Here is a 56,081-nt window from a genome sequence, read left to right on the forward strand (position 1 = left end):
GCCTGGAAGTTGGCGACCGCAGCCTGCGCATTGAACGGCTCGCCGTTAGAAAACTGCACGTCGTTACGCAGGGTAAAGAGCCACACTTTCCCGTCCGCAGAGTGGCTCCAGCGGGTGGCCAGCCACGGCTTTACCGCACCATCCGCCTGGTACTTGACCAGCGGCTCATACACCATGCTTTGGGCAAACATTTGGTTGGGGGTATACAGATGCGGATTCAGCGGACCCACGTTCACCGGCCAGGCGGTGGTGATGTCGTAGGAAGCGGCGGCGGTCAGCAGAGGTGCGCAGGCGAGGAGCGCCAGCAGCGTGGTGCGGAAAATAGACAAGGTCTTTATCTCAACAGGAAGGAAAGTATGATGATTTTAATAATTCATCATACTTCAGGCCTAACCTGGATCAATGTCAGGACAGAAAGTATAAGAATTTCATATACACACTTTATCATTCAGATTGTCTGCGGGTTAGCCAGGTCGAGACAACGTGAAGGATGAGTGGCCCGTAGGCCCGCGCAAGCGGGCGATTCAGGGCGCTCTGAACAGCGCCAGCAGCGTGGCGAGCTGCTCATCAATGGGCGCCAGATCGCGTTTGACGATCAGGTGCAGCGGGGTAGCGCGTCGGGCGCCGTGGCTGAGCGGCAATATTTTCAACAGACCCTGATCCAACCGGGAGCGGATGCGCTCTTCCGGGAGCCAGCCGAAGCCGACCTGATAGAGCACGGCATCGATAGCGGCATCAATGGTGGAAAACGTCCACGCCTCGCGCCCCGTCTGCGGGTCGTCGCTGCGATCGGCGATACGTACCAGCGGCCAGGAGGCCAGCGCACTGTCGTCGAGGGGGCCGCTCAGTCTGGCAAGCGGATGGTCCCGGTGGGCAACGGCAACAAAATCAATGTTCATCAACCATTCGCCGCGCCCGGTAATATCCTGGCGGCGGGTGAGTACCATCACGTCGGCTTCGCTGCGGGCCTCCTGCTCATCTTTCATGTTTTCGAGGACTTCGGTCAGCCTCACCTGAGTCTGCGGATGGCGCTGCTGAAACTGGCGCAGAATGGCAAACAGCCGTTCGCGAGGGAAAATACTGTCCACAACCAGGTCCAGACGGGTTCGTGCGCCGTTGTGCAGGGTCGCCGCGCGGGTTTCAACGTATGAAAATGCCTGCAGGAGCGGTTTTACCTGGCTTAGCAGCAGCTCTCCGGCCGGAGTGAGGACCGCGCGGCGGCCTGAGGGGTGCAGCAGCGCGACGCCCAGCCTTTCCTGCAACAGGGCGAGGTTATAGCTCACCGAAGACTGGCTGCGGTGAGTCTCTTCTGCTGCTTTTGCGAAACTACCGAGCGCGATGACTTTTTCCAGCAAGGCCCATTGTTCCAGCGTCGTTTTGTGCATTATTTATCGAAAAAGTGAATGAGTTTCATCAAAACATAGCGTTATTCATCCATTTTTTAAAGCAGTATGCTTGTTCTCAACAAATAGAGGAGAACAGATTATGAGCACATTCGACAAACATGACCTGAGCGGTTTTATCGGCAAACATCTGGTTTATACCTACGATAACGGCTGGAATTACGAAATTTACGTGAAAAACGCCAACACCCTGGATTACCGAATTCACAGCGGTATCGTCGCGAATCGTTGGGTGAAAGATCAGCAGGCTTACATCGTTCGCGTTGGTGAAAGCATCTACAAAATTTCCTGGACCGAACCGACCGGCACTGATGTGAGCCTGATCGTCAACCTCGGCGACAAACTGTTTCACGGCACCATCTTCTTCCCGCGCTGGGTGATGAATAATCCGGAAAAAACCGTCTGCTTCCAGAACGATCATATCCCGCTGATGGTTTCTTACCGTGAAGCCGGACCGGCTTACCCGACGGAAGTGATTGACGAGTTCGCCACCATTACCTTTATACGTGATTGCGGCGCGGATAATAACAGCGTCATTAATTGCCCGGCTAATCAATTACCGGCTGACTTTCCTGCAAATTTGTCATCTACCGGAAATGATTTTGTGAGCTAAGATCTGTTTTTGAAATTCAGATTGCAGAATAAAATTCTATTTATTGTTTAACCGTTTAATGTCTGTTTACTTTACTACATCGTGCTCCTGTTTTGCCCATGAACGGGAGCCGGTTTCCCTCTCTTCTCCCGCCTCGTCATTTGTAAATTCCATTTAAAAACAATTGATTATTGTCTGTCCGGCAAATTATATTAATTTCTTAATATTATCCTAAGCAACCCCGTCTAAATTTAATAACGTCAAATACCCTGGAATGAAAAGTGGTGCTGAAGAGATTCCATTTTCATTTTGTTTAAGTCCGCTGGCGCAGGATATTTTTTCTATCGACCCCGTAACCCTGAAAGGGTCATATACAGAACAGGAACATGATGAGCGAATTTTTGCCGTTTTCGCGCCCGTCGATGGGCGACGCAGAGCTGGCTGCGCTGCGTGAAGTTTTGCAATCGGGCTGGATCACTACCGGACCGAAAAACCAGGCGTTGGAAGAGGCATTCTGTACGCTGACCGGCAACCGTCACGCCGTGGCGGTGAGTTCGGCGACTGGCGGCATGCACGTCACGCTGATGGCGTTGGGCATTGGCCCGGGCGATGAAGTCATCACGCCATCCCAGACCTGGGTTTCCACGCTGAACATGATTTGTCTGCTGGGTGCGACACCGGTGATGATCGATGTCGATCGCGACAATCTGATGATTACCGCCGAAGCGGTGGCAGCGGCGATTACTCCCAACACCAAGGCGATTATTCCCGTGCACTACGCGGGTGCGCCTGCGGATATCGACGCGATTCGCGCCGTGGCAGAACGTCACGGCATTCCGGTGATTGAAGATGCCGCGCACGCGGCGGGGACGTATTACAAGGGCAAACACGTGGGCGGACGCGGCTGCGCGATCTTCTCTTTCCACGCCATCAAAAATATGACCTGCGCCGAAGGTGGTCTGATCGTGACCGATGACGATGCGCTGGCATCGCGCATTCGTAGCCTGAAATTTCACGGACTTGGCGTCGATGCCTATGACCGTCAGACGCATGGCCGGGCGCCGCAGGCGGAGGTGATTTCGCCGGGCTTTAAATACAATCTGGCCGATATCAACGCCGCGCTGGCGCTGGTACAGCTGGATAAACTGGCCCATGCCAACCAGCGGCGTAGCGAGATTGCCCAACGCTATCTGCGCGAGCTGGCGGATACGCCGTTTAAGCCGCTGGCGATACCGGAATGGGAACACCAGCACGCCTGGCACCTGTTTATTATTCGCGTGGATGAAGCCACCTGCGGGATTAGCCGCGATGCGTTGATGGAAAAACTGAAAGCCATGGGCATCGGCACCGGCCTGCACTTCCGCGCGGCCCACACGCAAAAATACTACCGCGAGCGTTTTCCGACGCTTTCCTTACCGAATACGGAATGGAACAGCGCGCGTATCTGTTCACTCCCTTTGTTCCCGGATATGACCGACGATGACGTCACTCGGGTCATTTCCGCGCTGCACCAGCTGTCAGGATGTTGATATGTTTACTTACCCACCCGTGAAAAAAGTCTCGGTCGTTATTCCGGTTTATAACGAACAGGAGAGCCTGCCCGAGCTGATTCGCCGTACGGATGCCGCCTGCGCGACGCTGGATCGCCAGTATGAGATTCTGCTGGTCGACGATGGCAGCAGCGATGAGTCTGCCCGTATGTTGACCGAGGCGGCAGAAGCCGAGGGCAGCCATGTGGTCGCGGTGTTGCTTAACCGCAACTATGGCCAGCACTCGGCCATTATGGCGGGCTTCAGCCATGTCACCGGCGATCTGATTATTACCCTTGATGCCGACCTGCAAAACCCGCCGGAAGAGATCCCGCGCCTGGTGGCGAAGGCGGACGAAGGTTACGACGTGGTCGGTACCGTTCGGCAGAACCGCCAGGATACCTTCTTTCGCAAAAGCGCGTCGAAGATGATCAACCGCCTGATTCAACGTACCACCGGTAAAGCGATGGGGGACTACGGTTGCATGCTGCGCGCCTATCGTCGCCACATTATTGACGCGATGCTCAATTGCCATGAGCGCAGTACGTTTATCCCGATTCTGGCAAATACCTTTGCCCGCCGGGCGGTCGAAATCCCGGTGATGCACGCGGAACGTGAATTTGGCGATTCCAAATACAGCTTTATGCGCCTGATTAATCTGATGTACGACCTGGTGACCTGTTTGACCACCACGCCGCTGCGTCTGCTTAGCGTCTTTGGCAGCGTGATTGCCCTGCTGGGCTTCGCTTTCGCCTTCCTGCTGGTGTTCCTGCGACTGGTATTTGGCCCGCAGTGGGCGGCGGAAGGGGTGTTCATGCTGTTTGCCGTACTGTTCATGTTCATCGGAGCGCAGTTTGTCGGCATGGGGCTGCTCGGGGAGTATATCGGACGCATCTATAACGATGTCCGCGCCCGTCCCCGCTACTTTATTCAACGTGTTGTTCGTCAGCCGGAAACGGCGTCTCAAGAGGAAGATCGTTCATGAAAGCTGTAGTCTTCGCTTATCACGATATGGGTTGTGCTGGCATTCAGTCTCTGCTGGATTCCGGGTATGAAATCGCCGCTATTTTCACCCATCCGGATAACCCTGGCGAAAACCATTTCTTTGGCTCGGTTGCGCGTATTGCTGCTGAACAAGGTATCCCGGTGTGGGCACCAGAAGATGTTAACCACCCGCTGTGGATTGAACGCATCCGCGACATGAAGCCGGACGTACTGTTCTCTTTCTACTATCGCAACATGCTGGGCGACGATATCCTCAGCCTTGCGCCAAAAGGCGGCTTCAACCTGCACGGTTCTCTGCTGCCGCAATATCGCGGCCGCGCGCCGTTGAACTGGGTGCTGGTTAATGGTGAAACGGAAACCGGCGTGACCCTGCATCGCATGGTCAGCCGTGCGGATGCCGGCGATATCGTGGCGCAGCAGACGGTGGCTATCGGTTCTGATGATGTCGCGCTGAGCCTGCATCGCAAGCTGTGCGCCGCGGCGTCAGAGCTGCTAAACCAGGCTCTGCCGGCGATTCGTGAAGATAAAATCCAGGCTCGTGCCCAGGATGAAAGCCAGGCCACCTACGTTGGGCGCCGCACGCCGGAAGATGGCCGTCTCGATTGGGACAAACCTGCGCTGACGCTGCATAACCTGGTCCGCGCGGTTTCCGATCCGTGGCCGGGGGCGTTTGGCTATGTGGGCGCGAATAAATTTATCGTCTGGAAATCCCGCGTGCGTCAGGACCTGGCAGCGGCGAAGCCTGGAACGGTGATGTCGACCTCTCCGCTGGTGGTCGCTTGTCAGGATGGCGCGCTGGAGATCGTAACCGGTCAAACCGAGCGCGGCGTTTACATGCAGGGTACGCAGCTGGCGCAGGCGCTGGGGCTGGTATCCGGTGCGGTACTGAGCAGCAAACCGGTTGTGGCGATGAAACGTCGTACCCGCGTGCTGATCCTTGGCGTGAACGGTTTTATCGGCAACCACCTGACCGAGCGCCTGCTCGCCGATGACAACTATGAAATCTACGGCCTGGATATCGGGTCGGACGCGATCAGTCGTTTCCTCGGCAACCCGCGCTTCCACTTCGTTGAAGGCGATATCAGCATTCACTCCGAGTGGATCGAATACCACATTAAGAAATGCGACGTGGTACTGCCGCTGGTGGCCATCGCGACGCCAATCGAATATACCCGCAACCCGCTGCGCGTGTTCGAGCTGGACTTCGAAGAGAACCTGAAGATTATCCGCGACTGCGTGAAATACGATAAGCGCATTATCTTCCCGTCGACCTCCGAAGTGTACGGCATGTGCACCGACAAAAACTTCGATGAAGACACCTCAAACCTGGTGGTCGGCCCGATCAACAAACAGCGCTGGATTTACTCGGTATCGAAGCAACTGCTCGACCGCGTTATCTGGGCCTATGGCGACAAGTCCGGTCTGCGCTTCACCCTGTTCCGCCCGTTTAACTGGATGGGACCGCGTCTGGATAACCTGAACGCCGCGCGTATCGGCAGCTCTCGTGCGATTACTCAGCTGATCCTGAACCTGGTTGAAGGTTCGCCGATCAAGCTGATCGAAGGCGGTAAACAAAAACGCTGCTTCACCGATATTAGCGACGGTATCGAAGCGCTGTTCCGCATTATTGAGAACAAAGACGGCCGCTGCGACGGGCAGATTATCAACATCGGTAACCCGGAAAACGAAGCCAGCATCAAAGAGCTGGCGGAGATGCTGCTGGCGTGCTTCGAGCGTCATCCGCTGCGCAATAACTTCCCGCCGTTCGCCGGTTTCCGCGACGTCGAGAGCAGCGATTACTACGGTAAGGGCTATCAGGATGTGGAGCATCGTAAGCCGAGCATTCGTAACGCGAAGCGCTGCCTGAACTGGACGCCGACGGTTCCGATGGAAGAAACCGTGGAGCATACGCTCGACTTCTTCCTGCGCACGGTTGAGCTGGTGGACGATAAGACATCATGAAACAGGTCGGCTTACGCATAGATGTCGATACCTTTCGCGGTACCCGGGACGGGGTACCGCGCCTGTTGAGCCTGCTGGGCCAGCACGGGGTTCAGGCAAGCTTCTTCTTCAGCGTTGGGCCGGACAATATGGGGCGTCATTTATGGCGCCTGATAAAACCGAAGTTTCTGTGGAAGATGCTGCGTTCAAACGCCGCTTCGCTGTACGGCTGGGATATTTTGCTGGCCGGCACCGCCTGGCCTGGGCGACGGATTGGCGCGGGTAATGAAGAGGTTATCCGTGCGACGGCGCAGACGCATGAAGTGGGTCTGCATGCCTGGGATCATTACAGCTGGCAGGCATGGAGCGGCGTCTGGCCACAGGAGCGGCTGGCGCTGGAGGTCGAACGTGGCCTGCTCGAGCTGGAGCGGATCATCGGCCGTTCGGTCACCTGTTCCGCCGTGGCGGGCTGGCGCGCGGATCAGCGGGTGATTAAAGCCAAAGAGTCCTTCAATTTCCTCTACAACAGCGACTGCCGGGGCTCGCGTCCCTTCCTGCCGTTGCTGGGCGACAAGGTGACAGGTACGGTGCAGATCCCCGTTACGCTGCCTACCTGGGATGAAGTGGTCGGCAGTAGCGTCGATGCCGGGGGCTTCAATCGCTATCTTCTGGATTGTATTCATCAGGATAGCGGTACGCCGGTCTACACCATTCATGCTGAAGTGGAAGGAATTGCCTTTGCCCGGCAGTTTGATGAACTGCTGACGATGGCCGCACAGGAAGAAATCCAGTTTTGCCCGCTGAGCCAACTGCTGCCCGCAGATTTTAGCGAGCTGCCGCTGGGTAAAGTGGTTCGCGGTGAATTGGCTGGCCGGGAAGGCTGGCTTGGGCGTGAACAATTATTGAGTCAGGACGTATGAAAAGCATTCGTTATAGCGTCTCTTTAGTGGTGTTATTTGCGCTGTATTATCTACTTCCGTTGAATTTCCGCCTGCTCTGGCAGCCTGATGAAACGCGCTATGCGGAGATCAGCCGCGAGATGCTGGCGTCCGGTGACTGGGTGGTGCCGCATTTTCTCGGGCTGCGCTATTTTGAAAAACCGATTGCCGGATACTGGATTAACAGCATCGGGCAGTGGTTGTTTGGTCACAATAACTTTGCCGTACGCTTTGGCTCGGTATTCTCCATTAGCGTCACCGCGCTGCTGATTGCGTGGCTGGCATGGCGAATCTGGCAGGACAAACGGGTGGCGATTCTGTCCGCCGTGATCTTCCTGACCGCTCTGCTGGTCTACGCTATTGGCACCTATGCGGTGCTGGACCCGATGATCACCCTGTGGATGGCGCTGGCGATGTGCAGTTTCTGGGGCGCCGCTCAGGCGCAGACCCGAAACGGTAAACTCATCGGCTACGCGCTGCTGGGGGTGGCCTGTGGAATGGGGGTGATGACCAAAGGCTTCCTGGCGCTGGCGGTGCCGGTTGTCGGGGTCCTGCCGTGGGTGATTGCCCAGAAACGCTGGCGTGAGGTGCTGACCTACGGCTGGCTGGCGGTGGGCGTCTGTATCCTGACGGTGCTGCCCTGGGGCCTGGCTATCGCCAAACGCGAACCGGACTTCTGGCGCTATTTCTTCTGGGTGGAGCATATTCAACGCTTTGCCGAAAAAGATGCCCAGCACAAGGCGCCGTTCTGGTATTACATCCCGTTCCTGCTCGCCGGAAGCCTGCCGTGGCTGGCGCTGCTGCCCGGGGCGCTGAAGCGCGGCTGGAGCGAGCGCGATGACGTGCGCGGCGCGCTGTATCTGCTTGGCTGGGTGGCGATGCCGTTCCTGTTTTTCAGCATCGCCAAAGGGAAACTACCGACCTACATTCTGCCGTGCTTCGGGCCGCTATCGATTCTGATGGCACGCTATGCGCTGGATGCGGCGAAGGCGGGAGCGAAAGCGCTGCGCATTAACGGCCTCATCAACCTTGTCTTTGGTCTGGTTGGCCTGATTGCCGTGCTGGTGGTGTCGCCGTGGGGCGTGATGCATAAACCGGTCTGGACGCAGATCGAGCTGTATAAATGTCTGCTGGCGGCGATTGCGTTTGCCGTCTGGGCGCTGATGGGCTGGCTGGCGATGAAAGATAACGGTCGTCGCTGGACATTAGCCGCCTGCTGTCCCCTGGGGCTGGCGCTGCTGATTGGCTTTGCTATTCCTGACCGGGTGATTGATAGTAAGCAGCCGCAGTTCATGGTCGATATTATTGGTGAATCGCTGGCGCCAAGCCGCTATGTGCTGAGCAACAACGTTGGCATTGCCGCGGGTCTGGCGTGGGAACTCAAGCGCAACGATATCATCATGTATGACAAGCAGGGCGAACTGAAGTACGGTTTAGACTGGCCGGATGCGAAGAATGGCTTTGTGAGCCAGAGTGAGTTTGCCAGCTGGCTGGCAGCGCATCGCCAGGAAGGACCGGTATCGCTGGTGCTGTTGATGGATAAAGGAGAAAACATGGCCGATTTACCGCTACCGAAACCTGACAGCAGCTATGTGTTAGAGCGGGTTGTGTTTCTCCAGTATCTGCCGCAATGAGTACCTGGATCTGCCTGGCGCTGGCGAGCCTGTTAAGCTGCGCCGGGCAGCTGTGCCAGAAACAGGCGACGCGCCCGTCTAAATCACGGCGGCGCGGTCGCCATATTCTCGGCTGGCTGGGCCTTGCGCTCCTGGCGCTCGGCGGCGGTATGCTGCTGTGGCTGAGCGTGCTGCAATCCATTCCGGTGAGTGTGGCCTATCCCATGCTGAGCCTCAATTTTGTCTGGGTGACGTTAGCGGCCTGGGGGATCTGGCGCGAGCCGGTAGCCCGGCGGCACTGGGTCGGCGTAGGGCTGATTGTGGTTGGCATCGTGGTGCTCGGGAGTAGCGTCTGATGGGGTTAATCTGGGCGTTATTCAGCGTCGGGCTGGTCAGCGCCGCACAGCTTCTACTGCGCGGGGCGATGGTTGAGCTGCCGCCGCTGAGTGACCTGTTCGCGTTTCTCAATCATCTTCTACACCTGCGTGCCGGAACTATCGGCCTGGGTCTGGGGCTGAGCGGCTACCTGCTGTCGATGGTCTGCTGGTACTTTGCGCTGCACCAGCTGCCGCTGGCTAAAGCCTACGCGCTGCTCAGCCTTAGCTACATTCTGGTCTGGGCCGCCGCCATCTGGTTGCCCGGCTGGCATGAGCCTTTCCACTGGCGTTCCCTGCTGGGGGTGCTGATTATCATCGCCGGCGTGCTGACAATCTTCTGGCCGGCGAAGCGTAAAGCCTGAGTCAGCGAATCCTGTCGGCCCTCAACGCAAACGGCGTTGGCGTGCAGACCGCCAGACTCAGATCGGCAAGCTGAATCTGACTGACCGGGAGCGTCGCGCCGCGCGTGCTGTCGACGCTGGCAATCTGCCAGGCGCTGCCGCCGCGCTGCTTAACCATCGCTTCTTTGCGCGTCCAGATACGCCAGAAGGCGTCGAGCTGCCGTTCCGGATGCTCCGCTTCGACCTCCGCATGCTCCCCGAGACTGAATACGGCGTTAGCCAGCCTGCGCCAGTTCGGTCGAGGGCGTATCACTTCGATATCGCAGCCGACCTCGCCTTCATCGCTGAGCAGCAGGGCGATATCATCGCCGCTGTGGCTGAGGTTAAACCACAGCCCCGTCTCGCCGGAGAACCCCGGTTTACCGTGTTCAGCGTAAATAATCTCAGGCAGCGGCGACACCGCCTGCGCCAACAGGACCCGACCCGCCAGCCAGCTTGCGCGCCGACTGCCCTGCGGCGCCTGAGCCGCGAGGCTCTGCGGCAGAGGCCGGGTGCTTAACGTCGAGATTTTTCCCAGAAAAAGTCGATACATATCAGGGCCAGCGCTGAATAATGATTGACGTATTGATCCCACCGAAGGCGAAGTTATTACTCTGAATAAATTCGCAGTCGATCCGCCGGCTCTCGCCCATAATGTAATCCAGCTCGCCGCACTGTGGGTCCGGACGGCGCAGGTTGAGCGTAGGGGCAAACCAACCCTCCCGCATCATGTGCAGGCTCATCCAGGCTTCCAGCGCCCCGCAGGCGCCCAGGGTATGGCCAAAATAGCTTTTTAGCGAAGAGATCGGAACGCGGTCGCCAAACACGGCCGCGCTGGCCTGGCTCTCGGCAATATCACCGCGATCGGTCGCCGTGCCGTGCGCCGAAATATAGCCAATATCCTCGGCGCTTAAACCGGCCATCCTGAGCGATTGCTCCATGCAGATTTGCATGGTTTCCCGCTGCGGCTGGGTAATATGCGCCGCGTCGCAGTTGGTGGCGAAGCCGATGATTTCACCGTAAATCGTCGCCCCTCGGGCTTTGGCATGCTCCAGCTCTTCCAGTACAAAGGTGCCGGCGCCTTCGCCAATCACCAGTCCGTCACGGGCTTCATCGAACGGCGACGGTGTGGTTTTCGGCTCATCGTTACGCTGGCTGGTCGCGAACAACGTATCGAAAATAGCGGCTTCCGACGGACACAACTCTTCAGCGCCGCCGGCCACCATGATGGTCTGATAGCCGTGACGAATCGCCTCCCAGGCATAGCCAATCGCCTGGCTGCCGGAGGTGCAGGCGCTGGAGGTGGGAATGACCCGCCCGCGCAGGCCGAAGAACAGGCCGGTGTTCACTGCGGTTGTGTGCGGCATCATCTGGACGTAGGTGGTGCCGGTGATGTTATTGGTATGCTTTTCCGTCAGCATGGTGGCGAATTCGCTGACCGGACCGGTGCTGCCGGTAGAGGAACCGTAGGCAATACCGGTTTCGCCATTGGTGAGAACCGCCTCGCCAATCAGTCCGGCCTGTTCCAGCGCCAGTTCGCTGGCGCGGGTGGACATCAGCGAGACGCGGCCCATGGCGCGAATACGCTTGCGCGTATAGTGCTCTGGCAGGGTGAAATCGTCGACAGGCGCGCCGAGTAGCGTATGCAGACCATCATAGATTTGCCACTCCGGCATTGTGCGCACGGCGTTCTCGTAGGCCTGTAGTCTGGCGGATACCGCCTGCCAGCTTTCACCGAAGGCGGTGACGCCGCCCATGCCGGTAATGACGACGCGACGAGTCATAGCATACCTCCATTGATGGAAATCACCTGACGCGTCACATAGCCCGCAATATCCGACATCAAATAGCTGGCGAGTCCGGCGACTTCTTCGGCCTGACCCATGCGTTTCATCGGAACGATCGACATCGCCTCTTTGAGGGCGGTCTCTTCCATGGCGATCATCCCGGTATCAATCAGCCCAGGGGCAATGCAGTTGACGGTGATCTTGCGTTTTGCCAGCTCAATGGCCAGCGCTTTGGTCGCGCCGATAATGCCCGCTTTGGCGGCACTGTAGTTAACCTGCCCGCGATTGCCCATGACTCCTGACACCGAAGAGAGCGTGATAATCCGTCCGCCCTGACGGGCGCCGATCATCGGCATGATGCACGGCTGAATGACGTTATAAAAACTGTCGAGATTGGTGTGGATCACCGCATCCCAGTCGTTGTCGCTGAGCGCCGGGAAGGCGCCATCCCGGGTAATGCCGGCATTGCTCACCACGCCGTACCACGGCCCATGAGTCGCGATCTCCTGCTCCAGCACCTCGCGGCACTGTTCACGGTTGGCGACATCAAAACTCAATGTCCGGCCTGCTCCCCCGGCGGCGCGGAGGCTCTTCAGCGTCTCCTGCGCGCCCTCTGCGTCACGATGGTAATGGACGCCGACAATAAAGCCATCGGCCGCCAGCTGGCAGGCGATGGCACGCCCGATACCCTTGCTGGCACCGGTCACTAATACGGAACGACTCATGGTTTCTCTCCCTGATTAAAAAGCGTCGTTAACTCTTCCTGGGTGGGCTGGAAGGTGTTGATGCGGCCCGTTGCCAGCGTGTCATTCCCGCAGCAGATGGTGCATTCGAAGCTACCGAAACGTTCATCCTGCATTAATAAGCTGACTGCGATGGTCAACGTATGCCCGGCAGGCAGAACCCCGGCGGCGCATACCAGTTCTCTGGCTCCCAGCACCATACCGAGGGCGATGTTGTCCAGGTTTTTCTGCTGACGATGCCAGCCGGACCAGACGCCAATGGTCTGCGCCATCAGCTCCAGCGCAAACCAGCCCGGCAGATCGCCGTTGGCATCAAGAAACGGCGTCAGTACGCCCCCGGAGGCGACGGTCACGCGGCAGGCGGCCGTTTCCTCGGTCACCTCCAGCACCTCTTCGAGCAGCAGCATCGGGGCATCGTGCGGCAGATAGGCGCCGGGCGCCAGGTAATGGCTCATGAAACTCTCCCGAGCAAAATGCTGGCGTTGTTGCCGCCAAAGGCAAATGAGTTGGACAAAATCACCGGGCGTTCAAGAGGCTGCGCCGTGGCGATAATACCGCACTCCGCCAGCGCCGGGTCGCGCGGCGAGAGGCTGAAATCCTGGGCCGGCAGTGGCAAATGACGCTGCAAAATCAGCATCCCGATTGCCGCTTCGGTGATCCCGGCGGCGCCGAGAGTATGTCCGGTGAGGTGTTTGGTTGAGCTGCACGGCACGGTGTCGCCGAACAGCTGCTGCACGACCTGCGACTCCACCCGATCGTTAAGCGGCGTGGCGGTGCCGTGCAGGTTGATGTAGCCCACCGCCCCGGCGGTGATGCCGGCATCGTCAAGCGCCTGGGTAATGGCGCGGATGGCGCCTTCGCCCTGTGGATGCGGGGCCGAAATATGGTGCGCATCGCTTGATTCGCCGACGCCCAGCAGTGCGATAGGCTGCGGCTCGCGCGTCAACAGCATCAGCGCCGCCCCTTCACCGATGGTAATCCCGCAGCGGTCGCGGGCAAAAGGCTGGCATCGCGTCACCGAGAGGGACTCCAGGCTATGAAAACCGTTCACCGGCATCCGGCTCAGCGTATCGGCGCCGCCGACAATCGCGACGTCGGCGAGGTCGGCTTCAATCAGCCGTCGCCCGCTGATCATGGCCCTGGCGCTGGAGGAGCAGGCGGTGGAGAGGGTGAACGCCGGGCCGTCCAGCGCCAGCCAGTGGCTCAGAAAACGCGAAGGATCGCCCAGCTCCTGCTGCGGATATTGCCAGCCAGCGCTGGCCCCGCCGTTAAGCGTGGCCGCCACGTGAATATCACCTTCGTCGAGGCCGGAGGTGCTGGTGCCAAGCACCACCGCGACTCTGTCGCTGCCGAAGCGCGCGATGGCTTCATCGACCTGGGGACGAATCTGGGTCAGCGCCGCCAGCAGCAGCTGGTTATTGCGCGAACGGTGGGCCGCAAAATCATCGGCAATGGCAGGCAGGACGGCATCCACGCCGCCGAGTACCGCTGCGGGCTGTCCCTCTAGCCAGCCCGCACGCGGGCGCATGCCGGGGGCAACACCGCGCGTCAGATTCGCGGCGATTTCATCGCAGTTGTCGCCCAGCGCATTGATCATGCCGACAGCAGAAATGTAGATCATCTCAGTCACCCAGATATTGAATGGTGATGTGGTATTTAAAGGCCCGCTGCTCAATGCTGATCGGCTCGCGCTTACCATCCCGGTTCAGGTAGACGATCGCCGTCACCAGCTGGCCGCTGGCGTTGCGTAGCTCGCGGCGGTCGCCGGTGTCGGTCAGGGTCCAGCCGCCCGGCAGCTGCGGTTGCCAGGCGGCGACAGGCCAGTGGCTGAGCATCACATCGGCCAGCACCTGACTTGCCGGCGGCAGCTGCGGGGCCACGATAGACTGCTCGGTGTGCAGCCCCTTTTCATCATAGGTCACAAGAAACAGGCGGATCCCCATCGATGAGAGACCGGCGAGCGTGACTTTTTGCTCATCCGCGTTGAGCATCACCAGCAGCGACTGAGTCTGGCCGTGAAAACGCCCGGTAAGCAGCTGCTGGGCATTCAGCGGCGGGGTGATGCCCGGCGCCGGTAACGTCACGCGAGTTCCCGGCTCCAGCCATGCCTGCGGTCGCCCTTGCATGGGGCTGGACGAGAGGCTGCACCCGGCGAGGATGAAGGTGGCGGCCAGCGCCGCGGCGCACCGGAGTCTGTGTTTAATCATCGTCTTTTTTTCTCTTTTTTACCGGGCATCGCCAGCGGGGAGAGCAGGAAAGCGGTGAAAATACCGCTGACCAGCACAATGCCAAAACTGCTGATGGCCTGGGTGGCGCTGAAGACCAGCATGCCGAGGGTCAACAGGGTGGTCATCATGGCGAGGATGATCGCCAGCAGTGACGTCAGCGGCGTTCCGCGCGGGTTGCTGAAAAACAGGGTGTAGTTGATACCAATCCCCAGCACCAGCACCAGCGCCAGCAGTGAAAACAGATTCACCGGGTGGCCGCTGAAGGCGAGGGCCGCCAGCCCGCAGCCTAATGACAGCACGGAGGGCAGCAGGCCGATCGACCCTTTGCGCCAGCCGAGACGCAATATGGCGCCACAGGCGATGACCGCCAGCGCAACCACCAGCAGCCCCGTCAAAATATGGCGATAGAGAGTAAACAGTTCGTCAAAGGCACTTTTTCTGTCTACCCACGCGACGCCGGGCTGTTTTTCACTCAGGGCCCGTAGCGCCGCACTTGTTTTCACGCCGTCAACCGGAACCAGCACCCCGCTTTCGCCCCCTGGCAGCGTCAGCCACAGCAGGCGCCAGCCTTCGCTGGCCGGGCTGGCAAGCCAGTCATCGACCGTGACCGGCATGGCGGAAAGATCGGCATCGACCGTTTTGAGCCCGGCGTTTTGCAGCGCGGCGGTGACCGCCGGGGCTGCCGCGTTGAGCAGCGCCAGATCCTGGCGTTGACGGGCCAGCGAATTGAGCGGAAGCGTACGATAACCGCTGAGCATCCCCTGACGTTGCGCCTGGGCAAGGGCAGGAGTAAAGGCCTCCAGCCGCTCCAGCGTCTGCTGCGGCGTCGCACCGTAGACCACGAACCATTTCTGATCCACGCTCTGGCCGGTCAGGGCGACGATCGCTTTTTCTTCGGCCAGAAGATGCTGCGGCAGCGCCTGGAGCTGTGAAATATCGTCATCGACCCGCAGGGTGGCGATACCGGCCAGCGATAAGAGCGCCAGCGTCAGCGGCAGGCCAATATACAGTTTTTTGTTGCGTCGCCATGCCGCCAGCCAGCGAAGCATAAGCCCCATCGCCGGCACCGGGCGAACCGGCAGACCGCGGGACAGCAGCGGATGCCAGAAAATCACCGTCAGGCAGGAGGCGCTCAGTCCGACGGCGGCGAACACCGACATCTGACGAATACCGGGGAAGGGGGCGAGCATCATGATGAGATAGGCCACCACGGCCGTCAGCAGCGCCAGCAGCAACGTGCGGCGGACTTTGGCAAGGCTTTGCCACGGCGTGGCATCATGCCCGTGGACCATTCGTTCCGTGAGATAGTACAGCGTATAGTCGGCGGAGATACCGATAATGCTCATGCTCATCACCAGCGTCATCAGATGCAGTTCGCCAAACAGCAGCAGCGTGACGACGGTGCCCGCCAGCCCGCCAATGCCAACGGAAATTACGCACAGCAGCAGCGGACGAAGCGAACGGAAAGTCACAACGATAAGCAGGATCACGCCAAGCAGCGTGGCGATACCGAGGGTGGAGATATCCTGCTTCGCCTGCTGGCTGGCGTAGTCGCTGTAAAACACCGTCCCGCGGGCGAGCACCTGTGCCTGCGGGTAGCGCGCTTTTAATTGCTCTTCCAGCTCCGCGAGGGTCGTCACGACGCGGTGCGTCTGCTGCATATCGAATGAGGATCCGGCCAGCTCGCCGTGGATCAGATACCAGTCGTTTCCCTGCTTATCCTGGGTCACCAGCCAGCCATCTTTGAGCTGCAAACGCTGGCCGTTTTGCGCCATCGCCAGCTGCGCGCCGCGCATCAGCATCAGCGGATCGTTTTGCAGCTCTTTGCCGCTGACGCCGGAGAAGGCGGAGTAGAGCTGGGAGAGGACCCACTGCGCCTGCGCCGCGCCGCCGTTTTGCAGGCGGGCGCGGGTAGCATCATCGATAAGCCCGTTGCGGTGCTGCCAGAAAAATGTTCCCCAGGCCTGCTGGCTGGGGGCATCCATAGGGCCTTTCACCTCTGCGAGAGCGTGCGATTGCTGAAGGAGAGTGAGCCATTCGCCTGCCGCCTGAGGACCGACCTGCTTGCCGGGATTCACCAGCCAGACTATCTGCCGGTCCAGCCGCAGCATAAAGCCATCGTTCAGGGCCGGGGGAATCGCGCCAAGGGTCTGCTTCGGCAACATCGCCAGCACGCTGCTGTTGACCCGCGATTGCGGCAGCAGCGTCAGCAGAACGCCCAGCATCAGCAGGCAGGCGCAGCCCCACAGCAGCGCGATGCTCCGGCGGTTACGGTGCAGCAAATCGTTGTCGTTCGTCATCGGTCAGTTGCGCGGGCGTCAGTTGATGTTGAGAGAGGACGATATCGGTACGATCGCCTTGTTTATCATTGAGTTGAATATTTTCCAGGTAGCGCTGGCCAGCCAGGTCGATGGTGGCGAAGATTTTATCCAGCGGTGTGGTTTTCGGCGTCAGGCGCAGGGTCCATCGCCCTTCGCCGGTATCGGCAAACTCAACGCGGAAGTTCTGCTCCAGCACCTGACGGTCGGCCTGAAACAGCGCGCGCAGCAGATGGTTGAACTGGAACATCTGCGGGTTGTTCTCGGCGGTGATCGTCTGCGGCGGCTGGCCGCCGATCGCCTGTACCATCCGTTTATCATCCAGCAGGAGCTGCATCGGGAACGGTGCGGTCTGATCCCACAGCAGCCCCTGGTCGCGGGCGATCAGCATCTGGCCCTGGGATCGCAGCGGCTGCGGCAGATCCTTAATGGTACGGGTTTGATCGAAGTGGGCGCGGATCACCGGCTGTTCGGTAAAGCGCTGCTGCAGATCGTCAAGCGTCAGGGCGCTGACCAACGGGCTAATCAGCAGCGCCAGCAGGGGCCACCATCTCATGGCTTCACCCCCATGCGCTCAAACAGGATATCCGGGCTGACGAAGCTCATCTCACGGCTCTTCTCCTCCACGGCGACCTGGATGGTATAGCCGGTGGTGGTGCGTTTTCCGCTGTCGGCGGCAAAAATCTCATAGCCGATGCGCAGCCGGTTTTCGTACTCTTCTATCCGGGCACGTACGCGAAAACGTTGTTCAAAGGTCAGCACGTCGCGGTATTTCACCCGGGTATCCACCACCGGCCAGAGATAGCCGGATTCTTTCATCTGGCGGTAGCCATAGTTGAACTGATTAAGCAGCGCCTCGCGGGCAATCTCAAAGTAGCGAAAGTAGTTGCCATGCCACACCACGCCCATCATATCGACGTCGTGAAACGGTACGGTCAGCTCTACCTCGGTAGTAAAACGGGGATCGTTCAGCACCCTTTACTCCTTCTCTTTGGCATCCGGCAGCTGCCAGAAATCGAAAAAATTGAACCAGTCCAGCGGCGACTGCAGCGCGTAGTGCTCAAGGCGCTTTGCATAGCGGTCAATGGCATGCTGTAACGCCGCCTGGCGTTCTGCGCGAGGCAGCGTCAGCGGGTCGGCGAAGGGTTCGCAATGGATATGCAGTTTGCCCTGCTGGCGCAGCGCGAAAATCAGCTGCACCGGACAGCGCAGGATCGACGCCAGAATAAACGGCCCCTGCGGGAAAGGCGCGGGCTGCCCCATGAATTTGCTCCAGCAGACGCGCCATTCGCCGCCGCGCTGGGGCGTCACGGCGATGCGGTCGCCGACGATAGCCACCCATTCGTTACGCTCCAGCTTCTCTTTGAGCAGCATCGCGGTCTCCGGGCCGATATCGGTCACCGGCATCAGGTTGATCCCGGCCTGCGGCGCCATCTCCTCCATGATCTGTTTAAAGCGGCGGGCGTTATCGCTAAACACCAGCGCGTTAATGACCTGACCGCCCTGCAATTGCGCCAGCGCCCGGCAGGCCTCGACATCGCCGAGATGGGAGGCCAGTAAGAGCTTGCCGCCTGGCGTGGTGTTGCTGAGCGCGTCTTCCGCTCCGGGGGCGAAAACCACATCGCGTCCGAAGCGTAATTCGCCGCGCCAGCCGGCGATTTTGTTGAGCATCGCCTCGCCAAAGCGCAGAAAATGGCAATAGCTGTTGAGGTGCGCGGGCAGCGGTTGCTGACGGGCGCTAAGCTGCGCGCGCACGCGGGAGAGCCAGTTTTGCGAGGCCTGACGGGCGCGGTGCGCGGTCAGCCAGTAGACGGCCACCACCGGGTAGAGCAGCCACGAAAACGCCCTACGCCCCAGCAGCCGCCAGACCAGCAGCATCAGACGCATTCCCCACAGCCCTTTGAGCTCCTGCTGCTGCGCCCAGTGGCTTGCCCGACGGCGAAACAGCAGGGAAGGGATACGCGGCAGCATGCCGAGGAACAGGCGAGTGTGCATCCAGGAGATGCGACAGTTGTCCTTTAGCGCATCAAAATGAGACAGCCCGTCCGCGGGGTAGGTCACGCGGGTCGCCACAAAATGGCTGTCATTGCCCTGCCAGTAGAGACGCACCATGACCTCGGTATCAAAATCCATTCGTTTACCCAGCGCCACGCGCTGCGCCAGCTGTAGCGTCGGCGCAATCGGGTAGACGCGAAAGCCGCACATGCTGTCTTTCAGCTGGAGCGAGAGCGTTTCTATCCACACCCAGATGTGGGTAATCCAGCGGCCATAGAGGCGCGATCGGGGAATGGTGTCGTCGTAAACGGGCCGCCCGGAGATCAGCGCGGCCGGGTGCGCTTGCGCGAGAGCCAGCAGCTGCGGAATATCCTCAATGGCGTGCTGCCCGTCGGCATCCACCTGCACGGCGTGGCTGAAACCCGCCGCGGCTGCGGCCTGTAGGCCGCGGATCACCGCCGCGCCTTTGCCGGCATTTTCCGTCAGGCGAATCAGCGTCAACCCGGGCTCCTGCGCCGCCAGTTGTTCCAGCACCCGGCGCGTCGGCGCGTCGCTGCCATCGTCGACCACGATGCACGGCAGATTGCAGGGCCGTAAACGGGCCAGCACCTGGGGCATCATCGCGCCGTGGTTGTAGCAAGGGATCACCACACAGGGCGCGAAGGTTACTGACATAGACGGATTTTCCCGCTGCTGGCGGTATGCCGCGCTTCGCCATCGTGGCGCTGATAGTTGAAAGTGAGTATCTGGCGCGCTTCCTGCCAGTGCAGGGTGAGCGTGACGGTCGCATCCGGCAGCAGCGGCGCCTGGAATTTGACGTTCTGAATGCTGTGGAACCGCCAGCCTGGCGCCAGCAGCGTGGTGGCGTAATGCATTACCCAGTCCAGCTGGGCAACGCCGGGCAGCAGCGGCTGTATGGCAAAATGGCCGCTAAACCAGAAAAGGCCAGGATCGAGGTACAAGACAATCTCAACCTGTTGCTGATGCGCCTGATTCCCTTTAATTTCATGGGGTTTCATGAAATAACTCCTGTAATTGCGCATACACGCGCTTATTCATGCTGTTCACCGGGATCTCGTCGATACTGCGCCAGTAGCGGGGAATGGCGACCGGCTCAAGCGTTGGCCGAAGCGCTCGCCGCCACGCCTGCTCAAGGGGTTTGCTGGCGGACAGCCACTGCTGACGGGTATGGTCATTGAGCACCAGCAGGACACCGATGGCCTGTCGGCCACCGCGGCTGACGGGTAAAGCCACCGCGTCGCGAATCCCCTCCAGTTCCATCAGGCGCTGTTCAATTTCGCTGAGCGAAATCCGCTTTTCTTCAATTTTAACCACCCGTCCACGGCGCCCGGTCAGGCGAAAGTGTCCGTCGGCGGTGAGTTGCAGGGTATCGTCGAGTAACAGACCATCTCGCTCGGCAATCAGCGGCGAAAATACGCGAAACGCTTCGCCCTCGGGGAGAAGTTTGACCCCGGGGAAAGGCCGCCAGTCGCCATATTCCTGCTCGCGGCAACGCCAGGCAAGGATGCCGGTTTCGGTACTGCCGTAAATCTCATCCGGCCAGCATTTAAGCCAGTCGGCCGCTCCGGTCACCTGTTCCCAGGGCAGTACTCCGCCGGCAGAGAACAGGATTGCCACCGGCGGCGGGGTCAGCCGGGGGTCAAGGCGCTTCAAAAAGGCCGGGCTGCTGATAAACGCATAGCGATGCCGGGGATCCAGCGCGCTGAGCTGTTCGGCATAATTCAGCATGGCCGCATCTAGCGGCAGGCCGAGCGCCATGGGCAGGAAAATGCGAAAGGTCAGGCCGTAAAGATGCTGGGGCGCCACCGAAGCGACAATACGACAGCCGGCCAGCCGGTCGGCAAAGTGCGTGGCCAGCAGTTCAGCCTCGCGGTCGAGAACGGCCAGCGATTTGATAACTCGCTTCGGCTGCCCCGTCGAACCGGAAGTGAACAGCTCAATGGTGGCGTCATCAGCCAACTGGTGGAAGGTGACCGTCTGCGCGGGAGGGCGTCGGGAACGGCTGATGACCCATGTCGGGCCGCTCCAGCCAAGAGGCTTTTCACTGAGCACGCCATCGAACAGCGCGCGTTGCTCTTCCAGTTGAGAGAGGCGGCTATGCCCCGGGATCACCGGCGTTTTATGGGCATGCAGCGTGGCCAGCAGCGCGACCAGAAACAGATAGCTGTCGTCAAAACAGAGCGCCCAGCGTTGACCCTGGTGCTGCTGCAGCCGCTCCACGCAGTGCGCAACGTCATCGCGCAGATGGCCCAGGGTCCAGACCTGGTCGCCTCGCCAGGCCACGAGGGTGTCGGCCGAACGCGGGGTACTCAGCCAGCGGACCACAGAAAGAGGCGGCATCATGAGGATTCTCGCTTAATCACCCGACGGCGTACCAGCCACTCTCCGGCCATCAGCGCGCCAATCAGCAGATAGGCGATCATGCCGTTCCATGCGGTCCAGAGCGCCATATCACCGTACAGCGCCGTAAAGAGGGCGATACTGCCATTGACGATAAAAAACAGGCACCAGATCTGCGTGACCCGACGGGTATAGCGCACGGCGGCGGCGGGGAGGTGAGGCTCTTGTATGCGGGCCAGGCGTTCCACCAGCGGCATGGTTGTCCACAGCGAACCGCCGAACGCAGCCAGCATCACGGCGTTGACCACCACCGGGTAAAACAGCAGCAGCTGGTGCGTTTTCAACAGCGTGCTGGCCACGCACAGGACGATCCCCGCCAGCGCGACCACCTGGGTGACGATACGCAGCGGACCCGCCTGACGCCGGGTCTGGCGCAGGCGTAAATACAGCAGCAGCGCCATTAAAGGAAGCAGCCAGCGCAGGCTGTTATGCGCGAGGCCCAGCCAGATAACACAAGGCCAGGCCAGCAGGAGCAGGCTTGTCAGCAGCAGAATACCCTTGCGTGAAAGTGCCCCCGACATGCGGATCAGGCTTCCCGGGACAGGCGTTCGAGGGCATCAACCACATCCTGCACGGTGCGCACGGCTTTAAATTCTTCTGCTTTGATTTTCTTGCTGGTTTTCTTCTGCAGGTGGACGATCATATCGACCGCGTCGATACTATCCAGCTCCAGGTCTTCGTACAGCCGCGCTTCCGGTTTGATATCCTCAGGATCGATTTCAAACAGCTTAACCAGCAGTGCCGAGACGTCGGCATAAATATCATGTGATTCAGTCATGGGGCGAGCCTCAGGTACGTTGAGCGTCGATAAACGCGGCCAGGGTGGCAACGGAGAAGAAATGCTGGCGCATCTCGTCGCTTTCGGCGGAGAGCACCACGCCATAGCGGTTTTTTACCGCCAGCCCTAGCTCCAGGGCGTCGATGGAGTCCAGACCCAGGCCATCGCCAAAGAGTGCCGCATCGGTGTCAATGTCGTCAGCCGACAGTTCTTCCAGATTCAACGTAGTAATTATGAGATTTTTAATTTCAAGATAGAGCGCTTGCATCATTAATTCCTGAAGTAGGCGTAGTACCTGATTGTAATTGAAGCAAAAGATGCCGGTTTAGCTGCCGTGCCGCCAGCGATGGCGTCTGTGAGCTGGCATCGAAAAACTGGTTGATACGTATCCGATCCCGCACCTCAATCGTAAACAGAGGTTTGCTGGGCGGCGCATCGTACCATTTGCACTGCTTGCCAAGCATGTGTTCGCTGCAGCGGATTGTCACGACCCGTAAATCGCTGGCGCAGCGCACGGCAATATTGGCCGCACCGCGCTGCAACGTCATCTGCTCACCGGGGCGCGTCCGCGTGCCTTCGGGGAAAATCAAAATGGTATCACCCTGCTGAAGGCGGTTCAGGCTGGCGGGCAGCAGCGAATCCGCCTGGTCATTAAGCAGATAATCCGCCGCGCGAATCACGCCGCTGACGAACGGGTTCTTCAGCAAGCTGCTTTTTACCATGCAGTCGGTCTCCGGCATGATCGACGCCAGCATCACGTAGTCGATCAGGCTGGGATGGTTGGCCACCACCAGACATCCGCGCTCCTGGCGTAGAATGTCACCGCCTTCAATGCGGTAATCCAGCACGCCGACGGCTCTGACCACCGCCAAAAAGAGGCGGAAGCTGGCGGCAATGCTGCGCCGCGCCAGACGGCGGCGACGGGGTTTGTTCCTGATAACTATCAGCAGCAGGTTGAACCAGATGAGAGACAGCAGCAGTCCACCAAGACCGAACAAGGCGAAACAGACGCCGGTCATGGCTCCCCGCCAGACCCGGTTCATACGTGCCAGCAGAGGGCTCATGTGCGACTCCATTGCCACTGCACGCGCTCGCCGGGCAGGGTAAAGGCCGGGCTGTCCTGCAAATAGTGTTGTAAAAATAACAGGCTTTGCGGCAGCGCGGTCTCTGCGGACGGTGCGCTGCGACGGGTGACGCAGCGCAATGCCGCCCCGGCTTCAATCACCAGCGCCAGCGCATAGGGCCAGGTTGGCATTTCTGGCGATAGCTGCGGATGGTAGAACTCGGGCAGGTAGCCGTCGAAATCCACCATTAATACCCGTTGATAGCCCGCCTGCAGCAGGCACATGACTTCGCATAGCCCTTGCTGGAAGGTATCCCGCCCGGCCGACAGAGAGGAGGAAACGATCGGCCGCTGTGCGGCAATGGTCAGATTCCCCACCGCCGAGTTATGGACGGACAGGGCAAAGTCGGTCGGGGAGATGGCCTGCTGCGTCGCCAGGGCATGGAGAATACGATAATTGCGTTCAAGTTCGCCGTGGCGGCTGGTGTACAGTATGGCGTCGATTTGATGACGGCGCAGCATTGCCAGCCCGCACTCAACGGCGAGTTTACTGCCGGAGCTAAGGCGTCTGGCGGTCATCATCGGTAATTCGGTTAATTTTGCCTGTGGGGCTGAGGGATCGAAGGCGTGCGGATGCCGTGACCATTGCTGCCACTGTGTCGCTTCGCTCATTCCCGGGGCTCTGCCCTGCCAGTCAACTATGTTTAGTGCAAATTTCATCAACGCGTATCCGCGATAAATCGGTGATCTTAGCGCCATTTTTTAACGGCACTTTTTATTTTTGTTGTGGCACGCGTATACAGTATGGCTAACGCCTTGACCAACGGCGCATTACCGGCCTGGATTGTTTACCGTTCCGCTTTTTGCCGACCGGATATCCGGCCTCAGGGTGAGTCTGAGGGCATATCGGCAAGCATATTCACCGCATGGCAATTTATGCGGCGAAGTCAGGGCGTATTTTCGATATTTTCCTATGCCAGCGCAATTTATTATGGCAACTATTCGCGCCTGAGAGAGATATTCTGTTATTCCATCAACAGGTCAGTGACCTGACTCTGACATTTCCGCCACATATTCTACCGGGTGGCAAACGAATACATAGGATAATGCCGAATCCTGTCGAGCATCAGAATAGTCTCTGATCCTGTGCCTCTTCAGAAGTCAGCATTTGCGCGCTGACTCCTGAATCAATGATGGGATGACGAGGACAATCACAGGCTTGAATCAGCGGCTAAATTTACCTGAATATCTTTATCCAGATTGTGGACCCAGCGGTTATAGTTTTTATGGATTTTCCCACCGGAGGCCAGCATATTGCTGCTGCTGACGTAGTGAATAGAATAACCGCTGGCGGAGTAATTAATACGGACCTCAACGACATGGTCGCGAGCCTGCTGACGCGCGGCGATCGCGCCAGGCGCGGTTTGCGACATGATCCACTGGCGCTGCACGCCGGCCCGCAGAATGGCCTGTTTCACCTGAGCCTCAGTATGACCGGCACCCACGGTGGTCCGGATTTGCTCAACCGGCGCGGTGCGCGCACAGCCGGCCAACGCGCCTGCAACCGCAATAGCGGCGAACCACTGCACATACTTTTTCATGAACACTCCCTGTCAAATTACCGGTAATACAATGAAATGGCTGACGTTAAAAATGAATGTCGGCCACCAGAAAGTTCCGGATAAATATCCGGTATGGATTTTCGTGTTGTCTTAATGATGCGACGGTTTTCATCATAAAGGATAGCGAACGAGGCCACCAGCAGTAATGAGTGATAATGAATGGTTTTATGAGGTTGAATTTTAACGGCATAGCGGGAATTTCCGAAGCTTATACCAACGACATTATTATTCGCCAGACAGTTAATTCGCGGGGGATATTCAGGTATATCGCTGACGGTATTTAAATAAATATGCCTTAGACATCCGGTTGCGCATGTGTTGACCAGGCCCATTCACTCCGGCTATCGGGTTATCTGTGTTCCCGGGCGATCCTGGCTCCTCACCGATGCCGCCTTCGGCTATTTACATTCGTTCCTGACCAATGCGGCTCTCTTGCCGGCCGGTTCCGGCTAGCGACACAAACATTCCCCCGTGGCGAAGCGAAAATGAACGCCAGTTGCCCTGTAGCAGTCCTTGCTGGCAGAAGCTGTACCCGATGCTGAGGTTGATCGTGCGGCCCGTCGCGCGCGAATTTCTGCGCCGCGGGCTGCTTTTGAGCAGACGACGTGGTAATAGTGAAACACTGTTGTAAAAGTCTGGTGGACCCCCATGCCCGAACCCGTTGACGAACCGGCGCTGAATGGCGTGCGCCTTAATCTGCGGATTGTCTCCGTTGTGATGTTTAATTTTGCCAGCTACCTGACAATTGGCCTGCCGTTGGCCGTTCTGCCGGGCTATGTCCATGATGTGATGGGATTTAGCGCGTTCTGGGCCGGCCTGGTCATTAGCCTGCAGTATTTTGCCACTCTCCTCAGCCGCCCTCATGCCGGACGCTACGCCGATCTTCTTGGACCGAAAAAGATCGTGATCTTCGGGCTGTGCGGCTGTTTTCTCAGCGGTTTGAGCTATCTGCTGGCGGCCGTCGGCAGCGGCTGGCCGATCTTTAGCCTGGCGCTGCTGTGCCTCGGTCGCGTGATTCTCGGCATCGGGCAAAGCTTTGCCGGCACCGGTTCAACGCTATGGGGGGTGGGCGTGGTGGGCTCGCTGCATATCGGGCGGGTTATTTCGTGGAACGGTATCGTGACTTACGGGGCGATGGCGATGGGGGCGCCGCTCGGCGTGCTCTGTTATTCCCTTGTCGGACTGCCGGGGCTGGCGTGGGCGATTATGGCCGTGGCGCTGGTCGCTATTCTGTGTGCGCTGCCGAGGGCGGCGGTCAGAGCAACGAAGGGTAAAGCGATGACGTTTCGCGCCGTGCTGGGCCGGGTCTGGCCGTATGGGATGGCGCTGGCATTGGCTTCCGCCGGGTTTGGCACGATCGCGACGTTTATTACCCTGTTCTACGACGCCAAAGGCTGGGACGGCGCGGCGTTTGCGCTGACGTTATTTAGCTGTGCGTTTGTTGGTACGCGTCTGCTGTTCCCTAATGGCATTAATCGTCTGGGGGGACTGAACGTCGCGATGCTGTGCTTTAGCGTTGAGATTGTCGGACTTCTGCTGGTGGGGTTGGCTGAAACTTCGCCGATCGCCAAAGTCGGGACCTTCTTCGCTGGCGCCGGTTTTTCACTGGTCTTCCCTGCGCTGGGGGTGGTGGCGGTGAAGGCGGTGCCGCAGCAAAATCAGGGCTCGGCGCTGGCGACCTATACGGTATTTATGGATCTGTCTTTAGGCATCACCGGGCCGCTGGCCGGGCTGCTGATGGCATGGGGCGGGATTTCCACCATTTATCTGGCGGCGGCGGGGCTGGTGGCGGTGGCGCTGTTGTTGAGTTGGCGGTTAAAAAAACGGCCCCCGGCGGTGGCGCCGGAGGCCGCTACGTCAGGCCAGTAGTTACTGGATGACGAGGGTGTTGATGATGTTTTCAGCCGCGCTTTGCGCCTGCTGCTGGTTGTCTGCCGGCAGCGTGATCTGCAGGGTCAGCAGCTTATCGTCAACCTTGCCGAGAATCACGGAAGACCAGGCGGTCTGGCCTTTGGCGGAGATGATGCTGTCCAGCTGCTGCAGCGTGTGGCCTTTGATATCAATCGATTTATTGGTGACAACCTGCAGTTGCGGATCGCGGCTGCGCTGCTGATCTTCCAGGCGCTGAGCCAGCACGCTCAATTCTTCATTGGTGCTGTCGCCAACAATCACGATCACCGCTTTCTGTCCGGTGACGTCAGAATAGACGTGCATGTTGTTGGCCTGGGTACCCAGCTTGCCGCTCTGATCGGTCATTCCTGCTGGCAGGGAAAAACTCAGCTTACCGTCCAGCAGGCTGATAGTTTGTCCGCTGGCGTTGCTTTCCGCAGCTGCCCCGGCAGTCGGCGTTTTTGTGTCGCTGTTATCACAGGCCGCGAGCCCCATAACCAGCAGGCCAATACCGACATATTTAACCAAATTGCGCATTGACATCTTCCTTTCGATAAACGGCCATTAACGGCTCATTCGCTTATCTTATCACATCAACCTGCGAGTACTCTTAACCTGGCTGCAATGCGGATAAATCAGATTTATCTGCCAGTTTTTTCAGCAGCATATTCAACAACATGCCATACATCGGCAGGAAGAAAACAATGCTAATCAGTACCTTGAAGCTGTAGTCGACAATCGCGATTTCTCCCCAGTTCGCTGCCATAAACGGGTCCGGACTGCGCCAGAAAGCGATGAAGAAAAAGGCCAGGGTATCGCTGACGTTGCCGAACAGGGTCGAGGCAGTCGGCGCCAGCCACCAGCGGCGGTTTTGCCGCAGGCGGTTAAAGACGTGGACATCGAGGATCTGGCCCAGCGCGTAGGCCATGAAACTGGCGGCGGCGATACGGGCGACGAACAGGTTAAAGTGGGTCAGCGCGGCAAAGCCTTGCCACTCGCCCATATAAAACAGGGACGAGATGCCATAGGAGATCAGCAGCGCCGGGACCATCACCGCCAGGATAATGCGTCGTGCCAGCGGCGCGCCGAAAATCCGCACCGTCAGATCGGTGGCGAGGAAGATAAACGGAAAGCTGAATGCGCCCCAGGTGGTATGAAAACCAAAAATGGTGATCGGGAGCTGCACCAGATAGTTGCTGGAGGTGATAACCAGCAAATGAAAAAGAGAAAGCCAGACCAGCGCTTTTTGACGCTGTGACGTTGTAAACGGATTCATATTGTGACCTTTTTATGCCCGTTATCCTTCAGACTGCAGATTCGTTGACTCTCCTCGTGTATTCCAGTCGCTTACCTGGGTAAGCCCTCGGGAATTCACTGCGGTATCGCCTTTCTGCAACTCGAATGATTCAGGACCAGAGAGTTGGGGTGAGGGAACCCAATAAATCAATACTCGTGCCGTGGCTTGCCAACGCGCGAGTACCAGTTTGAAGCGGCAGAATGATACTGCGTTGAGCGGGTATTGCAATGGTTGTTTTTCGCGCAAACGTTAACCTGACTTGCGTAGCGGAAAAGTGGGGGTAAACTAGGGCCGTTTTGTTGATGTGAGATAAAAATGACCGAACTTTTCTCCAGCCCTGACCACACTCTGGACGCTCAGGGCCTGCGTTGCCCGGAGCCGGTAATGATGGTGCGTAAGACCGTACGTACCATGCCGGTGGGCGAAACGCTGCTGATTATCGCCGACGATCCGGCGACAACCCGCGATATTCCGGGTTTTTGCCGCTTTATGGAGCATGAGCTGCTGGCGCAAGAAACCGCGGCGCTGCCCTACCGCTATCTGATTCGTAAAAGCCATTAAGCACGGGTTTACGTGCCGCACGGCCTTTCCCGGAGGCGGGGCTGCGCCCCTGTCCGGGCTACAAAATCCAAAGACCGCACGCTCCCGTAGCCCCGGTAAGCAGCGCGCCACCGGGGTCTTTCCGCTTATTTCTTACGTAACAGTCGCAGGGCGTTAGCGGTCACCAGCACCGTTGCCCCCGTATCGGCCAGCACCGCCAGCCACAGCCCGGTCAATCCGAGCAGCGTGGTGATAAGGAAAATCCCCTTTAAGCCAAGCGCAATCGCAATGTTCTGCCGAATATTGGCGTGGGTGGCGCGGGCCAGGTCAATCATCTGCGCCAGACCGGTTAAGCGGTTATGCGTCAGGGCGGCATCGGCGGTTTCCAGCGCCACGTCGGTTCCGCTGCCCATGGCGATACCAATGGTGGCGGCCTTCATTGCCGGCGCGTCATTAATTCCGTCACCGACCATGGCCAGCGGCGCAGCGGCATTGAGCGCCGTGACCGCCTCGACTTTATCGGCCGGCAGCAGTCCGGCACGGAATTCCAGCCCCAGCTCCCCGGCAATGGCGGCAGCCGCACGCGGGTTATCGCCGGTCAGAATGACGCCCTGCACCCCCAGACGATGCAGATCGTCGACCGCCTGACGGGCGTCATCGCGCAGCGTATCCTGCAGCGCCAGAATGCCGAGCAGAGACTGTTCGCGCAGTACCAGCACAACCGTCTGACCCGCGCTCTCCAGCTGCTGAATCTGCGCCTCATGCTCTGCGGCGGCGTCATTGCCTGCCGCGCAAATCAGTATCTGACGACCGTCAACCTCGGCTTCAATACCCGAACCCGCCAGCGCGCGCTGACCGCGGGCAGACGGAATCGTCAGCTGGCGCTGCTGGGCTTCGCGCACGATGGCCTGCGCCAGCGGGTGGCTGGAGCCTTGTTCTACTGCCGCCGCCAGTGCCAGCAGGCCATCTTCATCCACGTCATTCAGGGCGATTGCAGCGGTGACGCGCGGTTGGCCGACGGTTAGCGTCCCGGTCTTATCAAAAGCCACCTGACGTATGCGACCCAGTTGCTCAAGCGCTGCGCCGCCTTTAATCAGGGCACCGTGACGCGACGCCACCGCCAGCCCGGAAGTAATGGCCGCCGGAGTGGAAATAACCAGCGCACAAGGACAGCCGATCAGCAGCAGCGTCAGACCTTTGTAGATCCACGGCAGCCAGGCGGCGGCAAAGAACAGCGGCGGTACGATGGCGACCAGCAGGGCGACGACCATAATGGCCGGCGTGTAAATCCGGCTGAAGCGATCGATAAAGCGTTCAATGGGTGCCCGACGTTCCTCTGCCTCTTCAATCAGCTTCAGAATACGGTCAATGGCGCTGTCGCCCGGCTCGGAAATCACCGTCAGTTGAACCAGACGGTCGACGCTGGTGGCGCCTGCCGCCACGCGTTCGCCGGACCGGCGCTCGACCGGCACCGACTCACCGGTTAAGGCACTTTCATCGAAGCTGGCGAACGGCGTGCGCAGCTGGCCATCAGCAGGCAAGCGACCACCTGCTGCGACTTCAATGATGTCTCCAGGGCGGAGATCGCGCTGGGCGACGGTTTCCCGCACGCCGTCACGCAGACGAGTGGCGGTATCGGGTTTTAACGCCATCAGCGCGCTTACCCCCTGGCGGGCACGGCTGGCCGCCCAGCCTTCAAGACGCTCGCCAACCATAAACAGCAGTAGCACCATCGCGGCTTCGGCCGTTGCGCCGATAAACAGCGCCCCGATGGCGGCGACGCTCATCAGTGTTTCAATGGCAAACCAGCTACCGCTGCGGATCAGGCGCAGAGCCTGACGAGCGACGGGCCACAGGCCCACAAGCGTGGTGGCAATGAATGCCAGCTCGCCGAAGGGGTGGTTGAACTGCTCCAGACCCCAGCTCAGCGCCATCAGTAGTACCAGCGTTATCAGCGGCAGGTTCTCGCGCAGAGGCGAGGTTTCCGGCGGCGGGGCGCTTTCATCGCGCAGCGTATAGCCCGCGGCACGTACCGCACTTTCGACGGCAGCGCGGATATCGGCATCGGCGTTGACCAGCAGTTTTTCGGTGGCAAACAGAACCTGTACCTGGTTGACGCCTGGTACCTGGCGCACCGCAGTTTCGACTTTACGGGCGCAGGCGGCGCAGTCCATGCCTTCAACCAGCCAGCTATAGCGCGCCTCGTTTAACGCCTCGCTGTCGGCGGCGTTATTGGCGGCACAGCCAGATTCCGTGCAGCAGCTGTCAGCCTGGGCGACAACCGGCTTTAATTTGAATGACGAGAACTGTGGGACTTTTTTATCCTGCGTTTCTGGAGTCGACATGGGACCCTCCCGGTAATGATAATTTTCTCATTACCAGAAGGATACACTCTGGAGTCGACTCCAGAGTCAAGCGCAAAATTACAGATACAGCGCGCGGACGATCAGAAAGTGGCCAGCAAAGTAGAAGGCGGCAGCGATGGCGTTATCGGCGCGGAAGCGACGACGATAGTGGCTGATCAGCCAGACAATATTACTCAACAGCAGGAATGTCGCGCCGGCGAAGCCAGAGAACGCGGTATCCGTCGGGCGGAAGAACCACAGCTCACCGGCCAGCCAGACCATAACCAGGGTCATACCGATAAAGGTGAAGACCGGCATGCGCAGGTCTTCCAGCCGGCTCCAGATGACCGCAAGCAGCAGCGCGCCGATAACCAGCAGCACCAGCGGCAGCGGCCAGAAAAACGACATCGTCATCTGGCTGGCAAACCAGATCGTGTACAGCAGATGCGACAGGAAAAAGGCCCCCACCGCATACATCACCCGCTGGCGCGGCAGCAGCGTTAATGCATCGCCCAGCAGCGAAGCGCACAGCCCGGCGAGTACCAGGTAGCTGATGGCGTTGAACATTGGCGCCTGCCAGGCCAGCAGCAGTAGCAGGATCAGCGTGACGGGTTTAAAAACCCAGCGCTGCCACGTGGGGCCGCGATAGGACGCATCGACGAAAAGCCATGCGGAGAAACAGACAGCAATAAACGACCAAAGCATAGTAAGTCCTTGTATCTGTTATTATTAAGTGAGTGGTGTATTGGCGGTACTGAAACTTAGTGTAGTGGTTCGGGCGGGCAGATGACAACGTTAATCAAGGCGCGGTATGCTTATTCCTGAGAATTCTTATGGGTTAGATGAATGAGCAAGGTTCCCCTGTTTTTTATGATCGTCGTCGCCATCATTGTGGTGGCCGCATCGGTACGCTATGTGCAGCAACGACGGGAGAATATGGATAACGACGCCGCGCCGCTGCTACAAAAGCGGGTGGTGGTGAGTAACAAGCGGGAGAAGGTGCTCAACGATCGCCGGTCGCGCCAGCAAACCGTTGCCCCCGCTGGCAGCGATATGCGCTATGACGTGAGCTTCAGGCCGGAAAGCGGTGGCCTGGAAGTCAGTTTTCGACTTGAGGCGGCGCAATATCATGCGCTGAGCGTCGGTGATCGGGGAACGCTAAGCTACAAAGGCTCAAGGTTTGTCGCGTTTACGCCAGAACCTTGAGCCCAGGGGGTTACTTCTTACGCAGCGTGGCCTTGAGCTTTTTCTGCCAGGCCACCAGTTCGAACACGCCGAAGATAAAAATACGGACCTGTTCAAAGCGGCCCAGCGGCGGGGCATCTTTCGGCTGAGTGGCCTTCAGCAGCGTCAGCTGCAGACCGTGCATCAGGATCATAAAGATCAAGGCAACGTTAACGAAGATGTTCAGTGGCTTCGGGAAAGGCTGAAACAGGTTTAATAATAAAAATGCCCAGACGCACAGCATCAACACGCGGCCAAAATTAATCAGCATGATTTTCTCCTTTTGCCTCACGTTGATAGAGACGGTAGGCGACCTGTCCGGCCACTTTCTCACGATACAGATGCCAGCATGCCGGCACCGGCGGTAAACCATTTTCGACTTCGCTCTCAACGTAGATGAGCGCTTCATCGGCGAGCCAGCCGTTATTTTCCAGCAGACGCAGCGTCTCTTCCAGCAGACCTTTGCGGAAAGGTGGATCGACAAACACGATATGGTGCGGCGTGCCGGGCTGATTAAGGTAGCTGAGCGTATTGGTATTGACCACCTTGCCATGGCTGGCTTTCAGGGTCGCCAGGTTTTTTTGCAACTGTTGAGCGACGCCGCGCTCCATTTCCAGCAGCGTGGTGCTGCCCGCATAGCGCGACAGCGCTTCCAGCCCGAGGGCTCCGCTGCCGGCAAAGCAATCCAGGCACTGCGCATCGACCATGACAGGCGCCAGCCAGTTAAAAAGGGTTTCACGGACCCGGTCGGTCGTCGGGCGCAGGCCCGGGCTCTCGGGCACCGGTAATTTCCGTCCCCGCCATTGCCCACCAATAATACGGATCTGGCCGCTGCCCGTGTGGTTTGGTTTCTTCATCTCGTTGCTCAGGTCTCCACTTTCAGTCCGCTATTCTAGCGATCGAACGCGGATGACGAAACCTTAATCCGGGGGCGGTGATGCGAGTTAAGTTAAGTGATAGACTATCCGACTAATTTCATCATTTTTCAGCTTCCGCTATTGTTATGCCGAAGCTGTGCCATGAATAAACAGCGGGAGTGTCGTCGCAAATGGCAAAAGAGAAAAAACGTGGCTTCTTTTCCTGGCTGGGCTTTGGACAAAAAGAACAGGCGCAGGAAACCGAGACCGAACAGAAAGAAGAAGGGCAAACCGACGTTGCCGAACAGCATTCGGCTACAGCGTTGCCTGCTGAGACGGTGGCGGCACCAGAAGCGGAGACGGTAAGCGCTTCTGCGGTGGAGAAAGAGGACGCGGAAGCTTTTGCGGCCGAGGTCGTTGAGGTGACGGAACAGGTTGTTGAGAGCGAATTACCGCACTCAGCGCCGGTGACGCCTGTGGTCGAAGCCCCGGCTGAAGCCGAAGAGATCCCTCAGCCGCACGCTGCGATTGACGAGGCGCCAGCCGCCAGTACGTGGGTCGAAGAGGCCGCCGTTGAACAGGTTGTGGCGGAGACCGTGGCGGAAGAGGCTGTCGCTGAACAGCTGCCGACAGAAGACCTCGCTGCCCCGGAGCCGCTGGTCGAAGAAGTGATCGCTCAACCGGTTGTCGCGGAAGCGGTAGCCGGGCAGACGCCGGAAGCGGTGACGGATGAGCCACAAGTCGCTGCCGTGGACGATGCGGTGAGTGATGAGACGCGCGCTGAGGAACAGCCTGAATCTGCACTGTCTGATGAAGAGCTTGAAGCTCTGGCGCTGGCTTCACAACCGCTTGATGAGCAAGAGATTGTTGAAGCGGAAGAACAGAGCCAGCCGGATGATTCCGCCCAACAGGAGCAGGAAAAACCGACGAAAGAGGGCTTTTTCGCCCGTCTGAAACGCAGCCTGATTAAAACCAAACAGAATCTCGGTTCCGGATTTATCAGTCTGTTCCGCGGCAAAAAAATCGACGATGATCTGTTTGAAGAGCTGGAAGAGCAGCTGCTGATTGCCGACGTCGGCGTGGAAACGACCCGGAAGATCATTACCAATCTTACCGAAGGCGCCAGCCGTAAGCAGCTACGTGATGCGGAAGCGCTGTATGGCCTGCTGAAAGAAGAGATGGGCGATATCCTTGCGAAAGTGGATGAGCCGCTGAATGTTGAAGGGAAAACGCCATTTGTTATTCTGATGGTGGGCGTGAACGGCGTAGGTAAAACCACCACTATCGGTAAGCTGGCCCGTCAGTTCGAACAGCAGGGCAAATCGGTGATGCTGGCGGCCGGGGACACCTTCCGCGCCGCGGCGGTAGAACAGCTGCAGGTCTGGGGTCAGCGCAACAACATTCCGGTGATTGCTCAGCATACCGGCGCGGACTCGGCATCGGTGATCTTCGATGCTATTCAGGCCGCGAAGGCGCGAAACGTTGACGTGCTGATCGCCGATACGGCGGGTCGTCTGCAGAATAAATCGCACCTGATGGAAGAGCTGAAGAAAATTGTCCGGGTGATGAAAAAACTGGACGAAGATGCGCCGCATGAGGTCATGCTGACCATCGATGCCAGCACCGGGCAAAACGCGATTAGCCAGGCCAAACTGTTCCATGAAGCCGTTGGCTTGACCGGCATCACGTTGACTAAGCTGGACGGTACCGCGAAAGGTGGGGTTATCTTCTCGGTCGCCGACCAGTTCGGTATTCCGATTCGCTACATTGGCGTCGGTGAACGTATTGAGGATCTGCGTCCGTTTAATGCGGGCGACTTTATTGAGGCACTTTTTGCCCGAGAGGATTAATCATGATTCGCTTTGAACAAGTCAGCAAAGCCTATCTCGGTGGGAGACAAGCGCTGCAGGGGGTGAATTTCCACCTGCAGTCGGGCGAGATGGCATTTCTGACCGGCCACTCCGGCGCAGGGAAAAGTACCCTGCTTAAGCTTATCTGCGGTATTGAACGGCCGAGCGCCGGGAAAATCTTATTCGGCGGCCACGACATTAGCCGCCTGAAAAGCCGTGAGGTGCCGTTTTTGCGCCGTCAGATCGGCATGATTTTCCAGGACCACCACCTGCTGATGGACCGTACGGTGTTTGATAATGTCGCTATTCCGCTGATTATTGCCGGCGCCAGCGGCGATGATATTCGTCGCCGCGTGTCGGCGGCGCTGGACAAGGTCGGGCTGCTGGACAAAGCGAAAAACCTCCCTATTCAACTCTCCGGCGGTGAACAGCAGCGCGTGGGGATTGCCCGCGCGGTGGTCAATAAGCCCGCGGTGTTGTTGGCGGATGAACCCACCGGTAACCTCGATGAGGCGCTCTCGGAAGGGATTTTACGCCTGTTTGAGGAGTTTAACCGCGTAGGGGTAACGGTTCTGATGGCGACGCACGACCTGGGGCTGATTTCCAGCCGCTCGTATCGCATGCTGACCCTGAGCGACGGTCATATGCATGGAGGCCATTGGGGTGAATAAGCGCGACGCAATAAACCAGATTCGCCAGTTCGGTAGCCGGCTCGATCGCCTCCGCAATGGCGCAGGCGCGGGCGGCGGTGGCGGGCGTAATGCGCCGAAGCGGCCAAAAGCGGCGCCGGGCCCGGCTTCTCGTAAGAGCAACGTCTTTAACGAACAGGTTCGCTATGCCTGGCATGGCGCGGTCCAGGATTTAAAAAGTACGCCGCTGGCTACCTTCCTGACCATTATGGTTATCGCCATTTCGCTGACGCTGCCAAGCGTGTGCTACATGGTGTACAAGAACGTCAACAGCGCGGCGGCGCAGTACTATCCGTCACCGCAGATCACCGTTTATCTTGAGAAAACGCTGGATGATGACGCGGCGGCGCGGGTGGTTGGCCAGCTCCAGGCGGAACAAGGCGTAGAGAAAGTGAACTATCTGTCGCGGGATGAAGCGCTTGGCGAGTTCCGCAACTGGTCTGGCTTTGGTGGCGCGCTGGATATGCTGGAAGAGAACCCCCTTCCGGCCGTCGCGATTGTGGTGCCGAAGCTGGATTTCCAGAGCACCAATGCCCTGAATACGCTGCGCGATCGCGTGACGCACATTCAGGGCGTGGACGAAGTGCGTATGGATGACAGCTGGTTTGCCCGCCTCTCCTCGTTGACCGGGCTGGTGGGCCGTGTGTCGGCGCTGATTGGCGTGCTGATGGTGGCGGCCGTGTTCCTCGTTATCGGCAACAGCGTACGCCTGAGCATTTTTGCTCGTCGCGATACCATTAACGTGCAAAAACTGATTGGCGCGACCGACGGCTTCATCCTGCGCCCGTTCCTGTATGGCGGTGCACTGCTGGGCTTCTGCGGTGCCTTTTTGTCGCTGATTTTGTCGGAAATTATGGTGATGCGACTGTCGTCCGCGGTGACGGAAGTCGCGCAGGTGTTTGGCACCAGGTTTGAACTCAGCGGGTTAGGCTTCGACGAGTGTCTGCTGATGCTGATTGTCTGCTCGATGATCGGCTGGGTTGCGGCCTGGCTGGCTACCGTGCAACATTTACGTCACTTTACCCCCGATTAAAAAAAGTCTGATATAATCTTTCCCTGCACTGATGAATGTCTCTCTGCAGGGAAAGAGTCCCTGTTGTCTCTTCCCTACGTTTCATTTCCATGTCACATTTTGTGCGTAATCTATTCACATCGTTGCATGGAACTTGTGGATAAAATCACTGTCTGATACTAATGTGGGTGATATTCTCGTTGCTCATAAACGCTGGCATGTTTGTTGCTCATCTCATGGGAACCATCACGTCAGACGATATCGATTGAGAGGATTTGAATGACCAAAGATATGCAAACTTTAGCTTTAGCCCCCGTTGGTAACCTGGAATCGTATATCCGGGCTGCGAACAGCTGGCCGATGTTATCGGCTGATGAAGAGCGGGAGCTTGCTGAAAAGCTGCATTACCAGGGCGATCTGGAAGCAGCGAAAAGGCTGATCCTGTCTCACCTGCGCTTTGTTGTTCATATTGCTCGTAATTACTCGGGCTATGGCCTGCCGCAGGCGGATCTGATTCAGGAAGGCAACATTGGCCTGATGAAAGCCGTGCGTCGTTTTAACCCGGAAGTGGGCGTGCGTCTGGTTTCCTTCGCCGTACACTGGATTAAGGCTGAAATTCACGAATACGTTCTGCGTAACTGGCGTATTGTGAAAGTCGCTACCACCAAAGCACAGCGTAAGCTGTTCTTTAACCTGCGTAAAACTAAGCAGCGTCTGGGCTGGTTTAACCAGGATGAAGTCGAGATGGTGGCCCGCGAGCTGGGCGTGTCGAGCAAAGACGTACGTGAGATGGAATCCCGTATGGCGGCGCAGGACATGACCTTCGACATGTCGTCGGACGACGAGTCCGATAGCCAGCCGATGGCGCCGGTGCTCTACCTGCAGGATAAAACGTCTAACTTTGCCGATGGCATTGAAGATGATAACTGGGAAGAGCAGGCGGCCAACAAGCTGACCGACGCGATGCAGGGCCTGGACGAGCGTAGCCAGGATATCATCCGCGCCCGCTGGCTGGACGAAGACAATAAGTCGACGCTGCAGGAACTGGCGGATCGTTATGGCGTGTCGGCTGAGCGCGTGCGCCAGCTGGAAAAGAACGCGATGAAGAAACTGCGTACTGCCATCGAAGCATAACGCGGCAGCGTACATACTCGCCTCTGCGCAGGCACCCGATAACGCCCCACATTATGTTGGGGCGTTTTGTTTTTCTGCCTCTTCCCCGACGGCCAGCGCCTGCGGGCACAAGGTCTGCAGGCACTCAAGCAGGATCTGGAAGGCTGGCTCCATTTGCGCCTCCGCCAGGCTGGCAAAGCCCATCAATAGCCCCTTCTTACGTTCTTCCGTCAGATAGTAGCGTGACAGCGGACGCACCAGAATATTGCGGGCGTTGGCTTGTCTGGCGATCGTAACATCGTCAGCGTCATCTGGCAGGTTGAGGATCAGATGCAGACCGGCGTTATCGCTGAAATCTGACAGCGCCTGCGGGCTGCAATAGCGCTGAATCAGCTCGGTCAGGCAGGCGCGACGGCGACTGTACAGCAGGCGCATTCGTCGGATATGAGCGGAGTAATGGCCTGCGTTAATGAATTCCGCCAGCGCCATCTGAATCAGCGAGTGGCCGCCGCGATAGAGCTCGGCATGGGCGCTTTTCAGATCGGCAATCAGCGGGCGCGGCAACACGACATACCCCAGCCGCAGCCCCGGATAGAGGGTCTTACTGAACGTTCCGATATAGACCACCGGCGCGTCGGCAATCAGTCCCTGCAGCGCCGGAATCGGCTGGCCGGAAAAGCGAAATTCGCTATCGTAATCATCCTCGACGATCCAGCTGCCGTGCTGGCGCGCCAGGGCCAACAGACGCTGACGGCGTTCCAGACTCATCACCGCCCCCAGCGGGTACTGATGCGATGGGGTGACAAAAATCAGATGCGGCGCCTCCTCAACGGTCTCCGGCGGGCACAGGCCGTTGGCATCGACGGTAATCGGATTGACCCGCACATCATTCATCGCCAGTACGTGGCGGATCCCCCAGTAGGAGGGCTCCTCGACCCACGCCAGATCGCCACTATCGCAGAGCATACGCGTCACCAGATCGATTGCCTGATGGATCCCTTCCGTAATAAGAATTTGATCTGCCTGACAGTGGACGCCCCGGGACACGCGAAGGTAGTCCACTAACGCCTGCTGCAGTTCAGGCGTACCGCCGTTACAGCTGTAGCTCAGTCGCTCGGGTTTCGGGCGGCGGCTGATACGGGCCTGAATCTTGCTAAATAGCGGGTGGGGAAAGGCATTGACGTCCGGTACGCCGGGGATAAAAGCTCCCCACTGGCGCGGACTGGCGCTGACGTGGCTGAGCAACTGTTGCCCGCGACGGGACAAAAAGGGGGTTGCCGTCAAGTCGCTGCTGTTTACGGCGATGTTGCCAGTAGAAAGAGAAATATCCGGCCCGGTTTTCGCGACGAATGTGCCGCTCCCGCGGCGGGAAACCACATATCCTTCCGCCTGCAATTGTTCATAAGTTGTTAATATGGTGTTTCTTGATACGCCGAGCTCCCCGGCCAGATCTCGCGAGGGGGGCAGGCGGCTATGGGGCGCTAAAGAACCGTCCAGAATTGAGCGACGAACCGCGTTATATAAGCGTTTATGCAGCAGCGGGTCTGTCTCCTCCTGCAATCTGACCAGCACAAGGTCACCGACGAGTGAACGCAATTGGATCCCTCAGATAATCTAAATTGGTACTCGATTATAGGGCCAACTCCTGTGTAAATAAACGACATAGTTTCGAGATTGTTGCGATAACGTGACACACATGACAGGAGATTCGAGGGTGAAAAGTTCAGAACTGAATCAACGTCGCCAGCAGGCGACGCCGCGCGGCGTAGGCGTAATGTGCAATTACTTTGTTGAGAAGGCGGAGAATGCCACGCTGTGGGATGTGGAAGGCAATGAGGTGATTGATTTTGCTGCGGGAATTGCCGTGCTCAATACCGGCCATCGCCACCCGAAAATTGTTGCCGCCGTCGCGCAGCAGCTGGAGGCCTTTACCCATACGGCGTACCAGATTGTCCCTTACGAAAGCTATGTCTCGCTGGCGGAGCGCATTAACGCGCTGGCGCCGGTTGATGGCCCGGCCAAAACCGCTTTCTTCACCACCGGTGCGGAAGCCGTGGAAAACGCGGTGAAGATTGCCCGCGCTTATACCGGTCGTCCGGGGCTGATTACTTTTGGCGGCGGTTTTCATGGCCGTACCTTTATGACCATGGCGCTGACCGGTAAGGTCGCACCTTACAAAATCGGTTTTGGACCGTTCCCTGGTTCGGTCTATCACGGGGTATACCCGAATGCTGCCCACGGCATTACCACCGATGAGGCGATGAAAAGCCTTGAGCGTATCTTTAAAGCCGATATCGCTCCGGACCAGGTGGCGGCAATTATCCTCGAACCGATTCAGGGCGAAGGCGGTTTTAACGTCGCGCCAGCGGAGTTTATGCAGGCGCTGCGTACGCTGTGCGATACCCACGGCATCCTGCTGATTGCCGATGAAGTACAGACCGGTTTTGCCCGTACCGGCAAGCTGTTTGCCATGCAGCATTACGATGTGAAGCCGGACCTGATGACGATGGCGAAAAGCCTTGCCGGCGGTTTCCCGCTGTCTGGCGTAGTGGGGCGCGCCGAGGTGATGGATGCGCCGGCGCCGGGCGGACTGGGCGGCACCTATGCCGGTAACCCGCTGGCGGTCGCTGCGGCTCATGCGGTCCTTGACGTCATCGAAGAAGAGCAGCTGTGTCAGCGTGCGGAACAGCTTGGCAGCCACCTGAAAGAGGTGCTGAATCAGGCGCGCGAGTATTGCCCGGCGATCGTTGATATTCGCGGGCAGGGCTCAATGGTTGCCGTGGAGTTTAACGATCCGCAGACCGGCGCGCCGTCACCGGAGTTCACCCGCCACATCCAGCAAAAGGCGCAGGAAAATGGTCTGCTGCTGCTGAGCTGCGGCGTCTATGGCAACGTTATCCGTTTCCTGTATCCGTTAACTATCCCCGATGCGCAGTTTACAAAAGCGCTGGATATTCTGGCGCGCGTCCTGAAAGGATGATGTGCCCGACTCCTGTGCGGCGGCAGGGAAGCCAGATAAAACAGGATGCCGCACATGAGTTTTCATACTCAGCGTGAGTGGTTTATCACCCTGATATCACCTTTTTTCCGGCGGCGCATGTCGCCGGAATAAAACGGAAAATATTATGTCTGAACATTCCACCTTTTCCTCGGTTCTGACGAGCCGGGAGCGTACCGCTGTACCTGCAAAATCCCTTAGTTTCGTCGAAGGGGTCTCTATGATCGTCGGCACCAATATCGGTGCCGGGGTTCTGTCTATCGCCTATGCGTCCAGCAAGGCCGGCTTTTTACCGCTGTTGTTCTGGCTGGTGGTGGTCGGCAGCCTGACGACGGTCACCATGCTGTATGTCGCGGAATCGACGCTGCGTACCCGTAAACATTTACAGCTGAGTGGGCTGTCGCATCGCTATGTCGGGCGCTTCGGGGCGCTGATGATGTTCCTGTCCGTTTGCGTGAACAGCATCGGCGCGTTGACGGCCTATATGACCGGAAGCGGTAAGCTGCTGCATTCGCTGTTCGGTATCTCTCCGGCGCTGGGGAGTGCGCTCTTTTTTATCCCGGCGGCAGGCGTGCTTTATCTCGGGCTGAAGGCCATCGGGCGGGGTGAAAAATTCATCAGTATCGGCATGGTGGTCATGATCGCCGTGCTGGTGGCGGCGACGCTGCTCAAAGAGACGACCCAGGTTCGCTATCTGCTCGACGGCAACTGGCTGTATATGGTGCCGGTGTTCAACGTGGTCGCATTCTGCTTCTCGGCGCAGTATATCGTTCCGGAAATGGCCCGCGGGTTTGCGGATAAGCCGGAGAAATTGCCGAAAGCGATTATGGTGGGAATGGGGCTGACTTTCTGCCTGCTGGCGCTGGTCCCGCTGTCGGTAATCGCCCTGAGCGGTCTGGATAATATTTCCGACGTGGCGACGATTTCCTGGGGCAGAGCGCTCGGTGAGTGGGCCTTTTTCTCGGCTAACCTGTTTGCCCTGTGCGCGATGCTGACCTCTTACTGGGGTCTGGGGGGAAGCTTCCTGACGAATATTTTCGATCAGTTCCGCCTGGGCAACGATGAACAACCGCTCAAGCGCCTGATCGTGCTGACTGTCGTGGCTATCCCGCCATTTATTCTGGCGTACAGCGGCATGGTGTCGTTTGTGAATGCACTCTATTTTGCCGGCGTCTTCAGCGGCGTGATTTTATCCATCATGCCGATTCTGATGCTCAAAGGTGCCCGGCAGCGCGGTGATATCACGCCAGGCTGGACCTGTCCGGCGCTGATAACCCATCCGCTGATCCAGACCTTCATTGTGTTGCTTTACCTTTGTAGCGCCGTTTACGCGATAGCTTCCGCATTGGGCTACCTGCCCGCCGGTTGGTAATCTGGCGCCTGACTCCACCGCGTCCGGTTCATCCTGACGCGGTTTTTTATTTGTCACTTATCTGTTACATAACCCGCAATTTTGTCATTTCAAATTCTCCTGAATGGCGGTATGTTTAGCATAGTGTGCTGCAAAAGCGCAGGCGGCAGACCTCAAAGTAGACGTCATATGCTTTTTTTATGACTTTAATTAGAATAATGCGCTAACAAACAACATCACAACAAATGCAAAAAACCATAATAATGGGGAGCCTCAGGATGAACATGAAGGGTAAAGCGCTGCTGGCAGGATGTATCGCCTTGATTATGAGCAATGCCGCGTTTGCGGAAGATATCAAAATTGCCGTGGTTGGCGCGATGTCTGGCCCGGTGGCCCAGTACGGTGACCAGGAGTTTACCGGTGCTGAGCAGGCGGTTGCCGATATTAACGCGAAGGGTGGGATCAAAGGTAACAAGCTGCAGATCGTTAAATATGATGATGCCTGCGACCCGAAACAGGCGGTGGCCGTCGCCAACAAAGTGATTAACGATGGCATTAAGTACGTTATCGGCCATTTGTGCTCGTCCTCTACCCAGCCGGCGTCCGATATCTATGAAGACGAAGGCGTTCTGATGATTACCCCGGCCGCGACAGCGCCGGAGCTGACCGCACGCGGCTATAAAATGATTCTGCGTACCACCGGTCTCGATTCTGACCAGGGGCCGACGGCGGCGAAATACATTATCGAGAAGGTCAAACCTCAGCGCATCGCTATCGTTCACGACAAACAGCAATATGGTGAAGGTCTGGCGCGTGCGGTGCAGGATGGTCTGAAGAAGGGCGGCGCTAACGTGGTGTTCTTTGACGGCATCACCGCCGGGGAGAAAGATTTCTCTACCCTGGTTGCGCGCCTGAAGAAAGAAAATATCGACTTCGTCTATTACGGCGGCTACCACCCGGAAATGGGGCAGATTCTGCGTCAGTCCCGCGCGGCAGGTCTGAAAACGCAGTTTATGGGACCGGAGGGCGTCGCCAACGTCTCCCTGTCTAACATTGCCGGTCAGTCTGCGGAAGGCATGCTGGTCACGAAACCGAAGAACTACGACCAGGTCCCGGCGAACAAACCGATTGTGGACGCGATTAAGGCGAAGAAACAGGATCCGAGCGGCGCCTTCGTCTGGACAACCTACGCGGCAATTCAGTCGCTGCAGGCTGGCCTGAGTCAGTCCGAAGACCCGGCGGCGATCGCGAAATACCTGAAGGCCAACTCTGTAGATACCGTTATGGGGCCGCTCTCCTGGGATCAGAAAGGCGACCTGAAAGGCTTCGAGTTCGGCGTGTTTACCTGGCATGCTGATGGTACGGCAACCGACGCCAAATAATTTAACCTTCGCCTCTCGCGCCGCAGGTTCGCTGGCGGCGTTCTTCAACCCCGGTCAGTTACTGATGTCAGCTCCCGGGGATTTCCCCGGTGGCGCTCCGCTTACCGGGGCTACGGTTAGAGGTCGCCGGGGAAGGCGTTTACGCCGTAACCCGGAATTTCCCCGGTGGCGCTCCGCTTACCGGGGCTACGGTTAGAGGTCGCCGGGGGAGGCGTTGATGTCGTAACCCGGGGATTTCCCCGGTGGCGCTCCGCTTACCTGGGCTACGGTTAGAGGTCGCCGGGGGAGGCGTTTACGCCGCAACCCGGAATTTCCCCGGTGGCGCACCGCTTACCGGGGAAACGGTTAGAGGTAGCCCGGATAAGGCGTTTACGCCGTAATCCGGGATTTTCCTCTGGCGATGCGGCGTTTACCGGAGCGCTCTTTCCCAACCACTCTGCTGCGCACTAAAACCCAGCGCCTGCATAAAGGCGGACATCACCGCGTTATCTTCCACCCCCGCATTACTGACCCGCCAGCGCTCGATCTGCGGATTGTCCTGCAGCACCTCTTCGACTAAATATTGCCCGACGCCGCGCCGACGGGTGACTTCGCGTACGCACAGCGCGCTGAGCTCGCCTTCATTGCCGCGTAGCGTGACGCGCACGGCGCCCAGCAGACGTTCGTTAAAGCGGGCGGCGTAAATTCGGTGACGATCGTCCAGAGGGATATCGTCGGGATCCTGCGACGGCCAGATTTTCCCTAAGTCGATGCGATCCTGATCGCTGAAAAGCGGTAATCGAATAATGGTCAGTTTCATGCGCGACAAGTCCAGTCAAAACGGATGGGGCAGTGTACCCAAATTTGCTGTCGGAAGGGGCGCTGTTTTTTATCCATTCATTAGGGGATTCGTTCTTTTGATGAGCGCAGAGTAGAGCAATCCGTCATGGATCGAAAAATAAGCAGAATTTTAACCTAATGTGCAGCGTTTTATTCCGCCTTATGTATCGTTATTTTATGCTGTGAAGAGGACTTTTTTTTGTTTATCTTCGCTTTAATACAGAATATTATCTTTGCTTAATCGCCTGAAAAATAGAGATTTTAATCTCAATTCAGGCAAAAAACATCGCTAAACCATTAAAGATAATGGTAAAAGTAGCGTTGTTTAATAAAAGCACAGAATGCTTTTTAACCATAAAAATACAAAATATTTACACCACATCACGAACGGGGTTCTGAAGCATGAAAAGGAACGCAAAAACCATTATTGCGGGATTCGTTGCACTGACGATGTCTCACGCGGTCATGGCTAAGGATATTAAAGTCGCCGTCGTCGGCGCGATGTCCGGTCCGGTAGCTCAGTGGGGCGACATGGAGTTCAACGGCGCGCGGCAGGCCATTAAAGACATTAACGCGCAGGGCGGAATTAAAGGCGATAAGCTGGTTGGCGTTGAGTTCGACGATGCCTGCGACCCGAAACAGGCCGTTGCGGTAGCGAACAAAATTGTTAATGAAGGCATCAAGTACGTCATCGGCCATCTGTGCTCCTCTTCTACCCAGCCTGCCTCCGATATCTATGAAGATGAAGGCATTCTGATGATCTCTCCGGGCGCGACGAACCCGGAACTGACCCAGCGCGGCTATCAGTACATCATGCGTACGGCTGGCCTGGACTCCGCACAGGGGCCGACCGCCGCCAAATACATCCTGGAAAAAGTGAAACCGCAGCGTATCGCCATCATCCATGACAAACAGCAGTACGGCGAAGGTCTGGCGAGATCCGTCCAGGAGAGCCTGAAGAAAGGCAACGCCAATATCGTCTTCTTTGATGGCATCACCGCGGGGGAGAAAGATTTCTCCGCGCTGCTGGCACGCCTGAAAAAAGAAAATATCGACTTCGTTTATTATGGCGGCTACTACCCTGAAATGGGGCAGATGCTGCGTCAGGCTCGCTCCGTGGGGCTGAAAACTGTCTTTATGGGACCTGAGGGTGTTGGCAACGCGTCGCTGTCAAATATTGCCGGCGCAGCAGCGGAAGGCATGCTGGTAACAATGCCGAAACGCTATGACCAGGATCCGGCGAACAGCGCTATCGTTGAGGCGCTGAAAACAGAGAAGAAAGATCCGAGCGGTCCGTATGTCTGGATCACCTACGCCGCCGTGCAGTCATTGGCGCAGACGATGGACAGAAGCAGCAGCCAGGAGCCGCTGGACTTAATCAAAGATCTGAAAGCTCACGGAGCGAAAACCGTGATTGGGCCGCTGAATTGGGACGAAAAAGGCGATTTGAAGGGATTTGAGTTTGGTGTCTTCCAGTGGCATGCGGATGGATCATCCTCTGTCGCAAAATAAGATGCGTTATCCCACCGCCCGCGTGAAGCGGGCGGCATGAAAAAGGTTACCTTATGTCCGAGCAGTTTCTCTACTTTCTGCAGCAGATGTTTAACGGCGTCACGCTGGGCAGTACCTATGCGCTGATCGCCATCGGCTATACGATGGTGTACGGCATTATCGGCATGATTAACTTCGCCCATGGCGAGGTATACATGATTGGCAGCTACGTCTCCTTCATGATCATCGCCGCCCTCATGATGATGGGGATTGATACCAGCTGGCTTCTGGTGGCCGCCGGGTTTATCGGGGCGATTATTATCGCCAGCGCCTACGGCTGGAGCATTGAACGCGTGGCCTACCGGCCGGTGCGCAGCTCCAAGCGTCTGATTGCGCTGATTTCCGCCATCGGGATGTCCATTTTCCTGCAAAACTACGTCAGCCTGACGGAAGGTTCGCGCGATATCGCGCTGCCGAGTCTGTTTAACGGCCAGTGGATTATCGGCAGCAGCGAAAACTTCGCCGCGACCGTCACCACGATGCAGCTGGTGATTTGGGTCGTGACTTTTGTGGCGATGCTGGCACTGACGCTGTTTATCCGCTATTCACGCATGGGCCGCGCCTGCCGCGCCTGCGCAGAAGACCTCAAAATGGCGAGCCTGCTCGGTATCAATACCGACCGGGTGATTGCCCTGACGTTTGTTATCGGCGCGGCAATGGCGGCGGTAGCAGGTGTACTGCTGGGCCAGTTCTACGGCGTTATTAACCCGTATATCGGCTTTATGGCCGGGATGAAAGCCTTTACCGCTGCGGTACTGGGTGGGATCGGCAGTATCCCGGGGGCGATGATCGGCGGTCTGATCCTCGGTATTGCCGAAGCGCTTTCGTCTGCCTATCTCAGCACGGAATATAAAGACGTCGTCTCCTTTGCCCTGTTGATTCTGGTGCTGTTGGTGATGCCTACCGGCATTCTGGGTCGCCCGGAGGTCGAGAAAGTATGAAACCGATGCATATTGCTATGTCGCTGCTGTCTGCGGCGATGTTCTTTGTCCTGGCTGGCGTGTTTATGGGCGTACAGCTGGAGCTGGATGGCACCAAACTGGTTGTGGATACCGCCGCCGATATCCGCTGGCAGTGGATCTTCATCGGCACCGCGGTGGTCTTCTTCTTCCAGTTGATGCGTCCGCTGTTCCAGAAAACCCTGAAAAACGTCTCCGGGCCGAAGTTTGTTATGCCGGCTATCGACGGTTCGACGGTCAAGCAGAAGCTGTTCCTGATAGCGCTGCTGGTTATCGCCGTGGCGTGGCCGTTTATGGTGTCGCGCGGGACGGTGGACATCGCCACCCTGACCATGATCTATATCATTCTCGGTCTTGGGCTGAACGTGGTGGTGGGGCTGTCCGGTCTGCTGGTGCTGGGCTATGGCGGCTTCTACGCCATCGGCGCTTACACCTTTGCGCTGCTGAACCACTATTACGGTCTTGGCTTCTGGACCTGTCTGCCGTTGGCAGGGCTGGTGTCCGCCGCCGCGGGCTTCCTGCTGGGGTTCCCGGTGCTGCGTCTGCGCGGCGACTATCTGGCGATCGTCACGCTTGGCTTCGGCGAAATCGTGCGTATTTTGCTGCTTAATAACACCGAAATCACCGGTGGTCCCAACGGCATCAGCCAGATTCCAAAACCGACGCTGTTTGGCCTTGAGTTTAGCCGCAGCGCCCGTGAAGGCGGCTGGGATACTTTCAGTAACTTCTTCGGCCTGAAGTACGACCCGGGCGATCGGGTGATTTTCCTTTATCTGGTGGCGCTGCTGCTGGTGGTGCTGTCGCTGTTTGTGATTAACCGCCTGCTGCGTATGCCGCTGGGCCGCGCGTGGGAAGCGCTGCGTGAAGACGAAATTGCCTGCCGCTCGTTGGGCCTTAGCCCGACGCGCATCAAGCTGACCGCCTTTACCATCAGCGCCGCGTTTGCCGGTTTTGCCGGTACGCTGTTCGCCGCGCGCCAGGGCTTTGTCAGCCCGGAATCCTTCACCTTTGCCGAGTCGGCTTTCGTGCTGGCGATTGTGGTTCTGGGTGGGATGGGCTCGCAGTTTGCGGTCATTCTCGCCGCGGTGCTGCTGGTGGTATCGCGCGAGCTGATGCGTGATTTCAACGAATACAGCATGCTGATGCTGGGTGGTTTGATGGTGCTGATGATGATCTGGCGTCCGCAGGGTCTGCTGCCGATGACGCGTCCGCAGCTGAAGCTGAAAAAAGGTCAGGCGAAAGGAGAGCAGGCATGAGTCAGCCATTATTATCCGTCAGCGGCCTGATGATGCGCTTTGGCGGCCTGCTGGCGGTCAACAACGTGTCGCTGGAGCTGCGCCCGCAGGAGATCGTGTCGCTGATTGGCCCTAACGGCGCCGGGAAAACCACGGTCTTCAACTGCCTGACCGGTTTTTATAAGCCGACCGGCGGGACCATCATGCTGCGCGATCAGCACCTGGAAGGGCTGCCGGGACAGCAGATCGCCCGGATGGGCGTGGTCCGTACCTTCCAGCACGTGCGTCTGTTCCGCGAAATGACGGTGATTGAAAACCTGCTGGTGGCGCAACATCAGCAGCTGAAAACCGGGGTCTTCTCCGGCTTGCTGAAAACCCCGTCCTTCCGCCGCGCACAGAGCGAAGCGCTGGATCGCGCCGCGACCTGGCTGGAGCGTATTGGCCTGCTGGAGCATGCTAACCGCCAGGCCAGTAACCTGGCCTATGGCGACCAGCGGCGTCTGGAGATTGCCCGCTGTATGGTGACCCAGCCGGAAATCCTGATGCTGGATGAACCCGCTGCGGGTCTGAACCCGAAAGAGACCAAAGAGCTGGACGAGCTGATCGCCGAGCTGCGCAGTCATCACAACACCACCATCCTGCTGATTGAGCACGATATGAAGCTGGTGATGGGCATTTCCGATCGTATTTATGTGGTCAATCAGGGCACGCCGCTGGCTAACGGTACGCCGGAAGAGATCCGCAATAACCCGGACGTGATCCGCGCATACCTTGGTGAGGCATAAGTATGGAAAAAGTGATGTTATCTTTTGACAACGTAAGCGCCCACTACGGCAAGATTCAGGCGCTACATAACGTCAGTCTGCATATTAATCAGGGGGAAATCGTGACCCTGATCGGTGCCAACGGCGCGGGGAAAACCACGCTGCTGGGTACCCTGTGCGGCGATCCGCGGGCTTCCAGCGGAAAAGTGGTCTTCGATGGGAAAGATATTACCGACTGGCAGACCGCAAAAATCATGCGTGAAGCGGTGGCGATTGTCCCGGAAGGGCGGCGCGTCTTTTCGCGTATGACCGTTGAAGAAAACCTGGCGATGGGCGGTTTTTTTGCCGATCGAGACCAGTTCCAGAGCCGTATTAAGTGGGTTTACGAACTGTTCCCGCGTCTGCTTGAACGCCGTATTCAACGTGCGGGCACCATGTCCGGCGGCGAGCAGCAGATGCTGGCGATTGGTCGGGCGCTGATGAGCCAGCCGCGCCTGCTGCTGCTTGACGAACCCTCGCTGGGACTGGCGCCGATCATCATCCAGCAGATTTTCAACACCATCGAACAGCTGCGCGAACAGGGGATGACTATCTTCCTTGTCGAGCAGAACGCCAACCAGGCGCTGAAGCTGGCTGACCGCGGCTATGTGCTGGAAAACGGTCACGTCGTGCTGGAAGACACCGGCGAGCGGCTTCTGGCTAACGAGGCGGTGCGTAGCGCCTATCTGGGCGGCTAATTCGTTATTTTCCCCGGCGGCGCCTGGTCTGGCCGGGCGACAAACTGCACTCATCACCCGGGCGAGGCGCCTGCGCCGACCCCGGGAACCGTTCCGCCCCCTGTACGTGCCTCAGCTCCCACTTTCCTGTCTCCAATCCTTCATCGTCTTGCCATCTCTCTGACGCGTTACTATCTTTTTTTTGTAATAAAAAAGTTATTTTTCTGTAATTCGAGCATGTCATGTTACCCCCGCGAACATAAAACGCGTGAAATCGCGCATCTGGAACAACAAGAGAGATAACCGATGATATCGTTACGACATACAGCTTTAGGACTGGCGCTCAGCCTGGCATGTGCCGGTCAGGCGTTGGCAGTGACCAATATTCCGTTCTGGCATTCCATGGAAGGGGAGTTGGGTAAAGAAGTTGATTCTCTGGCGCAACGTTTCAACGCGGCCAATCCGGATTATAAAATTACGCCGGTGTACAAAGGTAACTATGAACAGAGCCTGAGTGCCGGCATTGCGGCATTCCGTACCGGCAATGCGCCGGCGATCCTTCAGGTTTATGAAGTGGGTACCGCGACAATGATGGCTTCGAAAGCCATTAAGCCGGTGTATCAGGTGTTCAGCGATGCGGGTATCAAATTTGATGAATCGCAGTTCGTCCCGACCGTTTCCGGTTACTACACCGATTCCAAAAGTGGCCATCTGCTCTCCCAGCCGTTTAACAGCTCCACGCCGGTGCTGTACTACAACAAAGACGCCTTCAAAAAAGCCGGTTTAGACCCGGAGCAGCCGCCGAAAACCTGGCAAGAGCTGGCGGCCTATACCGATAAGCTGAAAGCCGCCGGGATGAAGTGCGGTTACGCCAGCGGCTGGCAGGGCTGGATTCAGATTGAAAACTTCAGCGCCTGGCATGGCCTGCCGGTGGCGACCAAAAACAACGGCTTCGACGGGACTGATGCGGTTCTGGAGTTCAACAAGCCGGAGCAGGTCAAGCATATCGCCATGCTGGAAGCGATGAACAAGAAGGGCGATTTCAGCTACTTCGGGCGTAAAGATGAGTCTACCGAGAAGTTCTATAACGGGGACTGCGCGATAACCACCGCCTCTTCCGGTTCGCTGGCCGATATCCGCCAGTACGCGAAGTTCAACTACGGCGTGGGGATGATGCCGTACGACGCCGACGTGAAGGGGGCGCCGCAGAACGCCATTATCGGCGGGGCCAGCCTGTGGGTGATGCAGGGTAAAGATAAAGAGACTTACACCGGGGTGGCGAAATTCCTGGAATTCCTCGCTAAACCGGAAATCGCCGCAGAATGGCATCAGAAAACCGGCTACCTGCCGATTACCACCGCCGCTTATGACCTGACCCGCCAGCAGGGCTTCTACGATAAGAATCCCGGCGCGGATATTGCCACTCGTCAGATGTTGAACAAGCCGCCGTTGCCGTTCACCAAAGGGCTGCGTCTGGGCAACATGCCGCAGATCCGCACCATTGTGGATGAGGAGCTGGAAAGCGTGTGGACCGGGAAGAAGACGCCACAACAGGCGCTGGATTCAGCGGTTGAACGTGGTAACCAACTGCTGCGCCGCTTCGAGCAATCAACTAAATCGTAATAGTTGAAATGCCCGGTGGCGCTATGTTCACCGGGCCGACGACGTGCCATGTGTAGGCCGGGTAAGGCGAAGCTGCCACCCGGCGATTTCTGGAAAAGAGTCCATCTATGTCATCATCCCGTCCGGTATTCCGCTCGCGCTGGCTGCCTTATGTGCTGGTCGCGCCGCAGCTGATTATCACCATTATTTTCTTTATCTGGCCCGCGGGCGAAGCGCTGTGGTACTCACTACAGAGCGTCGATCCGTTTGGTCTTTCCAGCCAGTTCGTTGGCCTGGACAACTTCGTGACCCTGTTCCACGACCCGTACTATCTGGACTCGTTCTGGACCACCATCAAGTTCAGTAGCCTGGTGACTTTCAGCGGGCTGATGATTTCTCTGTTCTTTGCTGCGCTGGTGGATTATGTCGTGCGCGGCAGCCGCTTTTATCAAACCCTGATGCTGCTGCCCTATGCCGTAGCACCAGCGGTGGCGGCGGTACTGTGGATTTTCCTCTTTAACCCCGGTCGTGGGCTGATAACCCATTTCCTCGGCGAGATGGGCTACGACTGGAACCATGCGCAGAACAGCGGCCAGGCGATGTTTCTGGTGGTCTTTGCCTCGGTGTGGAAGCAGATCAGCTATAACTTTTTGTTTTTCTTCGCTGCATTGCAGTCGATCCCGCGCTCGCTGGTTGAGGCTGCCGCCATTGACGGCGCCGGGCCGATTCGCCGCTTCTTTAAACTGGCGCTGCCGTTGATTGCGCCGGTCAGCTTTTTCCTGCTGGTGGTCAACCTGGTCTACGCCTTCTTCGATACCTTCCCGGTGATCGATGCCGCCACCGCCGGCGGCCCGGTACAGGCAACCACTACGTTGATTTATAAGATCTATCGCGAAGGTTTCGCCGGGCTCGACCTGTCGGCGTCCGCCGCCCAGTCGGTGGTTCTGATGTTGCTGGTGATTGTGCTGACGGTCGTTCAGTTCCGCTACGTTGAAAGTAAGGTGCGCTACCAATGATTGAGAACCGTCGCGGGCTGACGATTTTCAGCCACACCATGCTGATTGCGGGGATCGCCGTGATCCTGTTCCCGCTGTATGTCGCGTTTGTTGCCGCGACGCTGGATAACAAAGCCGTTTTTGAGACGCCGATGACGCTGATTCCCGGCGGACATCTGCTGGAAAATATGGCGACCATCTGGACTCAGGGCGTTGGCGTGAACAGCGCGCCATTCTGGCTGATGATGCTCAACAGCTTCATCATGGCCTTCAGCATCACGGTGGGCAAAATCGTGGTGTCGATGCTCTCCGCATTCGCCATCGTCTGGTTCCGCTTTCCGCTGCGTAACCTCTTCTTCTGGATGATTTTTATTACCCTGATGCTACCGGTTGAGGTACGTATCTTTCCCACCGTGGAAGTGATCGCCAATTTGAAGATGCTCGACAGCTATGCCGGATTGACGCTACCGCTGATGGCCTCGGCGACCGCCACCTTCCTGTTCCGCCAGTTCTTTATGACCCTGCCGGACGAGCTGATTGAAGCGGCGCGTATCGATGGCGCCTCACCGATGCGCTTTTTCCGCGACATCGTGCTGCCGCTGTCGAAAACCAATCTCGCGGCCCTGTTTGTTATCACCTTTATCTACGGCTGGAACCAATATCTGTGGCCGCTGTTGATTATTCAGGACGTCAATCTTGGCACCGCAGTGGCGGGTATCAAAGGCATGATCGCCACCGGAGAAGGCACCACGCAGTGGAATCAGGTGATGGCCGCGATGCTGCTGACGCTGATTCCCCCGGTCGTTATCGTTTTAGCCATGCAGCGGGCGTTTGTGCGTGGTTTAGTGGACAGTGAGAAATAAAATGGCAGGTTTAAAACTACAGGCTGTAACCAAAAGCTGGGATGGCAAAACCCAGGTGATTCAACCGCTGACGCTGGACGTCGCGGACGGGGAGTTTATCGTCATGGTCGGACCGTCCGGCTGCGGGAAATCAACGCTGCTGCGCATGGTCGCCGGGCTCGAACGCGTGACCAGCGGCGATATCTGGATTAACCGCCAGCGTGTGACCGAGATGGAACCGAAGGATCGCGGGATCGCGATGGTGTTTCAGAACTACGCGCTTTATCCGCACATGAGCGTGGAAGAGAACATGGCCTGGGGGCTAAAAATACGCGGTATGGGCAAAGGCCTGATCGCCGAACGGGTGCAGGAAGCGGCGCGCATTCTGGAGCTGGACGGGCTACTCAAGCGCCGCCCGCGCGAGCTCTCCGGCGGTCAGCGCCAGCGTGTGGCGATGGGCCGCGCCATCGTGCGCGACCCGGCGGTATTTCTGTTTGATGAACCGCTATCGAACCTCGATGCCAAGCTGCGCGTCCAGATGCGTCTTGAACTTCAGCAGCTGCATCGTCGTCTGAAAACCACCTCGTTGTACGTCACGCATGACCAGGTGGAAGCGATGACGCTTGCCCAGCGGGTGATGGTCATGAATAAAGGTATTGCCGAACAAATTGGCACCCCCGTCGAGGTGTACGAGAAACCGGCCAGCCGCTTTGTGGCGAGCTTTATTGGCAGTCCGGCGATGAACCTGCTGGACGGGCGCATCAGCGAAGATGGTCGTCGTTTTGAACTGGAAGGCGGCCTGCGTTTACCGATGAATGGCGAGCATCGCCGCCATGCCGGGCGTAAGATGACGTTAGGTATCCGCCCGGAGCATTTTGCATTAAGCTCCCAGGCGGAAGGTGGCGTACCGCTAGTGATGGATACGCTGGAAATTTTAGGTGCCGATAACCTTGCCCACGGTCGCTGGGGCGAGCAGAAACTGGTGGTCAGGCTGCCGCATCAGCAGCGTCCGTCAGCAGGCAGCACGCTGTGGCTGCATCTGCCCGAGGATCATCTGCACCTCTTTGATGGTGAAACAGGACAACGCGCATGAGTCACTGGCCTTATCCTCACATCGTCGCCCATCGTGGCGGCGGGAAACTGGCGCCGGAAAACACCCTGGCGGCCATCGACGTCGGCGCCCGTTTCGGGCATACGATGATCGAGTTTGACGCCAAGCTATCGAAAGACGGACAGATTTTTTTGCTGCACGATGACCATCTCGAGCGCACCAGCAACGGCTGGGGCGTCGCCGGCGAGCTGGCCTGGAGCGAACTGCTGAAAGCCGATGCCGGAAGCTGGTATAGCCATGAATTCAAAGGCGAGCCGCTGCCGCTGCTGGCCGAGGTTGCCGAGCGCTGCCGTCAGCACGGCATGATGGCGAATATCGAGATTAAACCAACGACCGGCACCGGGCCGCTCACCGGGAAAGCGGTGGCGCTGGCGGCCCGTGAGCTGTGGCAGGGGATGACGCCGCCGCTGCTCTCATCGTTTGAAATTGACGCGCTGGAGGCGGCGCAGCAGGCGGTGCCTGAGCTGCCGCGCGGGCTGCTGCTGGATGAGTGGCGCGAGGACTGGCGCGAGCTGACCACGCGCCTGGAGTGCGTTTCGATCCACCTTAACCATAAACTGCTGGATGAGTCGCGAGTGGCAAGCCTGAAGGCCGCGGGTCTGCACATCCTCGTCTATACCGTCAACAAACCCCAGCGGGCGGCTGAGCTGTTGCGCTGGGGCGTGGACTGCATTTGTACCGATGCCATTGATGTCATCGGTCCTGACTTCCAGGCCTGATCCATCGGCAGACGGCCGTTATGGCGTCGTCTGCCGTTGCAACATCCCTCCGTTGTTATTCGGCAACATCTGCTGCGACGAATTCAAATTACCGCTCTGAATGACCCGCTGCTGGTTGTTGTTGATCTGCGTCTGGAGATGCTGTTGCTGGGCGCGTGTCTGGCTCTGCATATCCTGCTTCAGCATGCTTTGGTGCTGCTGCTGTTGCACCTGCATCTGATTTTGCATCCGCTGCTGGCTGGGGATGACGTACCCCGGCTGGTTGGGATTATTGGTGGTGTTGAGTGGCTGTGCCAGGACGCTTAGCGGCAGCAGCGCCGCCAGAAATAATAGTGCTTTCATGGTTCTCTCCTCCCGTGCGTGGGATCACTTAAGTGTACCTCCTTTTCGGCATAACAATGATTTTTTAGGACTTATCAACCAGGCTTAAGCGGGGAAAAAAACACTTCAGGAGTAAGACAATGATAAACACGCGTTCCTGGCGTCAGGTGGTCATCGCTGCTTTGCTGGCCGGCGGAAGTTTTACCGTCGCCGCAAATCCCACCCCGCCGCCCGTTTCTTATGGTGTAGAAGAAGATGTCTTTCACCCGGTTCGTGCCCGGGAGGGGATGGTTGCCTCGGTGGATGCGATGGCAACCCGCGTCGGGGTGGATATTCTGCGTCAGGGCGGTAACGCCGTCGATGCCGCGGTGGCGGTGGGCTATGCGCTGGCGGTCACGCATCCACAGGCCGGTAATATTGGCGGCGGTGGATTTATGATGCTGCGGACCAAAGACGGTAAAACGACGGCGATTGATTTTCGCGAAATGGCGCCTGAGCAGGCCACCCGGGATATGTTCCTTGACGATCAGGGCAACCCGGATAGCAAAAAATCGCTCACTTCGCATCTGGCTTCCGGTACGCCGGGCACCGTGGCGGGATTCTCATTAGCGTTGGAAAAATACGGCACCATGCCGTTGAACAAGGTGATCCGCCCGGCGATTAAGCTGGCGGAAGAGGGCTTCACGGTGAACGATGCGTTGGCCGACGATCTGAAGACCTACGGGAGTGAAGTCATCCCCAGTCACCCGAACAGTAAAGCCATCTTCTGGAAAAACGGCGAGCCGCTGAAGAAAGGCGACAAACTGGTGCAAAAACAGCTGGGCAAAAGCCTTGAGCTGATCGCGGAGCATGGCCCGGATGCCTTTTATAAAGGGACGATTGCCGATCAGATTGCCGACGAAATGCACAAAAACGGCGGCCTGATCACCAAAGCCGACCTTGCCGGCTACAAGGCGGTCGAGCGTACGCCGATAAGCGGCGAGTATCGCGGTTATCAGGTGTTTTCGATGCCACCGCCTTCATCCGGGGGGATCCACATCGTACAGATCCTCAATATCCTCGAAAACTTCGACATGCATAAATATGGCTTCGGCAGTGCAGACGCCATGCAGGTCATGGCGGAAGCTGAAAAGCATGCCTATGCCGACCGCTCGGAGTATCTCGGC

Annotated in this window: 58 protein-coding genes (2 of these 58 only partly in view); 29 read left to right on the forward strand and 29 right to left on the reverse strand. The window is 58.0% G+C overall.

Annotated features, from left to right (window positions below; translation table 11 throughout):
* On the reverse strand, positions 1-329 hold the 5' portion of the coding sequence (gene nikA, locus AC007G_RS14855) for a nickel ABC transporter substrate-binding protein (protein ID WP_142630298.1). It extends 1,240 nt beyond the left edge of the window; only the first 329 of its 1,569 coding nucleotides appear in the window; its start codon is at positions 327-329; its stop codon lies beyond the left edge, outside the window.
* A 195-nt stretch (positions 330-524) separates the two neighbouring features.
* Positions 525-1,385: a LysR family transcriptional regulator gene (locus AC007G_RS14860; RefSeq protein ID WP_032690379.1), complete on the reverse strand. Its 861-nt coding sequence runs from the start codon at positions 1,383-1,385 to the stop codon at positions 525-527.
* A gap of 97 nt (positions 1,386-1,482) precedes the next feature.
* On the opposite strand from AC007G_RS14860, the gene AC007G_RS14865 reads away from it, so the two are divergent.
* From AC007G_RS14865 to arnF, 8 genes are all read left to right on the forward strand, one after another.
* Positions 1,483-2,016: a phenolic acid decarboxylase gene (locus AC007G_RS14865; RefSeq protein ID WP_162180062.1), complete on the forward strand. Its 534-nt coding sequence runs from the start codon at positions 1,483-1,485 to the stop codon at positions 2,014-2,016.
* A 368-nt stretch (positions 2,017-2,384) separates the two neighbouring features.
* Positions 2,385-3,524, forward strand: coding sequence for a UDP-4-amino-4-deoxy-L-arabinose aminotransferase (gene arnB, locus AC007G_RS14870; RefSeq protein WP_032690381.1), 1,140 nt, complete (start codon positions 2,385-2,387; stop codon positions 3,522-3,524).
* A gap of 1 nt (position 3,525) precedes the next feature.
* Entirely contained in the window at positions 3,526-4,509 is a 984-nt protein-coding gene (arnC, locus tag AC007G_RS14875) for an undecaprenyl-phosphate 4-deoxy-4-formamido-L-arabinose transferase (RefSeq protein ID WP_032696942.1), read from the forward strand.
* Entirely contained in the window at positions 4,506-6,491 is a 1,986-nt protein-coding gene (gene arnA, locus AC007G_RS14880; protein ID WP_131064061.1) for a bifunctional UDP-4-amino-4-deoxy-L-arabinose formyltransferase/UDP-glucuronic acid oxidase ArnA, read from the forward strand. Before arnC ends, arnA begins: the two co-directional genes overlap by 4 nt.
* Positions 6,488-7,390: a 4-deoxy-4-formamido-L-arabinose-phosphoundecaprenol deformylase gene (gene arnD / locus AC007G_RS14885; RefSeq protein ID WP_032696940.1), complete on the forward strand. Its 903-nt coding sequence runs from the start codon at positions 6,488-6,490 to the stop codon at positions 7,388-7,390. The genes arnA and arnD overlap by 4 nt, the downstream gene beginning before the upstream one ends.
* Positions 7,387-9,042, forward strand: coding sequence for a lipid IV(A) 4-amino-4-deoxy-L-arabinosyltransferase (gene arnT, locus AC007G_RS14890; protein ID WP_032696939.1), 1,656 nt, complete (start codon positions 7,387-7,389; stop codon positions 9,040-9,042). The genes arnD and arnT overlap by 4 nt, the downstream gene beginning before the upstream one ends.
* Positions 9,039-9,377: a 4-amino-4-deoxy-L-arabinose-phosphoundecaprenol flippase subunit ArnE gene (gene arnE / locus AC007G_RS14895; RefSeq protein ID WP_004868642.1), complete on the forward strand. Its 339-nt coding sequence runs from the start codon at positions 9,039-9,041 to the stop codon at positions 9,375-9,377. The genes arnT and arnE overlap by 4 nt, the downstream gene beginning before the upstream one ends.
* A complete protein-coding gene (gene arnF, locus AC007G_RS14900) occupies positions 9,377-9,760 on the forward strand; it encodes a 4-amino-4-deoxy-L-arabinose-phosphoundecaprenol flippase subunit ArnF (RefSeq protein WP_032690386.1) in 384 nt (127 codons plus the stop codon). The genes arnE and arnF overlap by 1 nt, the downstream gene beginning before the upstream one ends.
* A 1-nt stretch (position 9,761) precedes the next feature.
* Here arnF and acpT read toward each other — a convergent pair whose 3' ends face one another.
* From acpT to AC007G_RS14990, 18 genes are all read right to left on the reverse strand, one after another.
* Entirely contained in the window at positions 9,762-10,331 is a 570-nt protein-coding gene (gene acpT / locus AC007G_RS14905) for a 4'-phosphopantetheinyl transferase AcpT (RefSeq protein ID WP_085397272.1), read from the reverse strand.
* A 1-nt stretch (position 10,332) separates the two neighbouring features.
* Entirely contained in the window at positions 10,333-11,562 is a 1,230-nt protein-coding gene (locus AC007G_RS14910) for a beta-ketoacyl-ACP synthase (RefSeq protein ID WP_032690388.1), read from the reverse strand.
* Positions 11,559-12,290 (reverse strand): 3-ketoacyl-ACP reductase FabG2, encoded by a 732-nt coding sequence (locus AC007G_RS14915; protein WP_032690389.1) that lies wholly within the window; start codon positions 12,288-12,290, stop codon positions 11,559-11,561. The genes AC007G_RS14910 and AC007G_RS14915 overlap by 4 nt, the downstream gene beginning before the upstream one ends.
* Entirely contained in the window at positions 12,287-12,763 is a 477-nt protein-coding gene (locus tag AC007G_RS14920) for a hotdog family protein (RefSeq protein ID WP_032690390.1), read from the reverse strand. Before AC007G_RS14920 ends, AC007G_RS14915 begins: the two co-directional genes overlap by 4 nt.
* Entirely contained in the window at positions 12,760-13,929 is a 1,170-nt protein-coding gene (locus tag AC007G_RS14925; RefSeq protein WP_032690391.1) for a beta-ketoacyl-[acyl-carrier-protein] synthase family protein, read from the reverse strand. The genes AC007G_RS14920 and AC007G_RS14925 overlap by 4 nt, the downstream gene beginning before the upstream one ends.
* A gap of 1 nt (position 13,930) precedes the next feature.
* Positions 13,931-14,515 carry a DUF3261 domain-containing protein gene (locus tag AC007G_RS14930; protein ID WP_142630300.1) on the reverse strand — a complete coding sequence of 195 codons (585 nt, stop codon included), beginning with the start codon at positions 14,513-14,515 and terminating at the stop codon, positions 13,931-13,933.
* Positions 14,512-16,836 carry an MMPL family transporter gene (locus AC007G_RS14935; RefSeq protein ID WP_479466619.1) on the reverse strand — a complete coding sequence of 775 codons (2,325 nt, stop codon included), beginning with the start codon at positions 16,834-16,836 and terminating at the stop codon, positions 14,512-14,514. Before AC007G_RS14935 ends, AC007G_RS14930 begins: the two co-directional genes overlap by 4 nt.
* Positions 16,805-17,410, reverse strand: a complete 606-nt coding sequence (locus AC007G_RS14940) for a LolA family protein (RefSeq protein ID WP_032690394.1) — start codon at positions 17,408-17,410, stop codon at positions 16,805-16,807. Before AC007G_RS14940 ends, AC007G_RS14935 begins: the two co-directional genes overlap by 32 nt.
* Complete coding sequence (locus AC007G_RS14945) at positions 17,407-17,829, reverse strand: acyl-CoA thioesterase (RefSeq protein WP_142630304.1); 423 nt, start codon at positions 17,827-17,829, stop codon at positions 17,407-17,409. The genes AC007G_RS14940 and AC007G_RS14945 overlap by 4 nt, the downstream gene beginning before the upstream one ends.
* A 3-nt stretch (positions 17,830-17,832) precedes the next feature.
* On the reverse strand, positions 17,833-19,524 hold the full coding sequence (locus tag AC007G_RS14950; RefSeq protein ID WP_142630306.1) for a glycosyltransferase family 2 protein: 1,692 nt from the start codon (positions 19,522-19,524) through the stop codon (positions 17,833-17,835).
* Positions 19,515-19,868, reverse strand: a complete 354-nt coding sequence (locus AC007G_RS14955) for an ApeI family dehydratase (protein WP_032696931.1) — start codon at positions 19,866-19,868, stop codon at positions 19,515-19,517. Before AC007G_RS14955 ends, AC007G_RS14950 begins: the two co-directional genes overlap by 10 nt.
* On the reverse strand, positions 19,855-21,213 hold the full coding sequence (locus tag AC007G_RS14960; protein WP_142630308.1) for an AMP-binding protein: 1,359 nt from the start codon (positions 21,211-21,213) through the stop codon (positions 19,855-19,857). Before AC007G_RS14960 ends, AC007G_RS14955 begins: the two co-directional genes overlap by 14 nt.
* A complete protein-coding gene (locus tag AC007G_RS14965; RefSeq protein WP_032690398.1) occupies positions 21,210-21,791 on the reverse strand; it encodes a COG4648 family protein in 582 nt (193 codons plus the stop codon). Before AC007G_RS14965 ends, AC007G_RS14960 begins: the two co-directional genes overlap by 4 nt.
* A gap of 5 nt (positions 21,792-21,796) precedes the next feature.
* Positions 21,797-22,048 (reverse strand): acyl carrier protein, encoded by a 252-nt coding sequence (locus tag AC007G_RS14970; RefSeq protein ID WP_004868599.1) that lies wholly within the window; start codon positions 22,046-22,048, stop codon positions 21,797-21,799.
* A 10-nt stretch (positions 22,049-22,058) separates the two neighbouring features.
* On the reverse strand, positions 22,059-22,316 hold the full coding sequence (locus tag AC007G_RS14975) for a phosphopantetheine-binding protein (protein WP_004868598.1): 258 nt from the start codon (positions 22,314-22,316) through the stop codon (positions 22,059-22,061).
* Positions 22,297-23,112: a lysophospholipid acyltransferase family protein gene (locus AC007G_RS14980; protein WP_032696929.1), complete on the reverse strand. Its 816-nt coding sequence runs from the start codon at positions 23,110-23,112 to the stop codon at positions 22,297-22,299. Before AC007G_RS14980 ends, AC007G_RS14975 begins: the two co-directional genes overlap by 20 nt.
* Positions 23,109-23,831, reverse strand: coding sequence for a beta-ketoacyl synthase chain length factor (locus AC007G_RS14985; protein WP_032696927.1), 723 nt, complete (start codon positions 23,829-23,831; stop codon positions 23,109-23,111). The genes AC007G_RS14980 and AC007G_RS14985 overlap by 4 nt, the downstream gene beginning before the upstream one ends.
* A 491-nt stretch (positions 23,832-24,322) precedes the next feature.
* Positions 24,323-24,712, reverse strand: coding sequence for a hypothetical protein (locus AC007G_RS14990; RefSeq protein ID WP_142630310.1), 390 nt, complete (start codon positions 24,710-24,712; stop codon positions 24,323-24,325).
* Between the two features lie 669 nt (positions 24,713-25,381).
* On the opposite strand from AC007G_RS14990, the gene AC007G_RS14995 reads away from it, so the two are divergent.
* A complete protein-coding gene (locus AC007G_RS14995) occupies positions 25,382-26,602 on the forward strand; it encodes an MFS transporter (protein WP_142630312.1) in 1,221 nt (406 codons plus the stop codon).
* Here the strand turns inward: AC007G_RS14995 and AC007G_RS15000 are convergent, their stop codons facing one another.
* Both AC007G_RS15000 and AC007G_RS15005 read right to left on the reverse strand, forming a co-directional pair.
* Positions 26,603-27,160, reverse strand: coding sequence for a DcrB family lipoprotein (locus AC007G_RS15000; RefSeq protein WP_032690403.1), 558 nt, complete (start codon positions 27,158-27,160; stop codon positions 26,603-26,605).
* Positions 27,161-27,233: 73 nt separating this feature from the next.
* Positions 27,234-27,899, reverse strand: coding sequence for a 7-cyano-7-deazaguanine/7-aminomethyl-7-deazaguanine transporter (locus tag AC007G_RS15005; protein WP_032696925.1), 666 nt, complete (start codon positions 27,897-27,899; stop codon positions 27,234-27,236).
* 336 nt (positions 27,900-28,235) lie between these two features.
* Between AC007G_RS15005 and tusA the strand changes: the two genes are divergently transcribed.
* Positions 28,236-28,481, forward strand: coding sequence for a sulfurtransferase TusA (gene tusA, locus AC007G_RS15010; RefSeq protein ID WP_004868581.1), 246 nt, complete (start codon positions 28,236-28,238; stop codon positions 28,479-28,481).
* Positions 28,482-28,606: 125 nt separating this feature from the next.
* On the opposite strand, the gene zntA is transcribed toward tusA, so the two are convergent.
* Positions 28,607-30,805 carry a Zn(II)/Cd(II)/Pb(II) translocating P-type ATPase ZntA gene (zntA, locus tag AC007G_RS15015; RefSeq protein ID WP_142630314.1) on the reverse strand — a complete coding sequence of 733 codons (2,199 nt, stop codon included), beginning with the start codon at positions 30,803-30,805 and terminating at the stop codon, positions 28,607-28,609.
* A 78-nt stretch (positions 30,806-30,883) separates the two neighbouring features.
* Complete coding sequence (locus AC007G_RS15020; protein ID WP_004868576.1) at positions 30,884-31,510, reverse strand: lysoplasmalogenase; 627 nt, start codon at positions 31,508-31,510, stop codon at positions 30,884-30,886.
* Positions 31,511-31,651: 141 nt separating this feature from the next.
* Here AC007G_RS15020 and AC007G_RS15025 point away from each other — a divergent pair, with 141 nt between their 5' ends.
* Positions 31,652-32,011, forward strand: a complete 360-nt coding sequence (locus tag AC007G_RS15025; RefSeq protein WP_032696923.1) for a DUF2500 domain-containing protein — start codon at positions 31,652-31,654, stop codon at positions 32,009-32,011.
* Positions 32,012-32,021: 10 nt separating this feature from the next.
* Here the strand turns inward: AC007G_RS15025 and AC007G_RS15030 are convergent, their stop codons facing one another.
* Positions 32,022-32,300 (reverse strand): DUF1145 family protein, encoded by a 279-nt coding sequence (locus AC007G_RS15030; protein ID WP_004868571.1) that lies wholly within the window; start codon positions 32,298-32,300, stop codon positions 32,022-32,024.
* Positions 32,290-32,886, reverse strand: a complete 597-nt coding sequence (rsmD, locus tag AC007G_RS15035) for a 16S rRNA (guanine(966)-N(2))-methyltransferase (RefSeq protein ID WP_032690408.1) — start codon at positions 32,884-32,886, stop codon at positions 32,290-32,292. The genes AC007G_RS15030 and rsmD overlap by 11 nt, the downstream gene beginning before the upstream one ends.
* Positions 32,887-33,077: 191 nt before the next feature.
* Between rsmD and ftsY the strand changes: the two genes are divergently transcribed.
* The 4 genes from ftsY (at position 33,078) to rpoH (ending at position 37,571) form a co-directional block, all read left to right on the forward strand.
* Positions 33,078-34,736 carry a signal recognition particle-docking protein FtsY gene (gene ftsY, locus AC007G_RS15040; protein ID WP_142630316.1) on the forward strand — a complete coding sequence of 553 codons (1,659 nt, stop codon included), beginning with the start codon at positions 33,078-33,080 and terminating at the stop codon, positions 34,734-34,736.
* A 2-nt stretch (positions 34,737-34,738) separates the two neighbouring features.
* The gene (ftsE, locus tag AC007G_RS15045) at positions 34,739-35,407 is read left to right on the forward strand and encodes a cell division ATP-binding protein FtsE (RefSeq protein WP_004868565.1); all 669 of its coding nucleotides are present in this window, start codon (positions 34,739-34,741) and stop codon (positions 35,405-35,407) included.
* Positions 35,400-36,458 (forward strand): permease-like cell division protein FtsX, encoded by a 1,059-nt coding sequence (gene ftsX / locus AC007G_RS15050; RefSeq protein ID WP_032690503.1) that lies wholly within the window; start codon positions 35,400-35,402, stop codon positions 36,456-36,458. Before ftsE ends, ftsX begins: the two co-directional genes overlap by 8 nt.
* Positions 36,459-36,716: 258 nt before the next feature.
* Positions 36,717-37,571 (forward strand): RNA polymerase sigma factor RpoH, encoded by an 855-nt coding sequence (gene rpoH / locus AC007G_RS15055; protein WP_004868561.1) that lies wholly within the window; start codon positions 36,717-36,719, stop codon positions 37,569-37,571.
* Between the two features lie 51 nt (positions 37,572-37,622).
* Here rpoH and pdxR read toward each other — a convergent pair whose 3' ends face one another.
* Positions 37,623-39,146: a MocR-like pyridoxine biosynthesis transcription factor PdxR gene (pdxR, locus tag AC007G_RS15060; protein WP_032698641.1), complete on the reverse strand. Its 1,524-nt coding sequence runs from the start codon at positions 39,144-39,146 to the stop codon at positions 37,623-37,625.
* Between the two features lie 118 nt (positions 39,147-39,264).
* Between pdxR and AC007G_RS15065 the strand changes: the two genes are divergently transcribed.
* From AC007G_RS15065 to AC007G_RS15075, 3 genes are all read left to right on the forward strand, one after another.
* A complete protein-coding gene (locus AC007G_RS15065) occupies positions 39,265-40,530 on the forward strand; it encodes a 4-aminobutyrate--2-oxoglutarate transaminase (protein WP_032690411.1) in 1,266 nt (421 codons plus the stop codon).
* Between the two features lie 145 nt (positions 40,531-40,675).
* Positions 40,676-41,920, forward strand: coding sequence for an aromatic amino acid transport family protein (locus tag AC007G_RS15070; protein ID WP_032690412.1), 1,245 nt, complete (start codon positions 40,676-40,678; stop codon positions 41,918-41,920).
* A 257-nt stretch (positions 41,921-42,177) separates the two neighbouring features.
* On the forward strand, positions 42,178-43,281 hold the full coding sequence (locus tag AC007G_RS15075) for a branched-chain amino acid ABC transporter substrate-binding protein (protein WP_142631022.1): 1,104 nt from the start codon (positions 42,178-42,180) through the stop codon (positions 43,279-43,281).
* A 409-nt stretch (positions 43,282-43,690) separates the two neighbouring features.
* On the opposite strand, the gene panM is transcribed toward AC007G_RS15075, so the two are convergent.
* Positions 43,691-44,080, reverse strand: a complete 390-nt coding sequence (gene panM / locus AC007G_RS15080) for an aspartate 1-decarboxylase autocleavage activator PanM (RefSeq protein WP_032690414.1) — start codon at positions 44,078-44,080, stop codon at positions 43,691-43,693.
* Between the two features lie 422 nt (positions 44,081-44,502).
* On the opposite strand from panM, the gene livK reads away from it, so the two are divergent.
* From livK to ugpQ, 10 genes are all read left to right on the forward strand, one after another.
* Positions 44,503-45,612, forward strand: a complete 1,110-nt coding sequence (livK, locus tag AC007G_RS15085) for a high-affinity branched-chain amino acid ABC transporter substrate-binding protein LivK (protein WP_133959837.1) — start codon at positions 44,503-44,505, stop codon at positions 45,610-45,612.
* A 53-nt stretch (positions 45,613-45,665) separates the two neighbouring features.
* Complete coding sequence (gene livH, locus AC007G_RS15090; protein WP_004868550.1) at positions 45,666-46,592, forward strand: high-affinity branched-chain amino acid ABC transporter permease LivH; 927 nt, start codon at positions 45,666-45,668, stop codon at positions 46,590-46,592.
* Positions 46,589-47,866: a branched chain amino acid ABC transporter permease LivM gene (livM, locus tag AC007G_RS15095; protein WP_032690416.1), complete on the forward strand. Its 1,278-nt coding sequence runs from the start codon at positions 46,589-46,591 to the stop codon at positions 47,864-47,866. Before livH ends, livM begins: the two co-directional genes overlap by 4 nt.
* A complete protein-coding gene (gene livG, locus AC007G_RS15100; RefSeq protein WP_032690417.1) occupies positions 47,863-48,630 on the forward strand; it encodes a high-affinity branched-chain amino acid ABC transporter ATP-binding protein LivG in 768 nt (255 codons plus the stop codon). Before livM ends, livG begins: the two co-directional genes overlap by 4 nt.
* Positions 48,631-48,632: 2 nt before the next feature.
* On the forward strand, positions 48,633-49,346 hold the full coding sequence (gene livF / locus AC007G_RS15105) for a high-affinity branched-chain amino acid ABC transporter ATP-binding protein LivF (RefSeq protein ID WP_094898159.1): 714 nt from the start codon (positions 48,633-48,635) through the stop codon (positions 49,344-49,346).
* Between the two features lie 285 nt (positions 49,347-49,631).
* A complete protein-coding gene (gene ugpB, locus AC007G_RS15110; protein WP_032690418.1) occupies positions 49,632-50,948 on the forward strand; it encodes a sn-glycerol-3-phosphate ABC transporter substrate-binding protein UgpB in 1,317 nt (438 codons plus the stop codon).
* Between the two features lie 107 nt (positions 50,949-51,055).
* A complete protein-coding gene (ugpA, locus tag AC007G_RS15115) occupies positions 51,056-51,943 on the forward strand; it encodes a sn-glycerol-3-phosphate ABC transporter permease UgpA (protein ID WP_032690419.1) in 888 nt (295 codons plus the stop codon).
* Positions 51,940-52,785, forward strand: a complete 846-nt coding sequence (ugpE, locus tag AC007G_RS15120) for a sn-glycerol-3-phosphate ABC transporter permease UgpE (protein WP_032698646.1) — start codon at positions 51,940-51,942, stop codon at positions 52,783-52,785. Before ugpA ends, ugpE begins: the two co-directional genes overlap by 4 nt.
* Position 52,786: 1 nt before the next feature.
* Positions 52,787-53,857 carry a sn-glycerol-3-phosphate import ATP-binding protein UgpC gene (locus AC007G_RS15125; protein ID WP_032690420.1) on the forward strand — a complete coding sequence of 357 codons (1,071 nt, stop codon included), beginning with the start codon at positions 52,787-52,789 and terminating at the stop codon, positions 53,855-53,857.
* Positions 53,854-54,594, forward strand: a complete 741-nt coding sequence (ugpQ, locus tag AC007G_RS15130; protein WP_032698648.1) for a glycerophosphodiester phosphodiesterase — start codon at positions 53,854-53,856, stop codon at positions 54,592-54,594. The genes AC007G_RS15125 and ugpQ overlap by 4 nt, the downstream gene beginning before the upstream one ends.
* An 18-nt stretch (positions 54,595-54,612) precedes the next feature.
* On the opposite strand, the gene AC007G_RS15135 is transcribed toward ugpQ, so the two are convergent.
* Entirely contained in the window at positions 54,613-54,936 is a 324-nt protein-coding gene (locus tag AC007G_RS15135) for a DUF2756 family protein (protein ID WP_064793760.1), read from the reverse strand.
* A 119-nt stretch (positions 54,937-55,055) separates the two neighbouring features.
* Here AC007G_RS15135 and ggt point away from each other — a divergent pair, with 119 nt between their 5' ends.
* A protein-coding gene (ggt, locus tag AC007G_RS15140) for a gamma-glutamyltransferase (RefSeq protein WP_032690422.1) crosses the window boundary here: on the forward strand, positions 55,056-56,081 show its 5' portion. 717 nt of this gene lie beyond the right edge of the window; the window shows 1,026 of its 1,743 coding nt (coding positions 1-1,026); its start codon is at positions 55,056-55,058; its stop codon lies beyond the right edge, outside the window.

It is taken from the genome of Klebsiella sp. CSG-1, from assembly GCF_056521145.1.

Bases quoted from the DNA above. Each gene is read 5' to 3' on its own strand.
- AC007G_RS14860 (WP_032690379.1), bottom strand. From the start codon at position 1,385: ATGCACAAAACGACGCTGGAACAATGGGCCTTGCTGGAAAAAGTCATC.
- arnB (WP_032690381.1), top strand. From the start codon at position 2,385: ATGAGCGAATTTTTGCCGTTTTCGCGCCCGTCGATGGGCGACGCAGAG.
- arnC (WP_032696942.1), top strand. From the start codon at position 3,526: ATGTTTACTTACCCACCCGTGAAAAAAGTCTCGGTCGTTATTCCGGTT.
- arnA (WP_131064061.1), top strand. From the start codon at position 4,506: ATGAAAGCTGTAGTCTTCGCTTATCACGATATGGGTTGTGCTGGCATT.
- arnD (WP_032696940.1), top strand. From the start codon at position 6,488: ATGAAACAGGTCGGCTTACGCATAGATGTCGATACCTTTCGCGGTACC.
- arnT (WP_032696939.1), top strand. From the start codon at position 7,387: ATGAAAAGCATTCGTTATAGCGTCTCTTTAGTGGTGTTATTTGCGCTG.
- arnE (WP_004868642.1), top strand. From the start codon at position 9,039: ATGAGTACCTGGATCTGCCTGGCGCTGGCGAGCCTGTTAAGCTGCGCC.
- arnF (WP_032690386.1), top strand. From the start codon at position 9,377: ATGGGGTTAATCTGGGCGTTATTCAGCGTCGGGCTGGTCAGCGCCGCA.
- acpT (WP_085397272.1), bottom strand. From the start codon at position 10,331: ATGTATCGACTTTTTCTGGGAAAAATCTCGACGTTAAGCACCCGGCCT.
- AC007G_RS14910 (WP_032690388.1), bottom strand. From the start codon at position 11,562: ATGACTCGTCGCGTCGTCATTACCGGCATGGGCGGCGTCACCGCCTTC.
- AC007G_RS14915 (WP_032690389.1), bottom strand. From the start codon at position 12,290: ATGAGTCGTTCCGTATTAGTGACCGGTGCCAGCAAGGGTATCGGGCGT.
- AC007G_RS14920 (WP_032690390.1), bottom strand. From the start codon at position 12,763: ATGAGCCATTACCTGGCGCCCGGCGCCTATCTGCCGCACGATGCCCCG.
- AC007G_RS14925 (WP_032690391.1), bottom strand. From the start codon at position 13,929: ATGATCTACATTTCTGCTGTCGGCATGATCAATGCGCTGGGCGACAAC.
- AC007G_RS14930 (WP_142630300.1), bottom strand. From the start codon at position 14,515: ATGATTAAACACAGACTCCGGTGCGCCGCGGCGCTGGCCGCCACCTTC.
- AC007G_RS14935 (WP_479466619.1), bottom strand. From the start codon at position 16,836: ATGACGAACGACAACGATTTGCTGCACCGTAACCGCCGGAGCATCGCG.
- AC007G_RS14940 (WP_032690394.1), bottom strand. From the start codon at position 17,410: ATGAGATGGTGGCCCCTGCTGGCGCTGCTGATTAGCCCGTTGGTCAGC.
- AC007G_RS14950 (WP_142630306.1), bottom strand. From the start codon at position 19,524: ATGTCAGTAACCTTCGCGCCCTGTGTGGTGATCCCTTGCTACAACCAC.
- AC007G_RS14955 (WP_032696931.1), bottom strand. From the start codon at position 19,868: ATGAAACCCCATGAAATTAAAGGGAATCAGGCGCATCAGCAACAGGTT.
- AC007G_RS14960 (WP_142630308.1), bottom strand. From the start codon at position 21,213: ATGATGCCGCCTCTTTCTGTGGTCCGCTGGCTGAGTACCCCGCGTTCG.
- AC007G_RS14965 (WP_032690398.1), bottom strand. From the start codon at position 21,791: ATGTCGGGGGCACTTTCACGCAAGGGTATTCTGCTGCTGACAAGCCTG.
- AC007G_RS14970 (WP_004868599.1), bottom strand. From the start codon at position 22,048: ATGACTGAATCACATGATATTTATGCCGACGTCTCGGCACTGCTGGTT.
- AC007G_RS14975 (WP_004868598.1), bottom strand. From the start codon at position 22,316: ATGCAAGCGCTCTATCTTGAAATTAAAAATCTCATAATTACTACGTTG.
- AC007G_RS14980 (WP_032696929.1), bottom strand. From the start codon at position 23,112: ATGAGCCCTCTGCTGGCACGTATGAACCGGGTCTGGCGGGGAGCCATG.
- AC007G_RS14985 (WP_032696927.1), bottom strand. From the start codon at position 23,831: ATGAAATTTGCACTAAACATAGTTGACTGGCAGGGCAGAGCCCCGGGA.
- AC007G_RS14990 (WP_142630310.1), bottom strand. From the start codon at position 24,712: ATGAAAAAGTATGTGCAGTGGTTCGCCGCTATTGCGGTTGCAGGCGCG.
- AC007G_RS14995 (WP_142630312.1), top strand. From the start codon at position 25,382: ATGCCCGAACCCGTTGACGAACCGGCGCTGAATGGCGTGCGCCTTAAT.
- AC007G_RS15000 (WP_032690403.1), bottom strand. From the start codon at position 27,160: ATGCGCAATTTGGTTAAATATGTCGGTATTGGCCTGCTGGTTATGGGG.
- AC007G_RS15005 (WP_032696925.1), bottom strand. From the start codon at position 27,899: ATGAATCCGTTTACAACGTCACAGCGTCAAAAAGCGCTGGTCTGGCTT.
- tusA (WP_004868581.1), top strand. From the start codon at position 28,236: ATGACCGAACTTTTCTCCAGCCCTGACCACACTCTGGACGCTCAGGGC.
- zntA (WP_142630314.1), bottom strand. From the start codon at position 30,805: ATGTCGACTCCAGAAACGCAGGATAAAAAAGTCCCACAGTTCTCGTCA.
- AC007G_RS15020 (WP_004868576.1), bottom strand. From the start codon at position 31,510: ATGCTTTGGTCGTTTATTGCTGTCTGTTTCTCCGCATGGCTTTTCGTC.
- AC007G_RS15025 (WP_032696923.1), top strand. From the start codon at position 31,652: ATGAGCAAGGTTCCCCTGTTTTTTATGATCGTCGTCGCCATCATTGTG.
- AC007G_RS15030 (WP_004868571.1), bottom strand. From the start codon at position 32,300: ATGCTGATTAATTTTGGCCGCGTGTTGATGCTGTGCGTCTGGGCATTT.
- rsmD (WP_032690408.1), bottom strand. From the start codon at position 32,886: ATGAAGAAACCAAACCACACGGGCAGCGGCCAGATCCGTATTATTGGT.
- ftsY (WP_142630316.1), top strand. From the start codon at position 33,078: ATGGCAAAAGAGAAAAAACGTGGCTTCTTTTCCTGGCTGGGCTTTGGA.
- ftsE (WP_004868565.1), top strand. From the start codon at position 34,739: ATGATTCGCTTTGAACAAGTCAGCAAAGCCTATCTCGGTGGGAGACAA.
- rpoH (WP_004868561.1), top strand. From the start codon at position 36,717: ATGACCAAAGATATGCAAACTTTAGCTTTAGCCCCCGTTGGTAACCTG.
- AC007G_RS15070 (WP_032690412.1), top strand. From the start codon at position 40,676: ATGTCTGAACATTCCACCTTTTCCTCGGTTCTGACGAGCCGGGAGCGT.
- AC007G_RS15075 (WP_142631022.1), top strand. From the start codon at position 42,178: ATGAACATGAAGGGTAAAGCGCTGCTGGCAGGATGTATCGCCTTGATT.
- panM (WP_032690414.1), bottom strand. From the start codon at position 44,080: ATGAAACTGACCATTATTCGATTACCGCTTTTCAGCGATCAGGATCGC.
- livK (WP_133959837.1), top strand. From the start codon at position 44,503: ATGAAAAGGAACGCAAAAACCATTATTGCGGGATTCGTTGCACTGACG.
- livH (WP_004868550.1), top strand. From the start codon at position 45,666: ATGTCCGAGCAGTTTCTCTACTTTCTGCAGCAGATGTTTAACGGCGTC.
- livM (WP_032690416.1), top strand. From the start codon at position 46,589: ATGAAACCGATGCATATTGCTATGTCGCTGCTGTCTGCGGCGATGTTC.
- livG (WP_032690417.1), top strand. From the start codon at position 47,863: ATGAGTCAGCCATTATTATCCGTCAGCGGCCTGATGATGCGCTTTGGC.
- livF (WP_094898159.1), top strand. From the start codon at position 48,633: ATGGAAAAAGTGATGTTATCTTTTGACAACGTAAGCGCCCACTACGGC.
- ugpB (WP_032690418.1), top strand. From the start codon at position 49,632: ATGATATCGTTACGACATACAGCTTTAGGACTGGCGCTCAGCCTGGCA.
- ugpA (WP_032690419.1), top strand. From the start codon at position 51,056: ATGTCATCATCCCGTCCGGTATTCCGCTCGCGCTGGCTGCCTTATGTG.
- ugpE (WP_032698646.1), top strand. From the start codon at position 51,940: ATGATTGAGAACCGTCGCGGGCTGACGATTTTCAGCCACACCATGCTG.
- AC007G_RS15125 (WP_032690420.1), top strand. From the start codon at position 52,787: ATGGCAGGTTTAAAACTACAGGCTGTAACCAAAAGCTGGGATGGCAAA.
- ugpQ (WP_032698648.1), top strand. From the start codon at position 53,854: ATGAGTCACTGGCCTTATCCTCACATCGTCGCCCATCGTGGCGGCGGG.
- AC007G_RS15135 (WP_064793760.1), bottom strand. From the start codon at position 54,936: ATGAAAGCACTATTATTTCTGGCGGCGCTGCTGCCGCTAAGCGTCCTG.